Consider the following 57,671-nt stretch of genomic DNA (forward strand, 5'->3'; position numbering starts at 1 on the left):
AGTCCATAATGCCCATTGATAGCACTTTACCTTGGCGTCTTAGAATTCTTTCAGGCCAGCTTAAAACGTCTTTACGGAAGCGATCCGCATCATTTTGCATAAATGGAACAATATGTGGGTTAACCTGACTCGCAATGGTGTAGTTTAAATTATAAAGCCGCGCCATTCTTTCTTGCGGGAAATCGCTTCTTACACTTCCATCTACCCACTTTGTATTTGCCATATAAGGTGTATGTTCACCGTCATAACGTTTACTGGTTAAGCGTACTGGTGGGAATAAAATTGGCACAGCACATGAAGCCAATACAGCACTCCACACCAAAACATTCGGTGTCATAATGGCGTTCATAATTCTTGGGTTTTCTGTTGCATCATACGGCGCTACAGCCACATTAATGTTTAAACCTGATTTTTTAAAAGCCTCTTCAAACGTAAGATCGCCTAAATTCTCAATGAGGAATTTTTTTAAATACTGAACATCGGCAATTCCACCATTCCCTTTAATGAGTTCACGGAATTTCCTAAAATGAAAAGCGTCACTAAAGAATTGCTCACCATTTAATAAGTTTTGAATATCTTCACTGGCAGAGGTTCCAAGCATACCTGTCATAATTGCCCCTGCACTTGAGCCAGAGAGCACTTTAGGCATTAAGTCTTGTTCAATTAAAGCTTTACACACACCTGTATGAAAAAGGCCTAAAGTCGCCCCACCCGAAAACATAAGTGCAGGTTGTCCATATGCCTTTTCACAGTTTTCAAAAAACTCTATTTTTTCTTTTCTTTGAAACGTAATGCATTCACTTGAAGCGATGTAAGCCAAGCTTTGGCTAACTTCTTCAATATAGTCTTCAATTAACTTTTTTGTACCGACATGTGTTGCGGCAAAAAGCATTGGATGACCAATATTTGCAATATCGTAAGTTAGACCCTCTTTAAGTAAATAGATGAGGTCTAATGTCCGATGTTGCTGACGATATCTTTTGAGCAAAGTGTATCGATAAGAAATCAGTTCGGCATCGAAGTAAGGTGAACTATTATCAAATTTCCACTCTTGCACACCCGTTTCTTCATCTAATTTTAATGCAAAAGACTTCCATTCTTCATAAGATTCAGCCATGTCTAATTGACGTTGTAATTTTTTGATACGGTAAGCCTGATGTGGATTCATATCACTTCGTATTTTTTCAAACATATTTCGTCCTCATCTTCACAGATGATTTTACTGAATAGACATCACAACACTATGCTCGGTCTGAACATTTCAATCAATTGCAAAACCGATAAAGTGGATAGGTAATAAGTTTTTTGTCAGCCTGTTAATTTCGGTGTTAGTATCCTATCAAACACTGTTTAACATGATTGACTTACCATGGCTACCATTGATTTACCGGACAATTTAGTTCAAACATTATCACTTGTATTAAATCAGTTACAGCAAGTCTTGCCTGAGCCTCGACAAGAAACAGATTTTACTGCACCTGCTTTTAGATGGGAAAATCAGCAACTTAATGCCATCTATAAGCCAAAAAATATTTATCTTGATGACTTAAAAGGCATTGAGCGTCAAAAAGAAAAAATTATTCAAAATACTTTGCAATTTTTAAATGGCCTACCAGCAAATGATGTGCTGTTAACCGGCTCACGTGGTACAGGAAAATCATCTATTGTTCGTGCTTTACTCACTGAGTATGCCCCTCAGGGATTACGTTTAATTGAAATTGAACGTGATGATTTATCAGACTTACCTAAAATTCAAAAACTCATTCAAAATCGTCCTGAAAAATATATCGTCTATTGTGATGACTTGGCTTTTAATGCCGAAGATGAAAATTACCGTAGTCTAAAAAGTGTATTAGATGGTTCATTACAGTCAGGTTCAAGTAATTTTATTATTTACGCAACCAGTAACCGTCGCCACCTGTTACCAGAATTCATGCATGAAAATACACCTGTAACTAAGGTGGACGTCCCCCAATATACTGAATTACACCCACAAGAAGCGATTGAAGAAAAGATCTCTTTATCGGATCGTTTTGGTCTATGGCTATCTTTTTATCCAATGGATCAAAACCTATATTTAGAAATCGTTAAGCATTATCTTGATAAAGCAAACATGCCTTTCAATGATGAAGTTCGTGCAGAAAGTCTACGTTGGTGTCAGATGCGTGGTCAGCGCTCTGGTCGAGCTGCTTATCAGTTTTCTAAGCATTGGATTGGTTTAAACGCATTAAAAGATTTGTCTAACAATTAAATAAAATGTCCTGCAAAGCCTTAGCTTTGGCCTATAAACCGCTTAGCTTTGGCAGTTGTTTTTCATAACCTAAAACAAAGATAGTTCTTCTTTAGGTTTATATATGAAAAAGCAATTGCCAAAAATTTCTACAACAAGTAAAGCGCTTGGTAAAAGTTTATTACTTGCACAAGGTGTTTTAGACAAAGCAAAAAAATATTCAACTCTTCCTTTTACTCAAGCCCATATCATCCGTCCACGAGTTGACGAAAAATATTATAGCTGGACACATTACGGTATCTTTTTCCCACTTTTACCAGAGCCGCATCGTTACTTAAATATTATGATTTTAATCGGTACACCAGGTGCACTTGCTTTTGACCATGATGACATCATCACTGGAAACCCGAGAAAAACAGCTACTTTCTTTTCAAGCACAGCTGCTCTGGAACAAGCTCTACTGAAGGCCTATGTCATTCCCGAAGATACAAAAATTAATAAAGATGGGACCTTAATAGAACTAGGTCAGGAAATTTCAATTCAAGGGAAATTTCCTCAAATTCACATTAATGGTCATTATGATGGATTTGATTTCGACTTTGATATCGATATTACTTCACATGTTTCATGGTTTATAAAAACACCAATCTATGATCATTTTAGCTTATTGGCAAAGTTTAAAGGTTTTCTAAGCTATCAAGCAGAACGCATTGAAAGCCAAGGAATCTGCACTTACGAATATGCTCGAGCAGTTGGTCCTCACTCCATCACAAACAAACTTATTCCTGATGTATATAAACTGCCACTTGATTTTTTCACTTATCAAATCATCAATTTAAATGAAACCACTCAGCTTCTTCTTACCAAAGCCGATATTGCAGGACAAACAGCTGCATATACCCTACATATTAGACATCTGGACCAGCCAGCTGAAATTTATACAGATGTAAGCTTTGATATTATTTCGCATCAAGTTGATGACTTTGTTTCACTTAGTGGGCAAAAAATGCGACTTCCAAAATATTTTTCTTGGATCGCTAGAAATGAGGCAAAGCAAATTATCTTAAACATTCAGGCAGAAATTGACTGCCCATTCCGCTATGGTCATGGGCGAGGTTATGCGAGTAGCTATATATTTACAGGTCATTATTTTGGTAATGAAGTTCAAGGCCGTGGTTACATCGAATATATTGATATCGAAAACCAACATGCTTTTGAAGATGAATAATTTTACTCAGGAATAGTGAGTTCAGTCATCGGCCAGCGCGGCGTGGTCGTTACCGCTAAACCATCATGCTGACCTGCTTTTAAACGTTGATATCCAGCAAAAGCAATCATTGCCCCATTATCAGTACATAAAGCAGGCTCTGCATAATAAACTTGCGCTTTAATTTTCGCCAAAGAGGTTTCTAATTGCTCGCGTAGTCTTAAATTTGCGCTAACTCCACCTGCAATCACTAAACGTTTAAGTCCAGTTTGCTTTAAAGCTTTTACTGATTTTTTTACCAAGGTATCTACAATTGCTTCTTGGAATGAAGCAGCAATATCAGCGTCACGATTTTCGCCATTCAATTTTTTCAATTGAACAGAAACAGCTGTTTTTAAGCCACTAAAAGAAAAATCTAAGCCTTGATGAAGCATAGGTCTTGGAAACTCAAAAGCTAATGGGTCACCAGATAATGCAAGTTTTGCGATATTTGGCCCACCTGGATATGGCAAGCTCATCATTTTTGCAACTTTATCAAAAGCTTCGCCCGCAGCGTCATCAATAGACTCACCCAATAGTTCATATTGACCAATAGCGTGGGCTGCCATCAATTGTGTATGTCCACCTGAAACTAACAATGCTACAAACGGAAATTCAGGTGGTTGACTTGAAAGTAATGGGGCCAACATATGACCTTCCATATGGTGAACACCAATTGCAGGCTTGTTTAAAGAAAAAGCTAAAGTTCTGCCAAACAGTGCACCTGTCATTAATGCTCCCATTAAGCCAGGACCACGCGTATAAGCAACCGCATCAATCTCTTGTTTTGTTACACCACTTTGTTCAAGCAATTGATTCATTAAAGGAATTAATTTACGAACATGGTCTCGAGAAGCAAGTTCAGGTACTACGCCACCATATTCAGCATGAAGTTTAATCTGGCTATAAAGAACCTGTCCCCGTAAGCCGAGTTCGCTATCATAAAGTGCCAACCCTGTTTCATCACAAGAAGTTTCCAAGCCTAAAACAATCATCAAAACTGCCTTTTATATGAGTCAAAATATTGCAATCGCTATTATAGACTTGTGATATGAGTTGTAAATGAGTAAAATACTGACCTTCACTTGTGATCCGGCGCAATGGTGTGCCTGATCTTATCCATAATCTAGAGGATTTTACATGCCACAAGTTAAGTTGAAAGAAGGCGAACCAGTTGACGTAGCTATCCGTCGTTTCAAACGTTCATGCGAAAAAGCTGGTGTTTTAGCTGACGTTCGTAAACGCGAATTCTACGAAAAACCAACTCAAGAACGTAAGCGCAAAAAAGCTGCAGCAGTTAAACGCTACCAAAAGAAATTGGCTCGCGAATCTGTACGTACTACTCGCCTTTACTAATTAATTTGTGATTGACTGCTGAATTATGACTACTTTAAAAAACCAAATTACTGATGCATTAAAAACTTCTATGCGTGCCAAAGATATGGCAACAGTGACGGTTTTGCGTAGTCTACAAGCGGCAATTAAGCAAATCGAAGTCGATGAGCGCAAAGAGCTTGACGACGCTCAGGTTCTTGCGGTCATTGAAAAGCAAATTAAACAACGTAAAGAATCGATCAAAGCCTTTGAAGGTGCTGGTCGTAATGATTTAGCTAGTAAAGAACAAGCCGAAGCTGAGATTATCTCTCAGTTTCTACCAGAAGCTATGACTGAGGAAGAGCTTGATTCTATCATTGAGCAAACGATTGCTGCTCAAGAAGCAACTAGCATGAAAGATATGGGTAAGGTGATGAATTCTCTACGTCCGATCATAGCCGGGCGTGCCGATCCTGCTCAAGTTTCAGCAAAAATTAAAGCTAAGTTAGCTTAATTCCCCCTTTTTAAATTTTACATTTCTTCCAATCAAGCTTCTTTAGTTTGTATATATTTGCACATCTGCAAATTAAGTAAGATATAACTGTTAAATCTTCATTCTTCGCTCATCTTGCATTTGTTTCAAACGACTGTCTATTCTTGCCGACATTGCTTGATTGTCTTTTGCCAATCGCTGAGCATGCAACATTGATTTAATTGCATTTTCCTCACTACCTGACCAATATTCTGCTTCAGCTCGATAGCGTAAAACATTAACCGCTCTTAAAGGTCCATTCTTATCCAAATTAGCGGCTTGCTGTAAAAATTGCCAGCCTTGTATATCTCTTGGATTCTTATTAATAAATCTTTGGACTAAGGTTTGAACTTGCGCAAACTTACCTTGTCGTAGCAGCACCTCAGCTAACTTATAACTAAAAGCTTTATTTTCAGGCATCGTCATCTGCATAGAAGCAATTGTTGTATAAGCTTGATCTAATTTATTTTGGCCAAGATAAATATCTGTCTGCAATAATGCCACTAGAGGCTTTCCACTAGATTTCGCTTGATCTAAAGTAGACTGGGCTTGAGCATAATCGCCTTGTCTTGTGTAAAATGCTGCTAAAGCAATCAGACCAGCAATATTCTTTTGAGAGGCCAAACTTTGTAGTTGGTTTTCAGTTGCCTGATTTGCAACCACCATGGTGTACCATTTTAGAATCTCAAAATCAGCATCATATATACGGTTTTTAACTCTCGGCATCTGGTTTGCACGCAGCCGCGCTTCGCTCATACGTTCAGTCGTCAATGGATGAGTCAACCAGAAATCTGGTAAAAAACTCACTCGACTTGTAGCCCTATGCATTGTTTCAAAGTAATCTGCCATACTTTGTGGGTTATAACCCGCCGCATACATATATTGCATACCAATACGGTCTGCTTCACGCTCTTGATTTCGACTATATGTTAATTGCTTATCCATGAGTGCAGCTTGGGTACCAAGCATCACTGCTGCACCCGCATCGCCACCACCCTGCGCAGCTATAGCCACCCCCGCTAAAAGTCCTGCTAGACTTAGCAATGTTTGACCTTTAAAGGCTTCTTCAGAGCGACTAAAATGCCTTTGCGATACATGCGCAATTTCATGTGCCATAACACCAGCAATTTCATCAATATTTCGTGCTGAGGCAATAAGCCCTGTATTGAGCGCAAATAAGCCACCCGGGACAGCAAAAGCATTAATTTGTGGGTCTTTAATCACGACTAGACCAATCGGCTGACCAAGCTGAGTTTCACTTAAAATACTCGAAAATACCTGAAAAAATTGATCTTCCAGCCAAACATCTTGAATAACGGGCATTTGTTTGTGAACTTCACGAAAAACTTTTTCGCCAATAAATTTTTCTTTTTGTTGATCAAGCAAACCAATCCCACTTCCAATATTTGGAATTTCTACTTGATTTGCAGAAGGCTGAGGGTCGAAAGGCTGCGCGTACGAAGCATTTGTTATAAAAGCCGTACTTAAAATAATTGGCAAAAATCTCAAATGTTTTTCTCTAGTAAAATTAAACCATCAAAAAAAAGTCTACTGATATAAAACATAAAAAATTATGTTCAATCAATAGACTTTTAATATATCACTCGAGATCGCTTAGTTTTGCAATGAAGTGTTATTAATCATTTATGCAAAGTTTGGGTTTACCAAATATCTAGGAGTTTTATTCTCTAAAGCTTCAACTAGATTTTTATAAGCAAGATTTGCCATTTTTTTACGGGTCTCTGCAGTCGCAGATCCTACGTGAGGCAAAGTAACAACATTTGACAGTTTAAAAAGCTCTGAATCTTGTAAAGGTTCTTTTTCATATACATCCAAACCAGCCCCAAAGATTTCTCCGCTTTGTAAGGCCTCAATCAATGCTTGCTCGTCAACCACTGAACCACGCGCAATATTAATAAAAATAGCGTGCTTTTGCATAAGCTCAAATTGAGCTTTCCCCATCAAAGCTTTCGATTCATTATTTAAGTCAACTGCGGTTACTACAAAATCAGACTGTTGCAATAACTCATCCAAACCAAGATATTGTGCTTTTAAAGGCTCTGCCAATTCAGGTTTTTCACGGCGGTTATGGTAAACAATATTCATGTTAAATCCATAAAAACCACGTCGTGCAATTGCAGCACCAATATTACCAAGCCCAATAATTCCTAATGTCTTTCCAAAAACATCTAAACCAAACTGCTGAAGCCCAACAGTTCTTTTCCATTCACCTTGTTTCGTCCAATGATCAAGAAAAGGAACTTTTCTAGCAGCGCTTAGTAATAATGTAAAAGCAAGATCAGCCGTTGTTTCAGTTAAAACATGAGGTGTATTTGATAACCAGATTTTTCTTTGGTTTAGATAAGCCACATCATAATTGTCATAGCCAACTGTTACAGATGAAATAATTTTGAGTTTTTGAGCAGGTGCAAGATTACTTTCATTAAGAAGTCGACCAGCACCAATCATCCCATCAGCATCTACAACGTGTTGGCGTATTTGCTCATTAATATCACCCAGTTTTGGATTAAGAATCACAACATGATAATCCTGTTGTAATCGAGACAAAATTTCTTCATCAATTTGGCTAAAAACTACAACTTTTTTCATGTAAATCCCTACTACTCGTTGTTATCTTGCATTAATTGCCATAACCTTTTTTTAAGGAGTGGTTTCTCCAACATCTCTTTTAAACTCGCCAAATGAATAATATTGGCATGCTGAATATAAGAACATTCACCAAGGCACAAGATCTTCTTGTCTGCTGCGACAGCATCTAAAAAGCCTTGAATATATGAACCTGCACCACGTTGGTCTTGATAGTTAGCTAAAGGGAACGGCCATTTTAGTTCAGCATATTGCCCTATTTTTGCTTTTTGAATGTTATTCCAAAGCTGCTTTTCTTCTTCACTTAAATTGGTAACATCTAAAAAAATAACGCATTTTTCAAGCGCAAAAGCCTGCAACTCAAATGAAGCAATCGTAACTACTGGAGCTTGTACTTCATTACGAGGTACTACAACAGGCGGAACTTCTACTGGAAGTGATACCGCAATTTCAGGTTCCGCTTTTGGAATTTCTTTGACTTGTGGTTTTGTCGGCTGCTCAACAACTGGATTGTTATTAGAAGGCAATATAATTGGCTCACCTTCTGGAGCAGCTTGATCTCGCCAAAGACTTTGAGCATTATTTTTTTGGCACACCTGTGTCTTAGGAATCCATATATCAATTCCTAAAGTTGCCAATATATTTCTTTGCTGCCCAATCATCTGTAAATCAATACCTCTACTCTATCTACATTCTAACGGGCTTGAGTTTTTTTTTCAGTGTTTTATTTCATTCAGATGTTTTTATAATCGTAGATGTCTTTTAAATAATCATCACACTATTTCTCTTTTGCATTTGATCCACAATTTCTTCTGTCTCAAAGCCAAAACGCCAATAAAGCAATTCGAGCACATCGAGTTCATCTTGCGTGATAATACGGTCGCTCCACAAACACATTTCTGCAATAGCTAGAATACTTAGACGGTCACGTAATAATAAACCAGCAATATCATTTAAAATTTCAGCTAGATCTAATGGCTCATCTGAAATTTCATCATAGATATACATTTCATCGGGATTGAGCAGCGAACGTAAAATGCGCTCACGTACTTCCAACTGATTAGGGCTATTAATTTGCTGAACATGAAGTAAAGCATCAATTAAACGAACAATTTGAGGTTTGACTTCTTCAAATGCAGTCGGTAAATGTAACGGCATCAAGTTCAACTCATGTTTAACCCGCTCCAGTAAAAGTGCATCTAACAACCCAATTTCACCATCTTCTTGGATAATAAGTGCTAGCTTAGTAAGAAATTGCCGCGCAATACTTGCAGGTATATGCCCAATATTTTTACAAGCATCATGAAATATCTGAATATGAATACGCCCATCCAAATTCAATAATGCATCGATAATGGCATGACTCACAGGTGCATCTTTTGGAATGAATTCCCGATATTGGCGAATCATCAAAATAGCAACCATCACTTCACGTGAACCAGTCGCAGTTTGTAGTGCTCGCTGAATTAATTCAGGACGCTTTTTATTTCGACGTACATCACTACTCAGGGGCTTAATGGCATCATTTAATGCAAAACTAATTGGTGACAACCTTAATAAAGGTAAAGGCTGTGGAGATGACCACGGAATATAAATTTCTTTCTCAGATTCTTCCAAGAAATGAAATAAGCTAAACAACGGACGGTTTCGAAGCTTTTTTAAATTTTCTAATTGTAAATCTTGTAGCAAAGTGGGATTTAACTCATAAATACGCTCACGAATACTCGGGTGAATATTCATCCAGCTTTGTGGGCTAAGGGAGTTAGCAAAACACATATGTGCGATTGATTCAGAATAAGCACTATGAATTTGCGAACCAGAGTGGTGAACATAAATACGCAACAAGGTTTGGGTGTTCGCATTATTTTTTAATAGTCGTACTGTTTTTTGGTCATTACGAAATGTGCGCCCACTCAAAGTCAAATACTTAATAAAACGAGTAATCAACACACCTAGGCTTCCAGCCAACCAAATGACTCCACCCACCGCAACAAAAACTGTTTCAAATTTATGTTTATAGCCCGGGCTATAGCGCTTAAAACCTTGCTTGGCTAATTTACTGCCCCACTGACTAAAAGTTGTTAAGCCGCTATATAAAATCTTTAATTTTGTATTCTCAACAGCCTCCCCCGATAAAATCTGATTAAACTCATGGCCTAATAAGCCATATAACTCAAGCTTATCCAGATTCTGTAAAGCGCCCCATGTCAGAATAATTACAATATCTTTGGGATGAAAACCTGCCGTAAGTGCATTTACACCAACTTCATCAGGTAGTACATATACGGTTGGAACTTTTAGTGAAAAATTTTGAGCTAAGTGTTCTGTAATTTTTAATGCTGCGAGTTCTTCGGGAGTACTCTCCTCTTTCACCAAACGACGTGCTTTAAGTTGTTTTGCTAAAGAGTGCCCACCTTTACGCAGGATATAAAGTTCGGTAACTACCGACCAAACCATAATAAAAAGTAATAATGCAACGAAGTAAGGACTTAAGGTATGCCACCAAATTGGCTGGCTATAATCAAAAAAATGAACGAGTAAACCTAAAATTAAATTTAAGATAAAAATAGTAAGCAGCACAGCAACCAAACACATAGTGATGGACCATGCCATATTTTTATTTTCGATGAGATAGTGGCTTACTTCTTTCAATGTAAATATTCCCAATTACATTGTTAGGTTTCATCATAAAAGAAAAAAGCGGGAAATACCCGCTTTTTTCGGCTATTTCTATTCTTCTTTGATGCCTGTTAAATCTACAGAAGCAGCATCGACATTAACGTCAATATAACCATCTTTTTTCTTCTTGGCAGAATCATTACGCTTCTGCTCCAAATTATTTAGATAGTTACCATCAATATCACCTGTTACATAGATTCCATCAAATACTGAGCAATCGAACTCAGTTAAGTCAGGCACTTTGCTGGTACGTACAGCATTTTTCAAGTCTTCCAATTCTTGGAAAATCAAACGATCAGCACCAATAATTTCTTGGATTTCTTCCACGCTACGTTCTGAAGCAATAAGCTCAGCTTTAGCAGGCATATCGATACCGTAAACGTTTGGATACATTACTTTTGGTGCTGCTGAAGCAAAGTATACTTTTTTTGCACCAGAATCACGTGCCATCTGAATAATCTCATTACACGTTGTACCACGTACAATAGAGTCATCCACCAACAGAACGTTCTTACCTTTGAATTCTAACTCAACAGGGTTTAATTTCTGACGTACAGATTTTTTACGTTGCTGTTGACCCGGCATAATAAAGGTACGGCCGATATAACGGTTTTTCATAAAACCTTCACGGAACTTCACACCTAGAATATTTGCAAGTTCTAAAGCTGAAGTACGGCTCGTATCTGGAATTGGAATCACCACATCAATATCGTGGTCTTCGCCCCAGTCACGTAAAATTTTATGAGCAAGCTTTTCACCCATTTTTAAACGTGCTTTATAAACTGAGATTCCATCAATAATCGCATCAGGACGAGCAAAATAAACGTACTCAAAAATACATGGGCGGTATTTCGGATTAGCAGCACATTGCTTAGAGAACAACTCGCCATTTGCATTGATGAAAATTGCTTCACCCGGTTCAATATCACGCTCAATTTTGAAACCAAGAGCAGTAATAGCAACCGATTCAGAAGCAATGATGTATTCCATCTCACCTTGTTCAGTTACACGCGAACCGTAAATAAGTGGGCGAATACCGTTTGGATCACGGAAACCTACTAAACCATGACCAGTAATCATCGCCACTACACCATACGCACCTTGGCAACGCTCATGCACACGAGAAACCGTGTGAAAAATATCGTCAGCGGTAGGATTTAAAGTCCCTTTTTTCTGTAATTCATGCGCGAATACGTTTAAAAGAACTTCTGAGTCAGAATCTGTATTCATATGACGTAAATCTGTTTTAAACAGGTCATCATGAATTTCTTCTGCATTGGTCAAGTTACCATTATGCGCAAGCGTAATACCGTAAGGTGAGTTTACATAAAATGGTTGTGCTTCAGCACTGCTCGCAGAACCAGCAGTTGGGTAACGTACATGGCCAATACCATAATTACCAAGTAATGCTCTCATATGACGAGTATGAAAGACATCACGCACCATACCGTTATCCTTACGAAGGAAAAGACGGCCTTCATGGCAGGTTACTATTCCAGCTGCATCTTGCCCACGATGTTGCAACATCGTTAAAGCATCAAACAACATTTGGTTCACTGGCGATTTACCGGCTATACCAACAACTCCACACATAGCAACCTCGCAGACAAGCTAGGAATTAATAAAAAGGATTCTTTGTCGAATGGTCGGATCGGTTTTCTAAATCTTCCGATTCGTCCATTGGTTTTGAAGGAGTGCCTGATGCACTACCTCCAGATGTTATTTGATGAAATGCCTCACTTGCAGCATCTTTAGACAACTCGGTAGCCAAAGGCGCATAAGGCAATAAAAACTGTATAAATTTGGACTGTTTCCAGTGTGGTGAACTCTCAACCCAAGGCCCTACACCCTGCATTGTAATTAGTACAACCAACAAGCCCTTTAAAGAACCAAAAGCACCACCTGCTAAACGATTTAATGGCCCCAGTTTCAGACTTTTCAAGAGGCCATTTAAAAATGCAGAGACGATCCATGTTAAAACAATGATCAAAAGCGCTATAAATGCAAAAGCTGCAATTTTCTGAACAACTGGATCATGACTTAAACCCGACATAGACGGAGCAAGAAGGACAGCATATTTTGCACCCATAATTAATGCAATGACCCATCCTACCAAGTTCGCAAAGGCTTTAATAAATCCTTGTCGCAAACCGTTTAGCCCCCCAATGAGCAAAAGTATCAGAATAATGATATCAATTGTGTTCATATTCACTTAAGACATAGCTGCAACACATTGTTTCACTAAAATAGGACCTGTATAAATTAGCCCACTATAGATCTGTACTAATGTTGCTCCAGCTTGCTGTTTGACTGCTGCTTGGTCACCCGACAAAATTCCACCCACGCCAATTAACGGGATTTGTCCTTTTAATGTTTGGGCAAACAAACGTAAGCATTCTGTACTTTTTTCAAAAACAGGGGCGCCTGATAAACCGCCCGACTCATTACCATAAGGAAGATTTTCTACACCTTCTCTTGATAAGGTCGTATTAGTAACGATCAAGCCATCAATTTTAAACTGCACTAACTGTGCTGCAATAAATTCAACATCTTCCGCTGTTAAATCAGGTGCAACCTTTAGAACCAAAGGAACATAGTGATTATTTTGTTCAGCTAGCTCAAGTTGTCTTTCTTTTAAGGTTTGCAATAGTTCAGTTAATGCATCGCCACTTTGTAAACTTCTTAAGTTCTTAGTATTTGGAGATGAAATATTAACGGTAATATAAGAAGCGTAGTTATACACTTTCTCAAGGCAAATCAGGTAGTCATCAACAGCTTTTTCTACAGGAGTATCAGCATTCTTACCAATATTAATGCCTAAAATTCCTTTAAACTTTGAAGCTTTGACATTTTCAATCAGCTTCTCAACACCATCATTATTGAACCCCATACGGTTAATAATGGCTTGAGCTTCAGGAATACGGAATAAGCGCGGCTGCGGATTACCCGATTGAGGACGAGGTGTAATGGTTCCAATTTCAATAAAACCGAACCCCAACCCAGCTAAAGCATCAATGTGTGCACCATTTTTATCAAGACCAGCTGCCAAACCTACTGGATTTGGAAATTCAATTCCCATACAAGTCGTCGGTTTCGCCTCTACGCTCTGACGGAGTAGGCCGAACTTATGTGCTTTATCAAGCATAGATAATGTTAATTCATGGGCACGCTCTGGTGCTAAACTAAACAACATCGGGCGAGCAAGTGAATATAACATACCAATCACAATCTACTGATTTTAGGTAGGCATATTATAGGCACAGGCAGCACAAAACACCATGCTTAAGACCAGCATATTTTAATATGTTATTGAACCGTCGCTGTTAATTTAATCTGACCTTCACTTGAAACCATTTCCATTTTTTCAATACTTAAGCCCATTTGTGCCAGTTGGGTTAAAAAGTTAGCTAAAATTGCGTAATTCTGATGAGTAACAATAATTTGTAACTGCTCGCCATTTTGCTGAGAAGTAACCGTTAAACCTTGCTGTTGAGCTACACGTTGTATTTTTTCTGCCTGCCCCAGCTCAAGCTCACTCGCAGGTTTCATAGTGACTGCATTACTTTGCATCCACACCATCAAATCTTTTAAATCATTTAAGCGCTGTTGCTGCTGTTCTGCTAAGGAATGCATTTTCCAAAGTGAAGCCCCAATAATAGCCACTACAACAAAAATTGTAGTAAAGACCACCATGATACGTTCACGGACAGTCAAACGGTCTAAATATTGATTAACTTGTTCGATCCACTGATCAAAGCGGTTTTGCAATTGAGCTAACATTTTCATTATTGTATTTTCACCACCCCAATAGCCCCACCACCATCGGCTTGAACATTACCTAACTCCGCCTTAAATCCTTGCTGATTAAGCTGCTGTGTTAAAGCTTGCAAATCATCTGCCGATTTTGCTTTCAAGGCCATGGTTAGTGTAGAAGCATCATAATTTAATTGCTGAGCTAAAATTTGTCTTTGCATCAAAATAGGTCCAACACGACTCAATAAAGAAAGTGCTTGTGTATCGCCTTGTTTACTCATTCTTAAATGACTTTCAAATTGGCTTTTTATATTTTGTTCATTTACGCGACTAGAAGGACCAAACCAATATTTATATTGCTCAATTGTCTGCTCAGCTGTTTGATTTGCTACATTTCTTAATTTTACCCAACGCAACAAATCATAGCTGAACTGAACCACAATGATTGCTAAAACAATAACCGCACATGCTTTCCAGTACCCAGAAACCGTTTGCTCTTGCCCTTTGGCTTTTGGTAAAACGTTAAAAGGATGCTGTTTAGGTTTATCTAAACGCTGAAACTGATAAAAAAATTCTGAACGTTGCTCAACACTAGAAGCTGCTTCTAAGCTTTCTAATTGTTCTGTCGTTAATCCACTATATTGATAGTTTGTTTCAACTGGCTGGAATTCCAAAAACAATCCCAAATCATCTAGTGAATTACCGACCCATTTACTTTCACGCGCCAATAATTTTTGGTCAATATTACACAGGATAACTTGGTGCTCTTGTGGTTCCGGCAAAATCAAAAAGTCTGGCAACAAAGCAACCAGCTTGATTGGCAACAAATTCATCGCATGTTGCCATGTTTCCACAGTAGTTTTTGCAACACCCAATATTGTTAATTGATCAGCATGAAAATGATGAACTACTTTCATGTGATCAATAGGCAAAGTTACAAACTCTTCAAGCAAATATTTAACACCATCTGCTCCAAGTTGCTTGTAATGAGACTTTGCTATTTGTTGTTGGAATACCTGAGCATGACGACTAGGAAAAAAGACGACAGCCTCTTTTCCTTGGTGCAATTGTAGGTCTTGTATTAATTGATCAAGGCTTTCAGCCTGCAACCAGTTTTCTCCGTTAGACCAATGCCATATTCCATTGGTTTCAGGCATCCATAAATACAGCATAATGGGCTAAATAACCTTTTTATTTATATTGTGGGTATAAAACTATTTTTTTGTGTTGATAAACCAGTTGCAATTACAGCCTGATCATAAATTCGAGCTTCAGCCAACGCAAATGGATTAAAGTTTTCATGGGTCAGCAGCTCAGCAATATGCCCTACTACATTCATATGACACACGACCACAATTGACTCATAAGGAATCTGAGACAACCACTCGACTGCCTCTTTGGCGTTATCATCTGGCTTAATTTTATCGCATAACAACACAGGCACATCTTTAAAATACGCTTGAATATGTGCCAATGTCTCTTGAGCACGTAACAAAGGACTAACTACAAAAATATCAGGCTTAACAATATCTTTTAAAAATGTTGCTGTCTGTTCTGCTTGAGCATGTCCACGAGCAGTAAGAGGGCGTTTAGTGTCGTTACCATTTACAGGTGGAGCGGCTTCCCCATGGCGAACCAATGTCAGTTGCATAAATTTTCCTTGTTAATAATTCCTGCATTATAACCACAATTTATGACATTTCTTCTTCAGACTTCGTGATGAGGTAAAACAAATTCAACATCACTACGGTGTCCGTTTTTCATAAGAGATAATGCAATATTTAAAGGAGGCGCCCCTTCGAAAATAACTTCATATAAAGCGTTAGTGATAGGCATATAAACATCTAGTTCTTCTGCTTTACCACGCACCTGAACAATTGTATTGATGCCTTCTGCTGTCTGCCCCAACTCTTTACTCGCCTGATCCAGCGTTTTACCCGAACCTAAAGCATAACCAATCTGATAATTACGGCTTAAAGGGCTATTACAAGTCGCGAATAAATCACCAACACCTGACAATCCCAAGAATGTAAGCGGATTTGCACCTTGTTTTACTGCAAAACGGCTCATCTCGGCCAAAGCACGCGTTAAAATCATACTCTTGGTGTTTTCACCAATTTTGTAAGCAGCACCAATTCCCATTGCAACCGCATAAATATTTTTAAGCGCACCACCTAACTCTACACCGTGCACATCATCGCTACCAAAAACACGGAATAGAGCACTATGCAGAGCATGTTGCACAGCATAACGAACTAATTCGGAGTCACTGGCAATAACAGTACCAGATGGCATACCTGCCATAATTTCTTTTGCAAGGTTTGGACCTGATAGCACACCATAGGGAACTTCAGGTAATTCTTCACGAATAATATCGCTCATGAAGCTGAAAGTTTTAGCTTCAACGCCTTTGGTTAAAGACACAACCGCTTGTGCAGTAATATAAGGAGCGATTTGTTTTAAAACATCACGGAATGAGTGACTTGGAATTGCGACTAAAATAATATCTCGGTCACATACAGCTTGCTCAAGATCAGACACAGCGCGTAATGATGACTCTAAAATAAAATCTGGCAAATAACGTTTATTAATGTGTGTTTTATTAATTTCCTCAGCTGTTTCGGCGTCACGAATCCAGATCATGGTATCGCAACCGTTACGTGCAGCTAAATTTGCCATAGCCGTTCCAAAGCTTCCCCCCCCTAGAACGGTAATACGTAAAGCGGTTTTTTTATCAACCGCAACAGGTTCCACCAAATCTGTAAACTTAAATTCAGCCATCTTTTATTATCCTATTTCTTACTTCTACAGAGGCTTAAGCCTGCCAAACTTTTACGAATTCTTTACTTTCAATATCTGCACGCGGTGCAATTACTTTAGCTGCTGTGCCGACGTAAATAATACCTGAAATTAAATCACGAGGTTGCAGACCTAAATGCTGTTTTAACCAATTTGATTCGACAACTGCACCACTACGCCACATGGTCGAAAAACCTTGAGCTTGTAGAGATAATAAAAGATTTTGTACTGCAGCACCCGTACTTAAGATTTGTTCGAAATGCGGTACTTTCGGATGATCTTGTAGTTGTGTAAGCGCTAAAATAAGTAATGGTGCGCGAAAAGGATGTTGTTTAACACGTTCGAGTTGAGCGGGATCAGTTTCACCTAAATCTGCTAGAGCCTTTGCTAAAACTTCACCAAAAGCACCACGTTGTTCGCCTGAAACAACCACAAAACGCGTTGGCTTAAGTCTATGATGATCTGGGGCTGTCAAAGCTGTTTGGAAAGCCAACTCTAATTGCTCTGTATTTGGAGCTGGCTCAACTAATTGGCCAATAGACTGACGCTGATGAATATTTTGGTGAATTATTTGTATTGCTGAATCCGTCATTAATATTGATCTAACTCAAAAATTCAAAATAGATTAGCATAATCTACCGTTAATCCACCATTGAATCTAGCTTATAAAATTAGCGAACTCACACTTTGACATTTTTTAATACAAAACATCAAAACTCATACAACGTCTTCAAAATCAACTAGAAAACTTATGTTCAAATAGCTATGTCTTTTAGCGATTAACTTTAGGTGCATTATGAAAAAAATAATTTTAGCGAGCGCAATGAGCGGTGTTGTTTTATTACTTGGTGCTTGCGCAACCACTCCTAAAAATACTTTAGCAGTTCAAAAAGAAAATAATCAGTTTGAAGTTACAGGTATCGGCAAAACCAATTTAATTGCAAAAAACAATGCAATTACAGCAGCCCAAAAAACTTGCTCAAAAAGCACTTCACCAGTCGTTGTGGACGAAAAAACAACCTATAACGGTGTATTAAAAGATGTGGTAAGTGAAAAAACTGGTCAAATGGTTGAAGCTGCGGCAGGTGTTATTGGTACATTGACTGGTAAAAATGCGTCTTTAGCAAAAGATGATGACTACCAAACAACGCTTACTTTCTATTGTAAAATTAATTAATCAAAAAAATCCCAATCAAATGATTGGGATTTTTTTATTAGCAGTAACCATCTAATCTGGTCAGTGGTAATTTTTTACCAATTGCTTTTTCAATTTCGGGTAAATAAAAGGCATCATCTTCTGAAAGAAAACTAATACTTACACCTTGTGACCCAGCGCGACCTGTACGACCAATACGGTGTACATAATCATCAGACTGCTCAGGCAACGTAAAGTTGATGACATGCGACACGCCATCCACATGAATACCACGACCAGCAACATCTGTCGCGATCATAATATTATGTTTACCTTGCTTAAATTGCTCTAACATTTTTAAACGTTTATCTTGAGCAATCTCACCTGAAAGCATACCAACTCTATATCCATCTTTCTTTAAATGATCATAAAGACGGCGGACCTGATCACGTCGATTAGCAAAAATCATGACCTTATCGATTGGCTCTTCACGCAAAATATCTTGTAATAAACGATATTTATCTTGTTTAGCCACGACATACACACGTTGCTCTACATCGTTATTCGTTTTTTGCTCCGGCTCAATTTCAACAGTGATTGGTTCAAACAACCATTGTCTTGCCAAATTAAGAACATCATAACTAAACGTCGCAGAGAACATCAGTGTTTGACGTTGTTCCTTACGCGGAGAGTAACGGACAATACGTTTTACAGAAGGAATAAAACCCATGTCCAGTAAACGGTCGGCTTCATCAATCACTAAAAATTCAATTTGATCGAGCCAAACTTCTTTTTGTTCTACAAAATCAATTAGACGCCCAGGTGTAGCGACCATGATATCGACAAAATTAGCATCTAGCTGTTTCTTTTGCTTATCAAAATCTACACCACCTAATAATGTTACAAGATGCAAATCTGAGAATTTTGTGAGTAGCTTTGCGTCACTTTCAATTTGCAATGCCAACTCACGAGTAGGTGCCAAGATTAAAGCACGAGGCTCGCCACGGAAACGTTGCTCTTGAATCGGATTATTGAGTAAATCATTAATTACACTAATCAGAAAGGCAGCTGTCTTACCTGTTCCTGTTTGTGCTCGCCCAATTGCATCATGCCCGGCTAATGTATATTTTAAAACCTTTTGCTGAATTGGGGTCATTTGAGTAAACCCTAAAGCATCAATCGCCTTTTTAAGTTGCGGATGTAAATTCAAGGTTTCAAAACCAGATGTCATAAATACGCGCTCTAACAAACAATCTCTCGAATGAGAAGATCATTATAAACAAAAACGCCCCAATTCAAAAATTGGAGCGTCCATCATTCATCAAAAAGATGAATTAGTCTTAGTCTAAAGGCTGAACGTTTTCAGCTTGAAAACCTTTTTGACCTTGTACAACGCTAAATTCTACGCGTTGACCATCACGTAGAGAACGGTGACCATCACCTACGATTGCACGGAAGTGAACGAATACATCGTCGCCGCCGTTACGTTGAATAAAACCAAAGCCTTTAGTGTCATTAAACCACTTTACTACGCCTTGTTCACGAGCTGTCATAAGTCAATCCTCAGATGTTGAAAAAAGGACCTTCCGGTGTTGCAAACAGCAGAGCAAACAAGGTTTTAAAATATTTATAATCTTAAAGCTTGTAATCATTCTGTAAAACTATCAACAATTTCCGGTTACATCCATTTGTTATAGGGTTATTAAATCAATTTGATTGTGTGGTAAATCCTAAAACGGTTCGAGCTTAACACGGGTTTATGACAATTAATAGAATTTTTTTCAAATATTTCCCCTATTTTTAGTTCTTTTTTTAAACAGCTTATTACAATATTTTTTATAGAAATTCCTGCATCTTCTTTCATAAAATATGCTGTATTTATTAAAAATTTGTTAGAATATTTTTTTCAGTTGTTTTGATGATGAATGAGCAATACTTCTTCTAATACAGCACCCATTGAAATTAATGCCCTTGGACAACCCTGCCCAATGCCATTGTTAATGCTAAAACGTGAACTTAAAAAAGCGTCAGGCAAACAACAATTTTTATTAAAATCTTCAGATCCTCATAGTGAAATTGATGTAACTCGTTACTGCGGTTTACATCATTTTACGTGTCAAACTACACACATATCAGAAAGAGAATTTCACTATTTAATTGAAACTCAATAATTCTTTGCTAAACTAAAAGATTAGAAATTGCATAAAATTTTACATTTCTCTACCCAATTTTCCTTAATTATGAAGCTGATTCAAATTAAGATGAATTTATTGGTTATCCCATTCGATCCTATAAGGAGAACTCATGAGTGACAGCAGCAATCAATTGATGCCCCTGTCATTGTCTGCGCCCGGTGTAAACCTTGGTGCATATATCAGTACTGTCAATCAGATTCCTATTTTAACGGCCGAGCAAGAAAAAGAACTTGCTGAACGTTATTATTATGACCAAGATCTTGATGCCGCAAAAATGCTGGTAATGTCGCATTTACGTTTTGTCGTTCATATTGCGCGCAGCTATGCAGGTTATGGCCTACCACAAGGCGACCTTATTCAAGAAGGTAATTTAGGCTTAATGAAAGCCGTGAAACGTTTCGACCCAAATATGGGCGTGCGTCTAGTATCTTTTGCCGTCCACTGGATTAAGGCAGAAATTCATGAATACGTTATTCGCAACTGGCGTATCGTCAAAATTGCAACGACAAAAGCTCAGCGTAAATTATTTTTCAATTTACGTAGTTTAAAGAAATCGAGTAAAAAGTTAACGCTCGAAGAAGCTCAATCGATTGCTAATGACTTAAATGTAACTCCAGAACAAGTTCTGGAAATGGAAGGTCGTTTAACTGCTTATGATGCTGCTTTTGAAGCACAAGGCGATGATGACGACGATACCCCCCATACTGCTCCTGCGTTGTATCTTGAAGATAACCGCTACGACCCTGCCCGTTTAGTCGAGAACGAAGACTGGGAAGAGCAAAGTACTTCAGCCTTGCATGATGCGATGGACCAGTTAGATGACCGTTCGCGTAATATTTTACAACGCCGCTGGTTAGATGATGACAAATCTACTCTTCACGAGTTAGCAGCTGAATATAATGTTTCGGCAGAACGTATTCGTCAGCTTGAAAAAAATGCGATGGAAAAAATCAAAACTGCCATGTCAGCAAGCTAAAATAAATGAAAAAAATAAAAGGGCGAATCGCCCTTTTGTTTTATCTGGCTATGTTTAGCCAACCCAATCTATGTTAACGTTGCCTTTCATTATTCAGTTGCGTTTTTTGTTATGTGGATCGCCATTTCAGCCCTTAATCTTGCTTTTGCAGTCATGTTGGGTGCTTTTGGAGCACATGGTCTTAAAGCTCACGCGGGTCCTGAGCAACTTGCTTGGTGGCAGACTGCAACCGACTACTTTTTTTATCATGCGCTTGGCCTATTAGCTCTTGGTATTTTAAGTAAGGTTCTTCCTCATTTCCCAATCAAGTTATCTTTCTTGCTTATCCAAATTGGTATTCTATTTTTTTGTGGTTCGCTTTACATCATGGCGCTAGGTTTACCACGAATATTAGGCGCAATTACGCCAATCGGTGGAGCCTTAATGATTGCGGGATGGCTAGTCTTGGCTTGGAATGCTTTCAAATACGCAAAATAATCGGAATGTGATCATGCAAATTTATTTAAATGGCGAATTAACGGACACGCCTAGCCAAAACCTGTTGCAACTCATTCAGGAGTTGGCACTTGAAGGAAAACGTTTTGCTGTTGAGCACAATCAGCAAATCGTTTCTAAAAGCAAATTAGAGCAAATTTCTATTGCTCAACATGACCGTATCGAAATTATTCACGCTGTTGGCGGCGGCTAAGTCGGAGTTATCCATGCAAGACACCCCTCTCATTATTGGTTCACGTTCTTTTCAATCTCGCTTATTGGTCGGAACTGGCAAATATAAAGACTTAAATGAAACGGATTTAGCTATTCAAGCCAGTGGTGCAGAAATCGTAACTGTCGCAATCCGCCGTGTGAATATTGGACAAAATCCAGATCAACCGAATTTACTGTCTGTCATTCCACCAGAAAAATATACAATTTTGCCAAATACCGCAGGTTGTTTTGATGCTGATAGCGCAGTACGTACCTGCATGTTAGCGCGTGAGTTACTTGATGGTCATAACCTAGTAAAACTTGAAGTATTGGGTGATGAAAAAACCTTATATCCAAATGTAACCGAGACTTTAAAAGCCGCGCGCACTTTGATTGATGACGGTTTTGAGATTATGGTCTATACCTCTGATGATCCAATCATTGCTCAAGAACTTGAAAGTATGGGCTGTGTTGCGATTATGCCTTTAGGTAGTCTAATTGGTTCAGGTTTAGGTATTTTAAATCCACATACCATTTCAATTATTAAAGAAAATGCGAAAGTTCCAGTTTTAGTCGATGCAGGCGTTGGTACAGCAAGTGATGCTGCTATTGCGATGGAACTTGGTTGTGATGGTGTATTGATGAATACAGCAATTGCAGCTGCTCAAAACCCTATTTTGATGGCTTCCGCAATGAAAAAAGCTGTTGAAGCAGGACGTGAAGCATTTTTAGCAGGTCGTATGCCACGTAAACGCATGGCAAATGCAAGCTCGCCAGAAACAGGCTACTTCTTTAAGTAATCATTAATTTTGCCTAAATTTTAAAGCACGATAACAAAAGCTATCGTGCCGAGTGGCATGGATGCCACTGTTGAACAGGGGCCACATGGATGTGCCCTCTGTTCAACAAAGGTTTTTGTTACTTTTGACCTTTCAAAAGTAAGTCATAGCCAATATAGAGTTTAATAAATTAAAAATGAGATCAAGGCCGCTTGGCATGTGAAATTATTAATTTAATTAAGCCACTTGCTCATCACGTTTAAACACCAGCTCTTTTGCCGTTGAGTTATCAACATCAAAGTAGTAACCCTCGGTATTAAACGCTTTGATGTCTTCAGCTTTATTTAATTGATTTTCAATAATAAAACGAGCCATTAAACCGCGTGCTTTTTTCGCATAGAAACTAATGACTTTATATTTGCCATTTTTCTGGTCAAGAAAAACAGGCTTCACAATTTCAGCCTTAATTTTCTTTTCATTGACAGACTTGTAATATTCATCTGAAGCTAGATTTACCAGCAATTCAGATTTAATTTCTGCCAAGTCTTCATTAATCTGGTTTGTGATAATTTCACCCCAGAATTCATACAAATTATGACCACGCGTATTTTTTAATTTCGTGCCCATCTCTAAACGATAAGGCATCATTAAATCTAAAGGACGCAATAAACCATATAAACCAGACAGCATACGTAAATGCTGCTGTGCAAAATCAATATCTTTATGTTTTAAATGATAAGCATCTAAACCGGTGTAAACATCCCCTTTAAATGCATAGATTGCTTGGCGAGCATTTGAGAAATTAAATTCGGGATTCCAATCTCTAAATCGATCTGCATTTAGTGTGGCAATTTTTTCACTGACACTCATTAAACTCGCAATTTCCGAAGCAGAAAGTTTGCGACAAACATCAATTAATTGTGCTGAGTTTTCTAACAAGCGAGGCTGAGTAAACTCATCTGTAGGTAACGCTGTTTCATAATCTAAAGTTTTTGCAGGAGAAATTAAAGCAAGCATAGACAACCTGAAAAAATTATTCTTAATACCAACTATAACAGTAGATATTTTTTAATGCTAACTCGTGTTTTCAATGACGACTATCGGTAAAATAGCATCACGTATTGTTATTTAGCGGTTCTTATATGTCTGAGCAAACTTTCATCCAGGGTCCAGTAGGTAAAATTGAACTTTTCGTTGACCGCCCTGAAGGTGAAATCAAAGGCTTTGCGGTTGTTTGTCATCCGCACCCATTGCAAGGTGGAACCCCTCAACATAAAGTCCCTGCCCTTTTAACCCAAATCTTTAATGAATATGGTTGCATTGTTTACCGCCCAAGTTTCCGCGGCCTAGGTGGCAGTGAAGGCGTTCATGATGAAGGCCATGGTGAAACTGAAGATATCTTAGCTGTCATTGAACATGTTCGTAAGCTTCATGAAGACCTACCATTTTATGCAGGCGGTTTTAGCTTTGGCTCACATGTTTTAGCAAAATGCTTTGCACAGCTTAATCCTGAATTACGACCTATACAGTTAATTTTATGTGGTTTACCAACAGCTACTGTAGTAGGTTTACGTCACTATAAAACTCCTGAAATTCAAGGTGATATTCTACTCATTCATGGTGAGCAAGATGATATTACTTTACTTTCAGATGCAATTGCATGGGCAAAACCCCAGAAGCATCCAATTACGATTTTACCGGGTGCTAACCACTTCTTTACAGGCTATTTAAAGCAGCTTCGCCAAATCATTACACGTTTTATTATCATGAAATAAACGGTAACTTGATGGGCATAACTCGAGAGTATGCCCATCATTTTATAAGCCGTGTCATTATTGAAAATTATTCCAACTTAACCCAAAACGTGCCAAATATTTTTTCACTCGGTCACTATCGTTCGTTGTATTACGCTGTTGACGAGATACTGAAAAGAGTTGTCTTCCCGCCTCTGCCATGGATTTTGAATTTTCGCAGATTTTGAGCACACCTCGTAATTGAATCTGATCAAATTCATCTATTTGTTCTAGCTGCTCAGGACTTAAATAGTTCAACAAAATATCTGTATTTTTATCATTGTAAGATTCATCCTGAATAAGCCAAAGCTGCTTTAGACGTTGAATTTCTTTTTCTACAGCTTCACGGCGAATTAACTCACCTTGCGATAAAGTTGCCAAACGAGTTACGCTCGCTGCTAAATCTCTAAAATTTCCTTGCCATGATGCATCTACTGATTTAGCAAACTTTAAATATGTTTCTAAAGCATCACGTTGAAAACGTAATTGTCTTTGATGAATTGCAGCAAAACGCTGTAGCTCAAAATCAATATTGGGTGCAATATCTTCTACACGGTCTTTTAAATTTGGTAAGAAGAACGTCCACGTATTCAAACGAGCCCATAAATCTTCACGAAAACGACCAGCTTGAACCTCATTGCGTAAATCACGGTTAGTACCTGCGATTAGCTGAAAATCGGCCTGAATTTCCTTATCACTTCCAACAGGAAAAAAACTTTTGTCTTCTAGCGCTTTTAGCAGCATAGCTTGTTCATCAAGTCCTAATTCACCAATTTCATCTAAAAATAAAATGCCTTGGTCAGCACTTTTTAATAAACCAGCACGAGAAGCTGCTGCTCCTGTAAATGCACCTTTTATATGACCAAATAAAGTTGACATGGCACTATCACCACGCAAGGTTGCACAGTTAACATCAATAAAACGACCGCTTAATTGAAATTTATCTTTCTTTAACTGAAAAATTTGTTTTGCTAAATGAGACTTACCAACCCCTGTTGCCCCCATAATCAAAATAGGTGCACTAGAGCGGGTTGCAACTAATTCAACTTCCTCAATAAGCTGATTAAACGCTTTATTATGAGTAGAAATATTTGCTTTAAGTTGTTGCCAATTTTGTTTTTGTTCATCATCGAAGCGCTGTTTTAAAACATCGTATCGAGACAAATCCAGATCAATAATTCTATATTCACCTTCTGAGGTCTTTTGCTGATTAGGTGAACTTTGGATAAGTTGAGCTGGTAAATAATGTGCATCTACCAATAAATACCAACAAATTTGAGCAACATGCGTTCCGGTTGTGATATGCAGTAAATAGTTATTTTTTTCAACATCAAACGGATAGGTTTTTACAAAATCATAAAGTGCACCATAAACTTCAGCAAAATCCCAAGGATCTTTAATACTTACCTTATGTCCAGAAACCTGTGTTTGGGGAGAGATCTCTTTAGCATCTGCTGCTATAGATTTAACTAAATTATGATGTTGTCGATCATGTAACAGTACCAATTCATCTATAAGCAAATCTTCATGCATTAACAAGCTGATCGTAGGACGCCAACGTTGCCATCGATCTGGCTTTCTCCCCTGATCAAGTGTAGAACCGACAAAGCCAATAACGACTGTTTTCTTTGCATCCGCCATAATTTCTATAAAATTTTATAACTGTCTATAATATACAATACGCATTTGACCAAAAAATTCCAAGAATATGCTTCATTTTACTTTTTTAGGCACATCTTCGGGTGTACCCACCCTGACACGTAATGTTTCAGGATTAGCAGTTCGTAACACCAAAAATAAGGACTGGATTTTAATTGATGCCGGCGAAGGGACACAGCACCGCGTTCAACAAGCTAAACTTTCACTACAAAATCTAGTTGCCATTTGTATTACACACGTTCACGGCGACCATTGTTATGGTTTAGTTGGTTTATTGGCAAGTGCAGGCATGAATGCCCGCAGCAAACCATTAATCGTGATTGCACCGAAAGAAATTCAGCAATGGTTTGAAATCACTGCCCAGCTTACTGACTTACACTTACCTTACTCACTACAATTTATTGATGTAAATGAAGCAATGCAGCCACAACAGATCACTGATGAATTCATTGTTCAAGCACACCCACTAAGCCATCGTGTTCCAAGTTTTGCTTTTAGCATTTATATCAAATCGATTCAGAAGAAGTTAGATACCCAAGCTCTAACTCAGCTTGGCGTACCTCAAGGCGATATGTGGGGCCATTTAAAACGAGGCTACAATGTTGAATTTGAGGGGCAAACTTTAAAAGCTCAAGACTTCATCAAAATTCAAAATCAACAAGTTCATGCAATTATAGGTGGTGATAATGACCAACCAGAACTATTAGCTGACGCTTGCAAAGATGCCCAACTCCTTATTCATGAGTCCACATACTTACAAACGGTTTTAGATAAAGTCGGCAAAGGTCCAATGCATAGCTCAGCAAAAATGGTGGCTGAATTTGCAGAACAGCAATCTTTAAGCAATTTAATTCTGACGCATTTTAGCCCCCGACATCAGGATAAAGCTGGGCAGCAAGCTATTACTGAAGAAGTTCGCCAGTTTTATAAAGGACATTTTTATTTAGCCAATGATTTTGACAAATTTACTTTAAATGAAGCTGGACAGCTTTTAAAAGTCGATAAAATCGTAAAATCTATCAATTAAATATATCTAAAAAGATATTTAAATATATTTTTAGATATATTTTTAATATTAAAAACCGCCAATAAAATTCACACTATATAAAATAAAATTATTTTTATTTATTATTTTCAATAATTTACAATTAAATTAAATGCTTTTTAAAAAAGTTGGCACACTCAGTGCAATAGTACAAAGCACACAACATCATTGGGATCTTGTGAATAACACCTGCCTGCAAACGCTTGGCAGGCAGGCTTTGAAAGGAAAAGAAAATGTCTGTCATTGAAGAAATTAACCAACAAGCTCAGTTTGAACAAAAGCAGCAACAACGTTCTTATGAAGTTCTGCAAAATGAAAAAAGTATGCCAGTCAAAATGTGGACTAAAGGCGTGCTTGTTGATGACAACTCAAAACAACAATTATTACAAACAGCTCAAATGCCTTTTATTTATAAGTGGATGGCTGTCATGCCAGATGTACACTTCGGTTTAGGAGCAACTATTGGTAGCGTAATTCCAACTAAAGGGGCAATTATTCCTGCTGCTGTGGGTGTAGATATTGGGTGTGGAATGATGGCAACCCGTACAAGCTTAACTGCTTCAGATTTACCAGATAACTTACATGCTCTACGTACTGAACTAGAACGATTAATTCCACATGGAATGACTAAGCGCGGACGTGATCGTGGTTCATGGGAAACTCCACCAGAAATGGTAGATCAAGCTTGGGCTGATCTGGTTGCAGATTTTGAATACATTTGTGCAAAACATCCACGCTTAAAAAACACCAATAACCGCAAACATTTGGGAACTTTAGGTACTGGAAACCACTTTGTCGAAATCTGTTTAGATGAGCATGACCATGTTTGGGTTATGTTGCACTCAGGTTCTCGTGGTGTAGGAAATGCTATCGGTAATCATTTTATCGAACTTGCCCGTAAAGATATGCAAAAGCATTTTGTTAATTTGCCAAATAAAGATTTAGCATACTTGGTTGAAGGAACTGAACATTTTGATGATTACTGGTTTGCTGTAGGTTGGGCTCAACGCTTTGCGATGAAGAACCGAGAAATCATGATGCAATCTGCGATTAAAGCCTTGGCTACTATTGTACCAAAGCCTTTTCAGGCACGTTTGGAAGCAGTGAACTGCCACCATAACTATGTGGAAAAGGAAGAACACTACGGTGAAGAAGTAATGGTTACCCGTAAGGGTGCAGTCCGTGCGCGTCTAGGTGAATATGGAATTATTCCAGGCTCAATGGGAGCGAAGTCGTTTATTGTCCGTGGACTTGGAAATCAGGAATCTTTCTGTTCATGTTCGCATGGTGCAGGTCGTGTTATGAGCCGTACTGAAGCAAAAAGACGTTTTACTGTTGAAGATCAGATTGCACAAACTGAAGGTGTGGAATGCCGTAAAGATGCTGCTGTTATTGATGAAATTCCTTCGGCATATAAACCGATTGAAGATGTAATGAAAGCACAAAGCGACTTGGTTGAAGTGGTTTATACATTAAGACAAGTGGTGTGTGTTAAGGGTTAGATAATTTACCATACCCAGAAGGTGAGCATATGTTTGTCCAATTAGATCATTTGAAGACCAAAGAGTTACAATCTGATCTTGATGCCATACAAGCCGTATTTGAAGTATTTTTGTTTAATGTTGTACATAAGACAGAATCTTCGAATACGCTAGCTATTCATCAACAGATGTTATTGAATTGTGAAAGTTTAGCAATAGAAAAAACGTTAGACTTAAATACTTTAACCACTAAAAAATTAGATCGCAGCCTTGTAAGTTTTGATCGTTTGGACAAACCTAATTTATTTTCTAGACATAATTGGTTTTGGGGTTTGTTAGAGGCAATCATTGATCCACCATATGGCACAACCCTTACCCATTCTAATCAGGTAGCATTCTTTCAAGCTTTCTTGCGGCTATGCCTTTTCACGGAGAAAGACTGTGAAATATATGATTGGGTTGGCTATCCAGGTAGTGGTCGGGAAGAAAGTTCTGAATGGAATGATTATTTTGAAACGGGCCGAGAATGGTGGGGTAATTGGTGCTTAACCATCTATTCACCAGAGCAAAATAAAGGCTGCTTACTACTTGCCAGCTCAACAGATTAAAGAATAAATTTTTAGGAAAATAAAATATGAAACTCGCAGAAGCACTTTTACTTCGAAGCGATCAACAAAAAAAGCTCGCTTCGTTAAAACAACGAATCAATGCGAATGTATTGGTACAAGACGGTGATGAACCTAGTGAAGATCCAAATGAACTCATCAAACAAGTATTTGCTTTAACTCAGGAAAGCAATCAATTGATTTATCGTATCCATTTGACCAATGCACAAGCAAAACTGGAAGATGGCAAAGTATTATTGTCTCTATTAAGCTTGCGCGATAGTTATGCTGAACAGCATAAGATTTTAATCGATGCGATTGCCAATACGCATCGAGAACCTGATCGTTATAGCTCACGTGAAATTAAGTGGAAGAAGGTCATTCCAGTTTCTAGCTTACAAAAACAGGCGGATGATATCAGTGCAAAACTCCATGACTTAAACGTTAAAATTCAGGCTACTAATTGGCAAATTGATCTAATCGATTAAACAATAGATTTTGTGAAATCCTTTCACAATCAAAGTTTGGACATACTGGGCGAGTACAAGATCCTGCATTACTCCGATCTGAGGGATTGAAAATAATTCAGGCGGCTATGGCAGCATGTGAGCCGTGCATCGATATTCACTTATCAGGCTCAGCACTATGCACCTAGTAAACCTTTGTCGAAAACAAAGTCACACATTACTTCGCATTACCATGTACTGACAGTATGTTCATTAAATTAGAAAATAAGGAAAATAGAAGTGAATACAGTTTTGGTAAATATACCAAAAGTCATTCAAATTGATGGCTCACAAGGTGAAGGTGGTGGACAGATTTTAAGAACTGCCCTTGCCCTCTCAATGATTACAGGCCAGCCGTTTGAATTAATTAATATACGTGCTGGGCGTAAAAAACCAGGTTTAATGCGTCAACATTTGGTTTGTGTACAAGCATCTCAACAAATTAGCCAAGCTTATGTAGAGGGTGCTGAATTACATAGCCAACGTTTATATTTCGCACCTCAGCATGTTCAAAGTGGTAAATATCAATTTCAAATCGGTTCAGCGGGTAGTACAACACTGGTTTTACAAACGCTTCTACCTGTTTTGTTATTACAAAATGAAGCTACCGAACTCACCATTTCAGGGGGTACACATAACCCACTTGCACCAACAGCAGATTTTATTGAACACTGCTTTTTACCTGCTCTAACAAAGATTGGAATTAACGTCGATTTTAGATTAAATAAAGCTGGCTTTTTTCCAATTGGTGCGGGTGAAATTCAAGTTACCATTCAGCCATGGCAAGATCGAAACAGCTTAAAGTTATTAGATCGTGGTGCTTTGCAATGCAATAAAGCTTTTGCAGCCGTATTAAATCTTTCAGAAGAAGCACAGATAGTACAACGTGAATTAACCACATTAAGTAAAAAACTAAACTTAAGCTCTCAGCAACAATTTCATTTAAATGGAATTAGCCAAGGCAATACAGTCTATGTGAAAGTTACTCATCAATATCACACTCAACTGTTTACAGCTTTAGGTGAGATGCGCAAAAGTGCAGAGCAAATAGCTGATCATTTAGCAAAAGATGTAAATCTATATTTATCTTCGCAGGCTGTTGTAGATGAGTATTTGGCAGATCAGTTACTTCTACCTTTAGCTCTAGGTCAAGGTGGTGAATTCACCGCACAATGTATTAGCGAACACACTCGTACTCAAGCAGCCATGATTGAAAAATTTATTGATTGTGAAATCGAGTTTATCAAGTTAAATCCACATCATTTTCATGTAAAGGTTAAAGTTTAAGAAGCTCATGATTGAGCTTCTTATTTATAAAAAACTACTCTACAGATGCCAAAGCTGTCACCAACAGCTTCCAGCATTTCTCTACAGTATCAACTTTGACTCGTTCACCCGGTGCATGCGCACCTTGAATATCCGGTCCAAAAGAAACCATTTGTAAATGTGGATAATGCTCGGCAATAATCCCACACTCTAAGCCTGCATGAATTACTTTTAGATTTGGCTCAATATTAAATGCATTTTGATAGGCCTGCTGTAAGCACTTTAGAGCAGCCGAATCTGGATTTGGTGTCCAACCCGACACTAACGGCGTAAGTGTAGAGCCGATATTAAATTGACCGAAATGTTTTTGAATTTTTTCTGCAAAATCTTGAGCTTCTTGATTCACCATTGAGCGAACCATTAAGACAGCTTTTCCACCTTCTGGATTTAGTTTTACCACCCCAATATTATTTGAGGTTTCAACTACATCTGGTAAAGCTTGACTCATACTTGCAACGCCATAAGGGCTTGTTGCTAAAGCTTGCAACCACTCGTTTTGCTGCTGTTGAGCAATCACTCCCGCCACTTCAGCGCTATTGGCCTGAATAGTTAATTGCAGATAGTCATCAATACCTTGTAATTGGTTTTTCCATGTCGTTTGATATTCAGCAAGTAATTTTTCTAATTCGGGTAATTGGTTAGACGAAATTGCAATGGTTGCCACTGCTTCTCGAGGTAAAGCATTACGAGCTGTACCACCTGTAAACTCAACAAGTCGTCCACCAAGCTTTGCTAAATACTCATTTAGAAAGCGAGCTAAAATAACGTTGGCATTGCCACGTCCTAAATGAATATCTACGCCAGAGTGACCACCTTTAAGACCAGCAACCTGAATATTTACAACCGTCAAATTTTCAGAAATTGGTTCATACGTAAGTGACTGCTCTACTTCAACATCAATACTGCCAGCACATCCGAGATATAACTCGCCCCACTCTTCTGTATCAATATTAAATAACCATTTTCCTTTTAGCACACCTGCCTGTAAAAGCCGTGCACCACTCATACCTGCTTCTTCATCAACAGTTAAAAGAACTTCTATTGGGCCATGAGCAATATCATTTGAGTCTAAAACTGCCAAAGCTAAAGCTACCCCTATGCCATTGTCTGCACCTAAAGTAGTATCTTTAGCAATTAACCAGCCATCTTCAAGGATTGGACGAATTGGGTCTTTAAAGAAATCGTGTACTGTGCCAGTGTTGGCTTGTGTGACCATATCTAAATGGCCTTGCAGAATGACTCCAGACACATGTTCTTTACCCGCAGTCGCATTCTTACGGATAATTAAATTACCGACTTCATCTACGTATGTTTCTAAATTCCGACTTTCAGCCCAGTTTTGTAAAAATTCACGAAGCTGCTGTTCATGCTTTGAAGGACGAGGAATAGTGCAAAGTGTTTGAAAATGCTGCCAAACCACTTGAGGAGATAATGCTGCAATATTGACTTGTGTCATGAAAATCATACTCTAATTATGTAAATATCTTAATAATTTCAATATACACAATGCATTAAAGATAGGTAGGAATTTCAGGAAAGATTTTGTATTTTTATCTTTAATCTAAAGAAATTGTACGACTTTTCTAAAAAGCCGTACTTCATGAATAAGTCTTAACAGTCGCCTGCTTAGTTTTTCCATTCAAATGCTGAAAAGCTATGATCAGCTTTCAAACTATTTTCAACGGCCTGTGCAAGCTGACGAATAATGCTTTGTGTTTCGATTTTCTCAAACCAATCTTGTTCTTCATCAGGATTGGCAGAGATTTCACACATCAAATGCCCTTCATGGTCTGTTTTCTGACAAGTAATCGACAAGGGTAAAAGATGATTATCTATACTGACTTCTACCTTTTCATGCTCATGCACAATGTGCTGTGCATCAAAGCCATAATGCCCCAATTGTTTAAACAGTAAAGCCGCTACATATTCTTGAGTGATATGGCATTCATTTGGTGGATGATCAAGCACCCCATGTTGTGGGCAACTGGCAATAAATTGTAATTTTTTCATCCTTTGTCCTAACACTTTTATCATTATCTGCGCTTAGCATAAGCAATAAACAAACAGCAGCCAAGCCTTTAGCCCGCTGCTGCCGTTGCTATTGTGTTAGCAATTATAAAATGTGTTAGGTCAAAAGTTATTGGCTAACTTCGATTGTTAAGCCTGCACGATTCGCCAACTCAGTGAAAGTCGGGAAGCTTGTCGCCACAGTTTCAGTACCATGAATGGTAATCGGACCAGAATTACGAAGACCTGCCATACTAAAACTCATAGCAATACGGTGGTCATGATGTGATTCAATTTCGCCGCCAGCAAAGATTGGTGACCAATCGCCAGATTTGCCTTTACCTTCGATAATGATGCCATCATCAGTTGGCGTACAGTCAATACCCATGATTTTTAAGCCATCAGCCATAACCTGAATACGGTCAGACTCTTTCACACGAAGTTCTGCCGCACCAGTTAATACTGTTTGGCCTTCGGCACAAGCTGCTGCAATAAATAAAGCGGGGAATTCATCAATTGCTAAAGGTACTTGGTCTTCTGGCATATGAATGCCTTTAAGCGTGCGTGAACCTTTAATATGAATATCAGCAATAGGTTCGCCACCAGCAATACGTTCATTTTCAACAGTTAGATCAGCACCCATCTGTTTTAAAATTTCAATTACGCCAGTACGTGTTGGGTTAATACCTACAGCTTCCAGAACAACATCGGAACCCTCAGTAATTGCAGCACCCACCATAAAGAAAGCAGCTGATGAAATGTCTGATGGTACTTGAATATCAGTACCCACTAATTTTCCGCCGCCAACGAGTGAAATCTTATTACCTTCGGTTTTAACATCATAACCAAATGCACGAAGCATGCGCTCTGTATGGTCACGAGTTGGCTCTGGTTCAGTGACTGAAGTTTCACCTTCAGCCCATAGGCCCGCAAGTAAAATACCAGACTTCACTTGAGCAGATGCCATAGGTAAATCGTATTGAATGCCTTTTAATTGCTGGCTACCCGTAATGCTGACAGGTGGTGTACCTTTCTCACCTGTAGTCTGAATTTGTGCACCCATTAAACGTAATGGCTTAGCAATACGCTCCATTGGACGTTTAGAAAGTGAAGCATCACCAGTCATCACTGAATCAAACTTTTGTGCAGATAACATGCCTGAAAGCAAACGCATGCTTGTACCAGAATTACCCATATACAATGCACTTGCTGGCGCTTTTAAGCCATGCATGCCCACGCCATGAATGGTCACTTCACCATTTTTAGGGCCTTCAATGCTTACACCCATATCACGGAAAGCTTGTAAAGTTGCTAAAGCATCTTCACCTTCGAGGAAGCCTGTTACATGCGTAGTGCCTTCGGCAATAGCACCAAACATAATGGAGCGATGTGACACAGATTTGTCACCCGGTACGGTAAATTTACCTTTAAAAGCCTTATTTCCCGGTAAGATACTGAATTGCTGTGTCACCTTATTTTTCTCCATTAAAGGTTTTTTGGCTAACATATGATTGAAATGCTGACGTGCTGCCTGAGCATGGCCGAGTAATCCCATTAATGCATGAGAATCTTCGTTTTCAATCAATTTTCTAAGTACGGTAAGTTGCTTTTCGAAGCCATCTACAGCATTTAATATTGCTGTTTTATTGGCAAAGAAAATGTCATGCCACATTTGAGGATCACTAGCCGCAATCCTTGAAAAGTCACGGAAACCACCTGCTGCATAACGGAAAATATCAAGATTATCTTCACGGTTTGCAAGTTGCTCGACCAAATTAAATGCCATCAAATGTGGTAGATGACTCGTATGTGCCAGCACTTCATCATGCTTAGCAACATCCATACAAATGACTTCAGCTTTAGCTGCTGACCAAAGTTGAATCAGTTTATCAACAGCCCATTCTGCACTTGTCAGTAACGGCGTTAAAATTACTTTGTGATTTGCAAATAGATCAACCTTACCTGCATGAACACCCGTGTGTTCACTACCTGCAATAGGGTGTCCCGGTACAAAACCTGCTGGTAAATTTTCACCAAATACAGCTTTTGCTGCATCAACGACATTACCTTTTGTACTTCCCACATCAGTTACAATCGTGGTTTCTGACAAATAAGGTTTAATTTGCTCAAGCACTTTTTGCGTAGCACGCACTGGCAAGGCTAAAACGACTAAATCTGCCCCTTTCACGGCTTCAACAGGATCAGAAAATCCTTCTTGTATTAAGCCAAGTGATTTTGCATCTTCTAAAGTTTTCTGTGAGCGTGTAGATGCAACAACTGTTGTGGCCAACTTTTCTGCAACAATAACACGAGCTAAACTCGAGCCGATGAGTCCTAAACCAATAAATGCAACTTTTTTAAATAGGGGTTGTGACATAACTTCAACTTTGCTTTTGCTCAAAGTTATTTAAACCATTGAGCAATTTGTTTTTAAGCATAATGACATGCTTATCTTGATGCATGTCATTATTCCAACATAAGTGATTACAGAACAGCGGCAGGATAAGAACCTAAAATACGAATCTCTTTCACCATTGGGCGAATGTCATTAATCGCAGCAGCAACATTCTCTTGTTCGATATGACCTTCTAAATCAATAAAGAATACGTATGCCCACTTTTCAGGTAATGCTGGACGAGTTTCAATACTTGTTAAGCTAATATTATGTTTTGCAAATGGTGCTAAAATTTCTAATAAAGCACCCGCACGGTCATGTGCTGAAATCAATAAAGATGTTTTATCGTTGCCGCTTTGTGGAATTTTTTCACGGCCAATCACTAAGAAACGAGTGGTATTTTCCGGATTATCTTCAATATTGCTATGTAAGATTTCAAGGTTATACATGCCTGCTGCAATATCAGATGCAATCGCTGCCGAATGCCATTCATTGCGAATACGGCGCGCAGCTTCTGCATTTGAGTTTAAAGCAACACGTTCAACACCAGGATAATGCGCGTCTAACCACTGGCGACATTGAGCCAAAGTTTGCTGATGAGCATAAATCTGCTTAATACTGTCTTTACGTGTATTTTCAGAAACAAGAAATTGATGATGAATACGTAATTCAACTTCACCAATCACATTTAAATTCGATGTTTTAAAACAATCTAAAGTATGGTTCACAATACCTTCAGATGAGTTTTCAACTGGCACTACGCCGTAATGTGCACTACCTGCTTCCACTTCACGGAACACTTCATCAATTGTTGGTAATGGACGAACAACTGCATCTTTACCAAAATGCTTAAGCACGGCAGATTGAGTAAAAGTACCTTCCGGTCCTAAAAATGCAATACTTTGCGGAGCTTCTAAAGCAAGGCAAGCAGACATAATTTCACGGAACAAACGCGCCATGGTGACATCAGACAAAGGACCTTGGTTGCGCTCCATGACTTTGCGTAAAACTTGTGCTTCACGTTCAGGACGATAAAACAAAGGATTCTCTTCGGAAGCAAATTTAGCTTTAGCAACAGCTTCAGCAAGGCTTGCGCGGCGATTTAATAATTCTTGAATCTGTTGATCTACACTATCAATATCTTCACGAATTTGTTCTAAACTAAGAGAAGTCGTTTTGTTTTGATCATCGTTGATCATTAGAATGCAGCCTCAGTAAAATCATCTTTTAAACGAGAGTATAACAATAGTCTGCTTTGATTTGTTAGGCAATATAGCTGTAAGAGCTTTTTTCATTAACCTTTTTGCTCCCATTTCTTGATTACTTTATTTGATAATGATTTTCATTTATTATTTGTATAATAAATTTTATTATCGCCCATTATGCAAAAATCATTTTTCCTTTTATCTACTAGTTTTTTATTGAGTACTTTAATAAGCTGTTCTACCTTCGCCCAAACGCCTATACAAAATCAACCAAAAATCGTTTTTCAAAATAATCAGGCACAATTTCAAATTAAATCTAAAAATACAGGCCATGATTATCTTATTCAAATTTATAAACCACCTGTCGCCCCGCCCCAACATGGGTATCCAGTACTTTATATATTAGATGGAAATGCTATATTTCCAAGTGCTGCCAATATTGCTCAGTCGATTGGCGCTGGTTCTACCAAATTAGGACTAAATCCACTCATGATAGTAGCGGTTGGTTACCCTCAGCAAAAAACCTTTGATGTGCAAAAGCGTGCTTATGATTACACTCCAAAACCTTCTGCCCAATTTCAAGCACAAGGAAAATATAAATATGGGGGTGCTGATCAGTTTATTGCTTTTTTAAATAGCGAACTCAAGCCTACAATTGCAAAACAATTTCCGATTAATAGCCAACAGCAAAGTCTTTATGGACATTCTTTTGGTGGCTTATTGGTTCTTTATCATTTTTTTCAAAAGCCAGATGTATTTCAGCGTTACTTTGCTGCAAGCCCTTCTCTCTGGTTTGACCAAGGCATGTTATTTCAGCAGTTAAATCATTGGCAAAATCAGAAACCAAATCATTCCCCTTTACTCATGACCACAGTCGGTACACATGAGCAAGGTGGTCCTCGTACTCAACTTAACAATAAATTTAATGAAGCAGATTTCTTTAAAGCTTTAGAGAATAAACGTTCAACCCAATTTAGTTATTGGCATTTTTATAACCCTGCTGAACAACACATTACAAATTTGTATGCGAGCTTACCTAAAGCACTTATGTTTGCTTCTTGTCAAAATTTAGAAAGCTGTAAATCTTTATTTGATGGGCCATTGCAGCAGCCAGCCAAGTAAAAACATAATTACATTTAAAGATGATTATTTCGTTGTTCTTAAAGATAGTCCTCTTAATGTATAGATTGGTTATACTGACCCAATATGTCGTAACAACAGTAAAATAGAATGAATAAAATTATTGTTTTAGGCTTACTGGGTATTACAATTTTTAGTTTAACGGCTTGTAGCGGCTGCCCCCTAATCGCAGGATGCAATGGTAGGGATAATTCTCCGTACTATATGACGACTGTCGGTAATCAAGTTCGTGACATTCCAATTCCACCTCAAACCAAGCTGACATACCAGTCACAACATTTTAGGCAGAAATATGAGCAAACACATGCTTTAAAAGAGAAAAATTTATCAGGCATCTATTTACCACCAGATATAGCAATCATTTGGGGCGGTATGCCAGTAGATATGTTTATACAGTTTTCTAATCCCGAAATGAAAGGCTTCTCGGTCTATCCAGCACGAGGATTTAAAGCAGAATTATCAAATGAATTTTTACGTTTATGGAAAAGCTGTGAAAGTGATTTAAACATTAACTTAAAGAATCCAAATGATTGGTCATTTAATCCTGAAAATATGAAAATAACAGGTTGTGGTGTCATCTTTCAAGAACGTAGTAAATACACCGAAGATTCATTCCATCAAGATGAAGCAGATGAGTTTTTAAGAAAGATAAATCATGCATTACAGCAATTACCGAAACAACAAGACTATCCTGTCATTCAACAGAAGACCAAATAGTTAAAAACAAAACAGCCCATTCTAGGACAGGCTGTTTTTCTCTGCTTAATTAAGCTTTGCCAATTAATCCACGCGCTACGATTTCTTTCATAATTTCATTTGTACCACCATAAATACGTTGAATACGTGCATCTACAAAGAAACGTGAAATTGGATATTCAGTCATATAACCATAGCCACCAAAAAGTTGCAGCAAGTTGTCTGCGACTTTCATTTGCATATCCGTACTAAAACTTTTGAGCGCGGCTGCTGTTTCAACATCAAGTTTACCTTCTTGATATAATGCAACGTTTCTCTCGTAAAAAGCAGCTGTAGCAAGCTCGTCAATTTTTGCTTGTGCTAAAACAAAACGAGTATTTTGGAACTGTGAAATAGGTTGACCAAATGCATGACGCTCTTTTACATAAGCAGTTGCCAAATCAATTGCACCACGAATAGCGCCAATTGCGGTAGATGCAATAGCGGTACGTTCACGTGGTAACTCTTGCATTAAATAAGCAAAGCCTTGTCCAGCTTGACCGAGTAACTGGTTTTTAGGAACCTTAACATTGTCAAAAAATAGCTCAGATGTGTCTTGAGAATGCAGACCGATTTTGTCGAGGTTGGTACCTTTTTTAAAACCTTCTAGATGAGTATCTGCCAATAATAACGACACGCCTTTCGCACGCGCTTGAGGATCAGTTTTTACTGCAAGCACCACAAGATCAGCATGTTGTCCATTTGAAATAAATGTTTTTGAACCATTTAGCAAATAATGGTCATCTTGCAAAATGGCACTAGTACGCATTGATTGTAAATCCGAACCCGCTCCAGGTTCAGTCATACCAATTGCACCAACCACTTCACCTGTTACCATTTTCGGCAACCAATATTGTTTTTGCTCTTCTGTCCCGATGTGCAAAATATACGGTGCAGCAATTTCAGAGTGGCAAGAAATCGCTGTTGATAATGCACAGAATCCAGCACGTGCAGATTCTTCAACCAACATTAGTGAATAATAGGTTGGCACGCCATAACCACCGTATTCTTCTGGAACATCCACACATAAAAAGCCATTTTCGCCCAGTTGATTCCAGACAGAGCGAGGCATGATTCCTTCGCGTTCCCATTGATCGTATTGCGGTGCAATATGCTCATTCATAAAACGTTTAAAATTATCACGGAATAATTCTAAATCTGCATCGTATGCCAACATAATATTTTCCTTCGGCTTTATTGTTTTATCTAATCTGATTGTTGTGCATGCTAATCATTTTTTAAGCTACTGTCATGACATAGCTGCTCATTAAAACTGTACTTTTCAGTCAGCCAATAAAAAAGGAAGCCCAAGCTTCCTCTTTTATATAGTTTTATTTGAATTAATCTAAACCTTCAGCGACTTGAGGAGTTTTTTGCTCCATCATTTTTCTGTCGACTTCATCTGGATTATTTAAGGCATCATTTAGCTTATCTTTATCTAAAGCACCAACCCATTTAGCAACAACAATCGTTGCTAATGAGTTACCAACAAGGTTAGTTAATGCACGGGCTTCTGACATGAAACGGTCAATACCTAAAATCAATGCCAGACCTGCCACTGGAATATGCCCTACAGCAGATAAAGTTGCAGCCATAACAATAAAGCCAGAGCCTGTTACACCCGCAGCACCCTTAGATGAAATTAAGAGTACCAACAACAAAGTAATCTGATGTTGAATATCAAGCTGTGTATTTGTTGCCTGAGCAATAAAGATTGCAGCCATAGTCAAATAAATTGACGTACCATCTAGGTTAAATGAATAACCTGTGGGGATAACTAAACCAACTACAGATTTTTCACAACCTGCAATTTCAAGTTTACGTAACATGCGAGGCAAAACAGATTCAGAAGAAGATGTACCAAGTACAATTAATAACTCTTCACGAATCAGGCGAATCATCTTAAGGATACTGAATCCACTAATACGGCTGATTGTACCCAAGATTAAGAAGATAAAGAGTAAGCACGTAATATAGAAGCAGATAATGAGCTGCCCTAATTGTACGAGTGAACCAACGCCATATTTACCGATAGTGAATGCCATTGCACCGAATGCACCAATCGGAGCTAATTTCATGACCATATTCACAATGTTAAAGAACACATGTGCAACTTGATCAATAAATTTTAAAACTGGACGTCCTGCATCCCCTAACTTATGTAAAGCAAAACCAAAGAGAATTGCAAAAAGAAGGACTTGTAAGATTTCACCATTTGCAAACGCGCCAACCACCGTATCCGGGATGATGTGCATTAAGAAATCAATGGTAGATTGTGACTCACCAGAACTGACGTATTTTTGAATGCCCGAAGTATCGAGAGTGGTAGGGTCAACATTCATCCCTACACCCGGTTTAGCAATGTTAATTACAACAAGGCCAATTAGAAGTGCAATTGTTGAAACGATTTCAAAGTATAACAACGCAACGCCGCCAGTTTTTCCGACTGACTTCATGCTTTCCATGCCAGCAATACCGCTTACCACGGTACAGAAAATAACTGGAGCAATGATCATCTTGATCAAACGAATAAAGGCATCACCTAATGGCTTGAGTTTTTCACCTAACCCCGGAATATGCTGTTCGACACCATTGACAATTTGCGTTGAGCTTGGAGAAAAATGCCCTACCAAGATACCCGCAATAATCGCAATAATCACCTGAAAATAAAGTGATTTATAAATCGGTTTTTTAGCCATAACTTTACTTCAATCTATATTTCCAAGTCCGTTGGAAATACCAAAATGAAACGTCTATTCTTTACGAATACACAGCCCTAACCTTTCACATTAACACCGCAAAAGGGAAATGGTTTTTTGTGAACAAAAAACCTTCCTACTACCTCAATGAAAACAAAATCAAGTTTTCTAAAACAGGAGAATACCTGAAGTTTCTAACCACTTTGAGTAGCTAGAAATAACCTCTTACTTTTTCAATAAAAAGCTGAAGATATAGGAGAATCACATAAAATTATGATATGAGTGCTCAAAAAAGCACGAGAAAGTGTACTCGAATTAAATAACAATTCGGTTAAATTTTTAGCTGATACGCATAAAAAACACTCAGGCAGTCCTAAGACTTTAGTATAAGAAACACTTTTGATATTTTTTCAGTAGCTTTTTATGTCATATTGATTAAATACCTGTGGACATTTCATTTTGAGCTGCCTACATCCCATCATTTTTATTGTTTTGAACTACGATGAATACTAAACGCAATATCTATAAAGATGCTGAACATCCCTTTGCTCAATATGTCCGTATTTTAGGTAAGGGGAAAACTGGATCTCGCTCTTTAAGTTATGAAGAAGCCTATCAAGCATTTACCATGATTTTAAAAGGTGAAGTGTTAGATGTGCAGCTAGGTGCATTTTTAATGCTACTTCGGGTTAAAGAAGAATCGATTGATGAACTTGCAGGGTTTGTGCAAGCGACCAAAGATCAGCTTCATTTTGAACCTTTAGATGTTGATTTAGATTGGTCATCTTATGCAGGTAAGCGAAAACACTATCCATGGTTTTTGTTAGCCGCTCTTACACTTGCCCAGCATGGCCATAAAATTGTTATGCATGGTGCATCAGGTCACACGCTTAACCGTGTTTATACTGAGCAAGTCTTAGAATATCTTGGTTATCAAATTTGCCATTCTGAACAAGAAGTTCGTACACAATTAGCAGAGCAAAATTTTGCTTACTTACCACTAGACGTGATTTCACCAGTTTTAAGCGAATTGATATCTCTAAGAAATGTCATGGGATTGCGTTCACCTATTCATACTTTGGCCCGTTTAATTAATCCTTTTAACGCTAAGGCTACCTTACAAGCAATATTCCACCCTGCTTACAGAACTTCTCACCAACATAGCGCATTACGCTTAGGCTATCAAAATAGTGCCGTTATTAAAGGCGAAGGTGGTGAATTTGAACGAAACCCAGATGCTAAAACACTCATTTGCGGTATTAAAAATGGTGAGCTCTATGAACATGAGTTGCCAAAGATCACACCTGAACGAAGCCCAATTGAAGAAGAATTAGATTTAGCAACGTTTAAAGCAGTATGGCTTGGTCAACAGCACCATGAATATGGAGAAATAGCCGTAACAGAAACCATCGGAATCGCGCTATATACGATGGGCGTTGTTGCTAGTTTTGAAGAAGCGATGCAAAAAGCAAAAGTGTTATGGGATACACGAAATTTAAGCAATCTTAATTCGTAGTTAACAAATGCTATCGTGAAGGTCGACATGGATGTCGACCGTATCACTGCGATACAGGAAGTATCGTCAGTGATACAAAGGATTTTTGGTTACTTTTGATCCTTCAAAAGTAATAAAAGCCTATATGCTATAACTTATGAAAAACATGCTATATAAGGCTGTATGGAATAACCAAAAATAATTTTCTGTCTTATTAAGTTTTAAACAAAACGAATAGGTTTAAACTCTGGCTCATGCTTGTGATGATCATCATCACACTCTTCGCCTTCTTCTTTTGTACCACGGTCAATATAACCGCTACGCTGATCTTCTGGTAAGTTCTTCAACTCCCAAGCGATTACAGCTTGCATACAAGTTTCACGCTGCTCTTTCGTTAAAACAACGCCATTTGGCCATTTACCAATTTCTACTGCTGTTTTTAAACGCTCTACAATTTCAGGGTTTAAAACAGATAGCATTTGTTCAATATTCATGATTCATCTCTTTGAAAAGATTCAAAATCTTGGTTCCAACCAAGTTTGGTACGGCAGGCCATATAGAAATCATAACCTGGTGGATGCAATAAACTTAGTTTAAATGGGTGTTTACGGATGTGTAAACTGTCTCCAACATTGAGCGAGACACTATGTTGTCCATCTGCACTCACCATTGGTAACACCCGATTTTCGCGAATAACGATTTTAATTTCGCTTTGACCACCGACTACGATGGGACGTGATGACAATGTATGGGGATGCATTGGAACTAATGCAATAGCATCCATACTTGGATGTAAAATTGGGCCACCACCTGACAATGCATAAGCCGTTGATCCAGTTGGCGTCGAAACAATTAAACCATCACTATGTTGGCGGTAAACATATTGACCATCAATATTAAGTTCGAAGTCAATCATGTGTACCGATTTACCCGAATGCAAAACCACATCATTTAAAGCAATGGCGTCATAAATGACTTCACCATTTGTTCGTACTTCCATTTCAAGCAAGAAACGACGGTCAAGCTGGAAATGCCCTTGAAGTACTTGGTCAAGTTTGAAAATGGCTTCTGAAGGTTTGATATCAGTTAAAAAACCTAACCGCCCGCGGTTGATACCAATAACAGGGGTATTGTAGCGAACTAAAGCTCTAGCAGCGTGGAGTAAAGAACCGTCGCCTCCAACAACTATGACTAAATCAGCAACTTCACCCAATAAATGACGGCTTACAATTTGTGCATGATCATAAGGCACTAATTCAGCAGTTTCCTGATCAAAAATGGGGTTTAAGCCAAGGTTCAACAAATGATCATGAATTAAACATAGTGTTTCTACTACTGATGATTTATCTGGTCGACCGATTAACCCGACGTTTCTGAAGGACTTATGTGAAATTTGCACGAATGAGTAAGCTCCGCTGCGATACTTCGCTATAATAACATTAACCTGATTAATTTAAAAAAACATAACAACAAGATGCTGTAAAATTCAATCTAAGTTTTCCAATTATTCACAGTTTTATCATTGCAAATTGATGACAAGCTATCGCATCATTACAGGCATTGTTAGGGTTTTATCTCATTTTTATGAAGTTTGAACGTGGTATCGGTTTCTTTGCACTAATCTTTTCCATTTTGGTCATTGGTGCTTTTATTGCTCTTAGTATCTATCTGATTCGTTTAGATAATATTATCCGTGAAAAATTTGAAGGACAACGGTGGGATATTCCCGCCAAAGTGTTTGCACGTCCTTTGGAAATTTATAATAACGCACCTATTACCCAAGCAAATTTCACTCAAGAATTAAAACTCTTGGGTTACAAAACTTCAAGTAATTATGACAAGTCTGGAACCTATGTTGCTCAGGGTAGCAATATGTATATCCACACGCGTGGTTTTGATTACGGCGACAGTGTTGAACCCGAACAAGTACTAGAGTTAAGTTTTGCAAATGACCAAGTTGCTGAAGTTCGAAGTACAAAACCTTCTTCAACGGGTGTTGCGCGACTAGAGCCACTTCTGATTGGAGGGATCTACCCTCAACATAATGAAGACCGTGTTCTCATTAAACTGAATAATGTCCCTAAACCACTTATTGAAGCTTTAATTTCAACAGAAGACCGTAATTTCTATCATCATCACGGTATTTCAATTCGTGGTACTGCCCGTGCATTAGTGAGTAATATCACAGGTGGTAAACGTCAAGGTGGTTCAACCCTGACTCAGCAATTAGTTAAAAACTTCTATCTCACACCTGAACGCACATTAAAACGTAAAGTTAATGAAGCATTAATGGCTTTACTCATTGAGCTGCATTACAGCAAAGATGAAATTTTAGAAGCCTATTTAAATGAAGTGAATCTAGGCCAAAATGGTAGCTACTCAATTAATGGCTATGGTTTGGCTTCTCAATTTTATTTTGGTTTACCGTTACGTGAACTTAGCGTTGCACAGCAAGCTTATTTAGTTGGTTTAGTGCAAGGCCCTTCTTTATATAATCCTTGGAAAAATCCTGAAGGTGCAAAAAAACGCCGCGATACCGTATTAAATAACATGCGTGTAATGGGCTATTTAACTCAAGCAGAATACGAAGATGAAATTGCACGTCCTTTAAATGTGCTAAGCAAACCAAGTTTAGGTCCTGCAAAATTCCCTGACTTTTTAGATATCGTGCGTCGTCAATTACGCACAGAATATCAAGAAAGTGATTTAACTAATCAAGGCTTACGTATTTTTACGACTTTAGACCCAATTACTCAAACTCAAGTTCAAAATGCGTTTAAAGCTTCAGTAGACCGCTTAGCAAACAGCAACCCAGCCCGTTTGAAAAACTTACAGGGTGCGGTACTCATTGCACATCCAGAAAACGGCGAGCTCGTTGCTGCTGTTGGTTCTACACAAGACTTTACTGGTTTTAACCGTGCTGTGGATGCGAAACGCCAAGTCGGTTCTTTATTAAAACCTGTAATTTATTTAAGTGCTATTGAATCTGGGCGTTACAACTGGGCAACCCAAATTGAAGATGCGCCGATTAGTGTCCCTGTAGATGGTGGCAAAAGTTGGACACCTAAAAACTATAGTGGTGGCGGACATGGTGTAGTCAGCCTGAGTGAAGCTTTGGCAAATTCATATAACCTCTCTGCTGTACGCTTGGGTCAAGAGTTTGGTTTATCTACATTTACAAACAACTTAAGAAAGTTTGGTGTTGAGTCGACCATTCCTGCCTACCCTTCTATTTTCCTTGGGGCAGTCAATATGTCACCAATGGAGGTATTGGGAATTTATGAGAACTTTGCTACAGGTGGCTTTAAATATCCGACTCGTGCAATTCGATCTGTCGTAGATGCCAATGGTCGCCTACTTGACCGTTATGGCCTTAATGTTCAACAAACCATTGATCCATCTGTTGGTTATATCATGAATTATGGTTTACAACAGGTCATGTCTTCGGGTACTGGTCGCGCAGCTTATAATAGCTTGTCTCCTGCTTTAAAATTGGCAGGTAAATCAGGTACGACTAACGATACACGTGACTCATGGTTTGCGGGTTACTCAGGTAACCACGTTGCTGTAGTGTGGTTAGGTTTAGATGATAACAAAGTAACAGGATTAACAGGTTCATCGGGTGCATTGCCAGTATGGATTAATGTGATGAAACAATTACGTCAAACGCCTGTAAATCTACGTCAACCAGACACAGTACAGTGGCAGTGGATTGACCGTGCAACGGGTGATTTATCTGCTCAAGCTTGTGATGGTGCTATGTATATTCCGATGCTAACGCATACGGTTCCGCACCGTGCTACGCCATGTGGAGCACCTTATTATCAAGTTGATCCAACATATACGCCACAAAGTGATAACACAATTCCTGACTCTCAGGATGATAATACCGACAGTTATATTCGTGAAAGTGAAAACCAGATGGAACAAGATCTGTCAAACAACTCACGAGTAATTTCAAGTGGTAGTTATAACAACTAAGCGTTAACAGGAAATTAGGATATGTTGAAGAAAGGTGTTTTTTATATTGGTGCTGTTCTTATGGTCGGCTGTACAACTATGCCCGATCATTCTGACTCCAAAGAGAAAACACCTACTCCTCCAGTCAAAAAGACGGAAACTCCATCAGGTGTAAAAATTACGCCTTATGATCACCCAGAAATTCAACGTAAAAATTTACAGGTGATTGTTCCTCAGCAAAAAAAGCCTCAACATTTTAGTGATGATGGTAGCCAGTTACCTGCATTTAAAGTTTTAATGCAAAAAACACAGCAGGCTTATAAAAATCAACAGTGGTCAGAGGCTGAGCGCTATGCGCTTCAAGCACAGCGTTTAGCGCCACAAGCGGCTGAGACTTATTTATTTCTTGCGCTTACGGCAAATCATAAACAGCAATATTCTAATGCTGAGTCTTTAGCAAGACGTGGTTTGAGTTTTGCCCAAAGTCAGCCAATGAAAAAGCAGCTATGGTTAGTCATCTTAAAAGCTGGGCAACAACGCAACAATCAAAAAACTGTTCAAGAAGCACAACAAGCATTAAAAGCCCTATAGCTTTTAATGCTTTTTTATTTTCTCATTAGAAATTACGAATACCTGCTAAGCCATATGCACCATGCTGCTGTGCAGTGGCTAAATCATCCGGATGCACTCCTCCTAATGCAAAAACCGGAATCTGGCTATTTTGGGCAAGCTCACTAAAACGTTCCCAACCTAATGCTACAGCTTCTGGATGAGTCGTTGTTGGTTTTACAGGACTAATAAAAACAGCATCACAACCAATCTGCTGAGCTTGCTTTAAAGAAACAGCATCATGACAAGCAGCAATATATCGTACGCCCACTGTTAAATCGCCTTTATGCAAATTCATGAGCTGAGATTGTTTTAAATGAACGGTCTTTATTTGTTTTTGTAATTCAGGACTTAATTGATGCCAGATATCTACATTTATAATTAAACTTGATCGTTGCCCTTCATCTAAAGCAATTAATTGCTCTATATACTGCGGCTCAAATTCTTCGATACGCCAGTACAATAAAGCATCACTACTTTCTACCGTTGAAAGCGTATTGCTAATTTTGATGAGATGAGGCCAATAGAGTCGTTTTATGATGTTTTTATTGGCTTTTGGAAAGTTTAGGTGAAGTAGCTGATCACGTGTGTACCCTGCCCATGGCTGGTGAATAAGATTTAATAACTCATCAGGTACATAACTATGGAACAAATGAAGGTTGACGATAATGTCATCATATTCATGGTGAATATAATCAAACTGATGCCAATCTTTTAAACCAATACCCACCTCTTCATAAATCTCACGGCGGCAGGCTTCTTCTGGTGTTTCACCTTGTTCAACCTTTCCACCAGGGAACTCATGCTTTCCACCTTGATGTTGCTGCTCTTCGCGCCATCCAACTAATATTTTTCCACGATGGATCAAGATTGCTATAGCGACATCGACTATTGGTTTGGGCATCTTTTTACTCTCTAAAACTTTTCTCAAGTGTAAGCAAATTTTATCATTTTATAAAATCTTAAAAATCTCATTGACAGATCTATTCGATAATGATTATCATTTAAATCGTTCAAGAACATACCACGGAGCACAACAAATGAACGCACCTTTTAGCTTATTTACCCGTAACAATGACACAGCTCATGCCTTACCAATGTTACATTCTAATAACCTCTTTGCATTAGGCCGTGAAATTCGCATTATGCATGCTGGCGAGGAATATCGTTTACGCCTCACTCGCAACAATCGCCTAATTTTAACCAAATAAAAAACATACTCGCGTTTCAATAATATTCGTGGGAAAACAAAAAATGGATAGCATGGGTAACCATGCTATTTTTTATGAAGGAAGAATAATCTCTGCCCTCAGACCACCTTGTTTAGCATGCATAAAACGTAACTTGCCATTATGCAATTCAATAATTTTTCGAGTAATTGAAATTCCTAACCCAGAACCTTGCTGCTGAGTACCAAGCACCCGAAAAAAACGCTGCCCTAACCGTAATAGCACTTCATCATCTACCCCATTTCCCGTGTCTTCAATAGACACCTTAATTTGCTGTTCATACTGACTAATCTCAACATGAATAGAGCCTAAATTCGGGCTATAACGAATGGCGTTATCAAATAAATTTCTAAAAGCAATAAACAGCAATTCTTCATTCGCATATGTTTTAGTTTCTGTCGATAAAGTATTTGTCTCTATCAACATCTGTTTAGCTTTCGCATCTAAATCTACAGTTTCAATCACTCTTGCCAACAAATAATTTAAATCGATAACTGTCTTAGGCAGATCGGGCTGCTCAGCTTCATTAGGTTCTAAACGGGCCAGAAGAAGTAAATTCTCAAGTATTTTTGTACTTCTAGAAACGTCTTCTTGTATGCGTTCAAAATCTTGATGAAGTTCTGGAAGATGTTGATATTTACGCTGCAAAACCTGAAGACGCATTTGTATGGCAGATAATGGAGAACGTAGCTCATGCGAAGCATCCGCAGTAAAACGCTGTTCAGCAACGAGAGCCCTTTGTAATCTTGCAAGCAATTGATTTAATGCATCTATAACAGGTTGAATTTCTGTAATGACATCCGGCTCTTGAATTGGCTCTAAATTTGATGCAGTTTTTTGAGCAATTCGTCTAGAAAGTAAATTGAGTGCAGCCAATTGATGTTCGGTACGCCAACTTACAATGACCCATTGCAGTAGCCAGAACAACACCATAAGGCCACTATATCCAGCAAGTGCTTTGAGTACCTCTTCAACACGTGTACTCATTGGTTGAAAAACTTCAACTTGTAGTTGAGAGTCTTCTTGTTGTGCAGCCAGACTACGCCATAATTGACCATCAAACCAAAAATACGAAAAACCTTCTGATAAGTTACCTTGCTCAAAAAGTTCATGCTGATAGGTATGAGAATGAGTAAGTACTTGGCCTGTGTTTAATAACTCATACTGAATATCAAATTCATCACTCAGCTCATCAAACTGTTTCATGGAGTGTTCAGAAAGATCTGAAACCAGCAAAGTATCTGAAATTTCATCCATGATTTCGTCTTGCACTGACATGTTGTGATAGATAGAAAATATGGTGAGTAAGCTTAAAGCCAGTAATCCCACCACGATACTACTCCACATCGTAGTTTTAACCAGTTGAGACTGCAAAGATGAGCGATTCGATTTCATTTTAAATCTCCCATACGGTAGCCGAGCCCCCGTATGGTTTTAATACTGCTGCTTCCGATTTTTTTTCGAAGTTGATAAATAAATACTTCGATTGCGTTACTTTCAATTTCCTCGCCCCATGCATAGAGTGCTTCTTCTAATTGATCACGGGTAATAATATGCTCGGGATGCACCATAAGCTTACGTAATATTTGGAATTCTTTTGCCGTTAAATCGATAGACTTGCCAGCGCTTAATACGACTTTCGCTTGTGTATCAAGTTGTAGGTCACCCCATGTTAAAACCGATTGCTGACTCAAAGTTTGTTTGCGTAATTGAGCGCGGATGCGAGCCGATAATTCTTCTAAACTAAAAGGCTTAACCAAATAATCATTTGCGCCTAAATCTAGCCCCTCTACCCGATCATGAATGCTGTCACGTGCAGTGATAAAAATAACAGGAACATTTTTTTGTTTATGGCGGATCGTTGTTAAAACCTTTTCACCAGCCAGTTGAGGCAGCCCTCGATCAAGTAAAATACAGTCATAATCATGCTGTTCGATTGCCGTCAGTGCATAATCACCTCTTTCGACCCAATCTACCTGATAACCGTCTAACTCCAACCATGATTGAATGCTTTCAGCTTGAGAGCGATCATCTTCTGCAAGCAAAATTCTCATCTATTTTTCCTGTTATATCCTGATTTGATCTTGCCAAGCCTTTATAAAAAAAGCAAAGCCGCATGATTTAAATGCGGCTAAAAGTAGTAGATCTACAGACCTTATTCATTAGAACTGAACTTGATCCACATCAATTTCTACGCGTTTTAAAGGTTTATAGTCAATGTCTACTTCACCAATTAAAGTCACATTTGTATTGGCTGAAATAGGGCGACCTTGCCAAAGTTCATCATCTACATCAATTATAATGTTACCTGTCTTATCACGGAATTGATATTTTTCATCACCTAAAGACTTTACAACCTGACCATGTAATTTGATCGGTGTATTATCTTTTGAGGTTAATGCCTGTTTTACTGTGGTGACAGTTGCCGGAGCAATTGCAGCTTGATTCACTGGTGTATTCGCGACAACTACGCCAGCAGCAGTCATACCAGCAGTCATCAACATTACTTTAAGCATATTCATATTATTACCCTCTGTTTATGGTTCCCTCTTGGGATAAAGCAATTAAATCAACCATAAATGAGGTGAATCTTAAGAAAAACTTAATTTAATGGCACAACCCTCAAGACCTCTTCTAATGTCGTAAGTCCTTCAATCACTTTACGGGCTCCTGCAATTCTTAAAGGTTCTATACCTTCTTTTTTAGTTTGAGTTCTTAAATCATTTAATGTCACATGACTACTAATAAGGTGTTTAAGCTCAAGACTGACTGGCATAAACTCGTAAATACCAACTCGCCCTTTATAGCCTGTATGACGACATTCTTCACAGCCTACCGCTTGATAAACCGTTTCAGGCATGTCCATAATGTAGTCAAAGGTTAGATGTTCCCACTCATCCTCATTAATGTGAGTTTTTTTCTTACAGTGTGGACAAAGTTGGCGGACTAAGCGCTGCGCGAGAACACCCAAAATTGTTGCAGCTGTCAGAAATGGTTGTACACCTAGATCATGCAAACGAGTCAAACTAGACGGTGCATCATTGGTATGTAAAGTTGATAAAACCAAATGACCTGTTAATGCTGCCTGAATGGCCATATTCGCTGTATCTTGATCACGAATTTCCCCAATCATAATAATGTCAGGGTCTTGACGCATAAGCGCACGCACACCGTCTGCAAAGCCTAATTCAATTGCATTATTGACCTGCATTTGGTTAAAACTAGGCTCTAGCATTTCAATCGGATCTTCAATGGTACATACATTGACCTGCTCGGTTGCAAGCTGCTTTAAAGATGAATATAGCGTGGTCGTTTTACCAGAGCCTGTGGGTCCCGTGACTAAAATAATACCGTGGCTATTTTTTGTTAATTGCTGCCACTGTTGTAATAAACGCTCTTCAAAACCCAGTTGCTGAAAAGAACGTACCAACACATCGGGATCAAAAATACGCATGACCAGTTTCTCACCAAATGCTGTTGGTAAGGTAGATAAACGGAGTTCGGTTTCTTGTCCTTTAGGTGTCCGTGTTTTTAACCGACCATCTTGTGGCTTACGCTTTTCCGCTACATTTAAACGTCCTAAAATTTTAATCCGAGAAATCACGGCGGTCAGCGTATTTGAAGGCATGTTATAAATGGTGTGCAAAACGCCATCAATCCTAAACCTGACTTTACCGTTATCTTTGCGCGGTTCCATGTGAATGTCACTGGCACTCTGCTCAAATGCAAACTGTAAAATCCAGTCAACTAATTTCACAATATGCTGATCATTAGCATCTGGGTTTTGACTATCGCCAAGCTGCAAAAGTGCTTCAACATTTTTACTGTCACGGTCATGAGCTGCATCTTTTTGAGCAGAGTTTACCGCGCGACTCACCTGATAATATTCGCGCAAATAGCGTTGTAACTGTTCGGGATTAAGCAGTACCCGTTCAATTTTTTTAGGCGCTAGACTACGTTCAAGGTTATTAAGCCAATCTGTTTGAAATGGTTGATCTGTTCCAATCACGATTCGGTCAGCATGAATTTCAACAGCTAAAATATGGTTACGAATGGCAAACTCTTGTGACATAACCTGCGTTAAAGCACTGACATCTGCCTTTAAAGGATCGATCACAAATAGAGGTAGCTGAACCCGATCTGCAAACCATAAACATAAGCGGTTTAAACTCAAATGCGCATGTGTGTGTTGCTGATCTTTTAAATTAAAATGTGCAATCCACTGTAATGGATGCCACTTTAACTGGTCTTTTTGGCGGTGACTTGTCTGTACCAGTAATTTATCTCGTTCTGTTATACGGCCTTCTTGTAATAATTGTTCTAGACACCAATACGTATCTATTTCTACATGTGCATTCATGCGTTATCCCCAATATATTTTTATAATATAGCAGAGATGTTTTATATTTAAATATCCTTTAACATCAGTTAATTAAACTAATTCTCATCTTAATATTTTTTTGTGTCACAGGTCATATTTATAGAAATATTTTCTACATAGTTTTGTCTAAAAAAGACACTATGCTCACTATAATAAAAAGAATAAACTGAATATGAATACATGATTTTAAAATGATTCAAACCTACATATAACAATAAGCAAAGAGGAAGTAATATGGAACTTCCAATGACAATGTCATTACAAACAGCATCATTTGAAGAATTCATTACAGTGATTGCTGCGGCGCTTGGTTGTGGCTTATTAATTGGTTTAGAACGAGAACGAAGTAAGCTTAAACATGAATATAAAACCTTTGCGGGTTTCCGTTCTTTTGCAATTAGTGCTTTATTAGGAGCGGTCTGTTTTTTATTTGGCATTGAAATTGGAATTGTGGGTGCCTTACTCATTGGTGCCATTAGTATTGTTTCCCTCAAAAATCAACCCAATGACCCGGGCGTGACCACCGAACTCGCCTTTATTATGACTTATTTCATTGGGGCACTTTGTATTTGGAATATTTCGCTCGCTGCCGGCCTAGCTGTGATCATCACAACTATCTTAATAGCTAAGCAGTCTATGCATGGCATTGCCAGTCAATGGATTACTGAATCAGAATTACGTGATGGTATTTTTCTACTTGCCTTACTGTTAATTGCTTTGCCTTTAGTTCCAAATAAACCTTTTTGGGGTCCAGTTTTAAATCCACATGTGATTTTAAAATTACTGACTTTAATCTTATTTGTACAAGCCCTTGCCCATATAGCAAAGCGACTTTTGTCATCTAAAAATGCTTTATTGCTTTCTTCTTTAGCTTCCGGATTTGTGTCTAGTACAGCAACTATTGCCAGTTTAGGTTTAGAAGTACGCTCAGGCAAAGCCAACGCAACAACAAATGCAGGTGCTGCATTGATGTCTTGCGTTTCAACACTGATTCAAACCTTAATTATTGTGATCGGCATTAGCTTTGCTTGGTTCAAGCTGATTATATTTCCTACACTTATTGCCTTAGTAGTTTTAGCAGTATGGGCCTTTATTTTATTACGTAAAGCCGAGCCTAGTACAGCTTCACCCGAGCTGGACTCAAGAATGTTCAGCTTAAAAGAAGCCATTATTATTGCGGGTACACTTACCCTTATTCAGGCAGGTGTTTATGGTTTAAGTCTATCTTTAGGCGATGCGGGATTAATCGCGGGGACCTTACTTGCTTCTTTATTTGAAATACATGCAGCTATAGCGGCGGTCATTGTGCAAGGAGAACCTGATAGCGCACATATGACACCTTTGTTAATTGCCTTTTTAGGAGGTTTTGCAGTTCACGCTCTTGCTAAAAGTGTGAACTCTGCAATTTCGGGCGGACTACGCTACGCCCTTGCTTTCGTTCCCGCCCAGCTCATTCATATGGCTATTTTTATTACTTTACTTTGGCTCAACATCCACTGGTTTTAAAATATCTATTATGTAAGCGAAGAAGTCTTCACCACATCAATGACTGTAACTACAAATTGATCGACCTTAAAATGAATATCAAAGTCTGAAAATTTCATTTTATAGATTCTTTCAGGGTCTTGTTGATAGGCAGGCCGAGGATCTAAAGCTAATACTTGCACAAGCTCATTAATGTACTGCGAATCTATTTCTTTATTTTGCAGAAAATATTTTTGCGCTGTTAATGCAGCTTCAGTCCACATGACTGCCTTTCGTTCAGGTTCTGCATGTGCATAACCACTTTGAACCTCCGCAATTGCATCAGAATATTGAATATAGGGTTTGATATCTAAAATTGGGGTGCCATTTAATAAATCACTTCCAGTGACATAAACACGCACAGACTTCCCCACTTTTTCGACTTTATTAAGTTTTACGACTGAAAGCCCGATTGGAGAAGGTCTATACATACTTCGTGTAGCAAATACTCCAATTTTTTCATTACCACCTAAACGTGGCGGACGAACCTGTGGACGGAACTTATCTGCACTGCCTTGATTTTTATTGTCATGAAACTGCCAAACTAACCAGAGATGACTAAATTGCTCAATTCCCTCAAATGCTAACAAGTCATTATATGGTTCTACCATGTCAATATAAGACTCGATATTGACCAAATTAGGCTGGCGTGGAATACCGAATTTTTCACGATAGGGAGAGCACATGTGGCCAATGATAGGGAAGGTGACAGAATTGATCATCACTTTTTCTTATAAACACAATTAAATATATTCAGTTTATCGGGAATGAAATTAGATTAGAATAGCAATCTGTTTTCTTTTAATCGTGATCGAGACCTTTAATGGCTGCTTTTAACGTTGAACGCATTACTCATGTTCACCACTGGAATGACACTCTTTTCAGTTTTAAAACTACACGCGATACCAGCTTACGTTTTAAAAATGGTCAGTTCGTAATGATCGGACTTGAAGTGAATGGCAAACCGTTAATGCGTGCGTATTCGATTGCAAGTGCAAACTACGAAGAAGAGTTAGAATTCTTCTCAATTAAAGTACAAGACGGTCCTTTAACTTCGATTTTGCAAAAAGTACAAGTTGGTGATGAAATCTTAGTTTCTAAAAAACCAACAGGTACTTTGGTTCATGATGACCTTTTACCAGGTAAAAACTTATACCTTTTATCTTCTGGTACTGGTCTTGCTCCATTCTTATCAATTATTCGTGATCCAGAAACTTACGAACGCTTTGAAAAAGTAATCGTTGTTCATGGTACACGCTATATTTCTGAATTAGCTTATCAAGACCTTATCTTAAACGAATTACCAAACCACGAATTCTTTGAAGAGTTAGGTATTAAAGACAAGCTTGTTTACTACCCTACTGTTACTCGTGAACCTTTCCACACTCAAGGCCGTGTAACAACTGCAATTGAAACTGGCGCTTTATTTGAAAAAATCGGTTTACCACGCTTTAACCGTGAAACTGACCGTGCAATGCTTTGCGGTAGCCCTGCATTCTTAAAAGATGTGGCTGCATTACTTGACCAACACGGTTTAGTTGAATCACCTCGTATGGGTGAAATGGGCGACTACGTAATTGAACGTGCGTTCGTAGAAAAATAATTTTTTCTAGACATAAAAAAACCGAGGCAAAGTCCTCGGTTTTTTATGTCTGTTTTTATAACTTAATTGTGCCATCGATACAGGTGACAGCGGTTCCACCCACTAAAATTTTATCTTGATACAATTCAAGTTGAAGTTGTCCGTCTCGACCTACCGCCCCACCTTGTGAAGAAAGTACGACATCATTTTGTGCGGGAAGAATCCCATAATAACGAATAAATGAAGCTACGCTACCATTACCACTACCACAAACAGGATCTTCATTTATTCCACATGAAGGAGCAAATGAACGAACTTCTATGTGTTTTTGTTCATCATTATTTTCATGAAAACCAAAAACTGTCGCACCCGTAACTTTCATTTCTAAATCATGTTCTTTTAAAGCGGCAAAGTCTGGTTGGCTATCTAGAACAGCCTCAGCATTAACAGCTTGCAATACAATCCAGCGCGCCCCTACATCTACCAATGCAGCGTTCCATTGAGTATTAATTTCACATTTTAAAATTTCTGCTAATTTCTCAGTGTGCATTGCATCTAGTGGAGTAATTTTAGGCTTAGGTAGTTCAAATGAAATATGACTTGACTCACTCACGGTCAGAGTCACTAAACCAGCACCGCACTGCTGTACCAGCTTACCTTCTTTCGATTTAATTAGACCCGCCTCAAGCAAAGCATAGGCAGTACCAATTGTAGGATGGCCTGCAAATGGCAACTCACTTTGCGGAGTAAAAATTCGAACCTGATAATCAGCTTGAGAATCGGTCGCAGGGAGCACAAATGTCGTTTCAGAAAGATTGGTCCAGTTCGCAATGGCTTGCATCTGCTCAGACGTTAAGGTGCTGGCGTCCATAATGACCGCAACAGGATTTCCTTTAAATGCTTGTGAAGTAAAAACATCAACTTGTTTAAATGCAACAACAGACATAGACCTCTCCTACTGATTTTGTAATTTAAAATATGGTTTTTAAGTCCTCACCATTTCTTGATCTTACTGATTTATTTTTAATGGTCACAGTATCAGTTAATATGAAAAATAATAGACACAGTTATTAAAACTATATCCCTATTAAATGGATTAATCTAAATGCATAACAATATTTGAGATAAATCAGGGATCGCTATAAAGTGTATCCATTGCTTTGGCTTTTTAATGAATGGATATGTACAAATATAAAAAAGTGAGTGATGACCTCACCCTGCAAATTCAAAATGGCAGGCAGCCTATTGGTTCTCGGTTGCCATCAATTCGAGATTGTGCCCAGCATTATCAGGTCAGTATTAATACCGTAAAAGAAGCTTATCGCCAGCTTGAAGATCAAGGTTTAATTTCAGTTCGCCCACA

General features: G+C 38.4%; 58 protein-coding genes (2 of these 58 running past the window's edge). 25 read left to right on the plus strand and 33 right to left on the minus strand.

Annotation, left to right across the window (positions count from 1 at the left end; translation table 11 throughout):
- On the minus strand, positions 1-1,192 hold the 5' portion of the coding sequence (locus tag AW165_RS00805; protein WP_005073515.1) for a DUF3336 domain-containing protein. Its footprint begins 317 nt before the window's first position; the window shows 1,192 of its 1,509 coding nt (coding positions 1-1,192); its start codon is at positions 1,190-1,192; the stop codon falls past the left edge of the window.
- A gap of 177 nt (positions 1,193-1,369) precedes the next feature.
- Here AW165_RS00805 and AW165_RS00810 point away from each other — a divergent pair, with 177 nt between their 5' ends.
- Together AW165_RS00810 and AW165_RS00815 are read left to right on the plus strand one after the other, a co-directional pair.
- Positions 1,370-2,251, plus strand: coding sequence for an ATP-binding protein (locus tag AW165_RS00810; RefSeq protein ID WP_060464715.1), 882 nt, complete (start codon positions 1,370-1,372; stop codon positions 2,249-2,251).
- A 103-nt stretch (positions 2,252-2,354) separates the two neighbouring features.
- Positions 2,355-3,458, plus strand: a complete 1,104-nt coding sequence (locus tag AW165_RS00815; RefSeq protein ID WP_060464716.1) for a DUF6670 family protein — start codon at positions 2,355-2,357, stop codon at positions 3,456-3,458.
- A 2-nt stretch (positions 3,459-3,460) separates the two neighbouring features.
- Here the strand turns inward: AW165_RS00815 and tsaD are convergent, their stop codons facing one another.
- Positions 3,461-4,471 carry a tRNA (adenosine(37)-N6)-threonylcarbamoyltransferase complex transferase subunit TsaD gene (gene tsaD, locus AW165_RS00820; RefSeq protein WP_005068344.1) on the minus strand — a complete coding sequence of 337 codons (1,011 nt, stop codon included), beginning with the start codon at positions 4,469-4,471 and terminating at the stop codon, positions 3,461-3,463.
- A gap of 145 nt (positions 4,472-4,616) precedes the next feature.
- Between tsaD and rpsU the strand changes: the two genes are divergently transcribed.
- Together rpsU and AW165_RS00830 are read left to right on the plus strand one after the other, a co-directional pair.
- Positions 4,617-4,832, plus strand: a complete 216-nt coding sequence (gene rpsU, locus AW165_RS00825) for a 30S ribosomal protein S21 (RefSeq protein WP_001136722.1) — start codon at positions 4,617-4,619, stop codon at positions 4,830-4,832.
- 25 nt (positions 4,833-4,857) lie between these two features.
- Complete coding sequence (locus AW165_RS00830) at positions 4,858-5,304, plus strand: GatB/YqeY domain-containing protein (RefSeq protein WP_002115302.1); 447 nt, start codon at positions 4,858-4,860, stop codon at positions 5,302-5,304.
- Between the two features lie 90 nt (positions 5,305-5,394).
- On the opposite strand, the gene AW165_RS00835 is transcribed toward AW165_RS00830, so the two are convergent.
- The 12 genes from AW165_RS00835 to AW165_RS00890 form a co-directional block, all read right to left on the minus strand.
- Positions 5,395-6,822: a M48 family metalloprotease gene (locus AW165_RS00835; protein ID WP_002115291.1), complete on the minus strand. Its 1,428-nt coding sequence runs from the start codon at positions 6,820-6,822 to the stop codon at positions 5,395-5,397.
- Positions 6,823-6,966: 144 nt separating this feature from the next.
- A complete protein-coding gene (locus AW165_RS00840; RefSeq protein ID WP_060464717.1) occupies positions 6,967-7,932 on the minus strand; it encodes a 2-hydroxyacid dehydrogenase in 966 nt (321 codons plus the stop codon).
- Between the two features lie 11 nt (positions 7,933-7,943).
- Complete coding sequence (locus AW165_RS00845; RefSeq protein WP_060464718.1) at positions 7,944-8,591, minus strand: hypothetical protein; 648 nt, start codon at positions 8,589-8,591, stop codon at positions 7,944-7,946.
- A 100-nt stretch (positions 8,592-8,691) separates the two neighbouring features.
- A complete protein-coding gene (locus AW165_RS00850) occupies positions 8,692-10,581 on the minus strand; it encodes a M48 family metalloprotease (RefSeq protein ID WP_005068334.1) in 1,890 nt (629 codons plus the stop codon).
- A 78-nt stretch (positions 10,582-10,659) separates the two neighbouring features.
- Positions 10,660-12,201: an amidophosphoribosyltransferase gene (gene purF / locus AW165_RS00855; RefSeq protein WP_005073509.1), complete on the minus strand. Its 1,542-nt coding sequence runs from the start codon at positions 12,199-12,201 to the stop codon at positions 10,660-10,662.
- Positions 12,202-12,226: 25 nt separating this feature from the next.
- Positions 12,227-12,814, minus strand: a complete 588-nt coding sequence (locus AW165_RS00860; protein WP_002115251.1) for a CvpA family protein — start codon at positions 12,812-12,814, stop codon at positions 12,227-12,229.
- A 6-nt stretch (positions 12,815-12,820) separates the two neighbouring features.
- Positions 12,821-13,825 (minus strand): quinone-dependent dihydroorotate dehydrogenase, encoded by a 1,005-nt coding sequence (locus AW165_RS00865; protein ID WP_060464719.1) that lies wholly within the window; start codon positions 13,823-13,825, stop codon positions 12,821-12,823.
- A gap of 89 nt (positions 13,826-13,914) precedes the next feature.
- Entirely contained in the window at positions 13,915-14,394 is a 480-nt protein-coding gene (gene gspM / locus AW165_RS00870) for a type II secretion system protein GspM (RefSeq protein ID WP_005073507.1), read from the minus strand.
- Positions 14,394-15,533 carry a type II secretion system protein GspL gene (gene gspL / locus AW165_RS00875; protein WP_060464720.1) on the minus strand — a complete coding sequence of 380 codons (1,140 nt, stop codon included), beginning with the start codon at positions 15,531-15,533 and terminating at the stop codon, positions 14,394-14,396. Before gspL ends, gspM begins: the two co-directional genes overlap by 1 nt.
- A 23-nt stretch (positions 15,534-15,556) precedes the next feature.
- Positions 15,557-16,012: a SixA phosphatase family protein gene (locus AW165_RS00880; RefSeq protein WP_005068324.1), complete on the minus strand. Its 456-nt coding sequence runs from the start codon at positions 16,010-16,012 to the stop codon at positions 15,557-15,559.
- Positions 16,013-16,068: 56 nt separating this feature from the next.
- The gene (locus AW165_RS00885) at positions 16,069-17,142 is read right to left on the minus strand and encodes an NAD(P)H-dependent glycerol-3-phosphate dehydrogenase (protein WP_002115297.1); all 1,074 of its coding nucleotides are present in this window, start codon (positions 17,140-17,142) and stop codon (positions 16,069-16,071) included.
- A 34-nt stretch (positions 17,143-17,176) separates the two neighbouring features.
- Entirely contained in the window at positions 17,177-17,752 is a 576-nt protein-coding gene (locus AW165_RS00890; protein ID WP_060464721.1) for a nitroreductase, read from the minus strand.
- Positions 17,753-17,956: 204 nt separating this feature from the next.
- On the opposite strand from AW165_RS00890, the gene AW165_RS00895 reads away from it, so the two are divergent.
- Positions 17,957-18,337: a hypothetical protein gene (locus tag AW165_RS00895; RefSeq protein WP_016140503.1), complete on the plus strand. Its 381-nt coding sequence runs from the start codon at positions 17,957-17,959 to the stop codon at positions 18,335-18,337.
- A gap of 37 nt (positions 18,338-18,374) precedes the next feature.
- Here the strand turns inward: AW165_RS00895 and rhlB are convergent, their stop codons facing one another.
- Positions 18,375-19,526, minus strand: a complete 1,152-nt coding sequence (gene rhlB, locus AW165_RS00900) for an ATP-dependent RNA helicase RhlB (RefSeq protein ID WP_032053420.1) — start codon at positions 19,524-19,526, stop codon at positions 18,375-18,377.
- Between the two features lie 109 nt (positions 19,527-19,635).
- The gene (locus tag AW165_RS00905) at positions 19,636-19,848 is read right to left on the minus strand and encodes a cold-shock protein (protein WP_000126912.1); all 213 of its coding nucleotides are present in this window, start codon (positions 19,846-19,848) and stop codon (positions 19,636-19,638) included.
- Between the two features lie 372 nt (positions 19,849-20,220).
- On the opposite strand from AW165_RS00905, the gene AW165_RS00910 reads away from it, so the two are divergent.
- From AW165_RS00910 to AW165_RS00930, 5 genes are all read left to right on the plus strand, one after another.
- The gene (locus AW165_RS00910) at positions 20,221-20,466 is read left to right on the plus strand and encodes a sulfurtransferase TusA family protein (RefSeq protein WP_005068314.1); all 246 of its coding nucleotides are present in this window, start codon (positions 20,221-20,223) and stop codon (positions 20,464-20,466) included.
- A gap of 133 nt (positions 20,467-20,599) precedes the next feature.
- Positions 20,600-21,466 carry an RNA polymerase sigma factor RpoH gene (rpoH, locus tag AW165_RS00915; protein WP_002115267.1) on the plus strand — a complete coding sequence of 289 codons (867 nt, stop codon included), beginning with the start codon at positions 20,600-20,602 and terminating at the stop codon, positions 21,464-21,466.
- A gap of 111 nt (positions 21,467-21,577) precedes the next feature.
- Positions 21,578-21,943: a DUF423 domain-containing protein gene (locus AW165_RS00920; protein ID WP_002115263.1), complete on the plus strand. Its 366-nt coding sequence runs from the start codon at positions 21,578-21,580 to the stop codon at positions 21,941-21,943.
- 13 nt (positions 21,944-21,956) lie between these two features.
- Entirely contained in the window at positions 21,957-22,154 is a 198-nt protein-coding gene (gene thiS / locus AW165_RS00925; protein ID WP_002115323.1) for a sulfur carrier protein ThiS, read from the plus strand.
- A 13-nt stretch (positions 22,155-22,167) separates the two neighbouring features.
- A complete protein-coding gene (locus AW165_RS00930; protein ID WP_001154366.1) occupies positions 22,168-22,953 on the plus strand; it encodes a thiazole synthase in 786 nt (261 codons plus the stop codon).
- A gap of 216 nt (positions 22,954-23,169) precedes the next feature.
- On the opposite strand, the gene yaaA is transcribed toward AW165_RS00930, so the two are convergent.
- Positions 23,170-23,949, minus strand: coding sequence for a peroxide stress protein YaaA (gene yaaA / locus AW165_RS00935; RefSeq protein ID WP_060464722.1), 780 nt, complete (start codon positions 23,947-23,949; stop codon positions 23,170-23,172).
- Between the two features lie 125 nt (positions 23,950-24,074).
- Here yaaA and AW165_RS00940 point away from each other — a divergent pair, with 125 nt between their 5' ends.
- The gene (locus tag AW165_RS00940; protein WP_004791245.1) at positions 24,075-24,707 is read left to right on the plus strand and encodes an alpha/beta hydrolase; all 633 of its coding nucleotides are present in this window, start codon (positions 24,075-24,077) and stop codon (positions 24,705-24,707) included.
- A gap of 57 nt (positions 24,708-24,764) precedes the next feature.
- Here the strand turns inward: AW165_RS00940 and rtcR are convergent, their stop codons facing one another.
- Entirely contained in the window at positions 24,765-26,366 is a 1,602-nt protein-coding gene (rtcR, locus tag AW165_RS00945; RefSeq protein ID WP_060464723.1) for an RNA repair transcriptional activator RtcR, read from the minus strand.
- Between the two features lie 67 nt (positions 26,367-26,433).
- On the opposite strand from rtcR, the gene AW165_RS00950 reads away from it, so the two are divergent.
- The 5 genes from AW165_RS00950 (at position 26,434) to rtcA (ending at position 31,308) form a co-directional block, all read left to right on the plus strand.
- Positions 26,434-27,411 (plus strand): ribonuclease Z, encoded by a 978-nt coding sequence (locus AW165_RS00950; RefSeq protein ID WP_060464724.1) that lies wholly within the window; start codon positions 26,434-26,436, stop codon positions 27,409-27,411.
- A gap of 251 nt (positions 27,412-27,662) precedes the next feature.
- Positions 27,663-28,931, plus strand: coding sequence for an RtcB family protein (locus tag AW165_RS00955; protein WP_060464725.1), 1,269 nt, complete (start codon positions 27,663-27,665; stop codon positions 28,929-28,931).
- Positions 28,932-28,960: 29 nt separating this feature from the next.
- Positions 28,961-29,518 (plus strand): hypothetical protein, encoded by a 558-nt coding sequence (locus tag AW165_RS00960; RefSeq protein WP_060464726.1) that lies wholly within the window; start codon positions 28,961-28,963, stop codon positions 29,516-29,518.
- Between the two features lie 26 nt (positions 29,519-29,544).
- Positions 29,545-30,003: a DIP1984 family protein gene (locus AW165_RS00965; RefSeq protein WP_060464727.1), complete on the plus strand. Its 459-nt coding sequence runs from the start codon at positions 29,545-29,547 to the stop codon at positions 30,001-30,003.
- Positions 30,004-30,261: 258 nt separating this feature from the next.
- Positions 30,262-31,308: an RNA 3'-terminal phosphate cyclase gene (gene rtcA, locus AW165_RS00970; protein ID WP_060464728.1), complete on the plus strand. Its 1,047-nt coding sequence runs from the start codon at positions 30,262-30,264 to the stop codon at positions 31,306-31,308.
- A gap of 34 nt (positions 31,309-31,342) precedes the next feature.
- On the opposite strand, the gene AW165_RS00975 is transcribed toward rtcA, so the two are convergent.
- The 4 genes from AW165_RS00975 to pheA form a co-directional block, all read right to left on the minus strand.
- A complete protein-coding gene (locus tag AW165_RS00975; RefSeq protein WP_060464729.1) occupies positions 31,343-32,803 on the minus strand; it encodes an aminoacyl-histidine dipeptidase in 1,461 nt (486 codons plus the stop codon).
- A gap of 170 nt (positions 32,804-32,973) precedes the next feature.
- Positions 32,974-33,357 (minus strand): hypothetical protein, encoded by a 384-nt coding sequence (locus AW165_RS00980; RefSeq protein WP_005068294.1) that lies wholly within the window; start codon positions 33,355-33,357, stop codon positions 32,974-32,976.
- Between the two features lie 127 nt (positions 33,358-33,484).
- Entirely contained in the window at positions 33,485-35,731 is a 2,247-nt protein-coding gene (locus tag AW165_RS00985) for a bifunctional prephenate dehydrogenase/3-phosphoshikimate 1-carboxyvinyltransferase (RefSeq protein ID WP_060464730.1), read from the minus strand.
- A 107-nt stretch (positions 35,732-35,838) separates the two neighbouring features.
- Entirely contained in the window at positions 35,839-36,948 is a 1,110-nt protein-coding gene (gene pheA / locus AW165_RS00990; protein WP_060464731.1) for a prephenate dehydratase, read from the minus strand.
- A 183-nt stretch (positions 36,949-37,131) separates the two neighbouring features.
- Between pheA and AW165_RS00995 the strand changes: the two genes are divergently transcribed.
- Positions 37,132-38,076, plus strand: a complete 945-nt coding sequence (locus AW165_RS00995) for an alpha/beta hydrolase (RefSeq protein ID WP_060464732.1) — start codon at positions 37,132-37,134, stop codon at positions 38,074-38,076.
- Between the two features lie 108 nt (positions 38,077-38,184).
- Positions 38,185-38,811, plus strand: a complete 627-nt coding sequence (locus AW165_RS01000; protein WP_060464733.1) for a hypothetical protein — start codon at positions 38,185-38,187, stop codon at positions 38,809-38,811.
- Between the two features lie 49 nt (positions 38,812-38,860).
- Here AW165_RS01000 and AW165_RS01005 read toward each other — a convergent pair whose 3' ends face one another.
- On the minus strand, positions 38,861-40,006 hold the full coding sequence (locus AW165_RS01005) for an acyl-CoA dehydrogenase family protein (RefSeq protein ID WP_002118240.1): 1,146 nt from the start codon (positions 40,004-40,006) through the stop codon (positions 38,861-38,863).
- A gap of 163 nt (positions 40,007-40,169) precedes the next feature.
- Positions 40,170-41,528: a dicarboxylate/amino acid:cation symporter gene (locus AW165_RS01010; RefSeq protein WP_002118145.1), complete on the minus strand. Its 1,359-nt coding sequence runs from the start codon at positions 41,526-41,528 to the stop codon at positions 40,170-40,172.
- Between the two features lie 502 nt (positions 41,529-42,030).
- Between AW165_RS01010 and AW165_RS01015 the strand changes: the two genes are divergently transcribed.
- Positions 42,031-43,044 (plus strand): glycosyl transferase family protein, encoded by a 1,014-nt coding sequence (locus tag AW165_RS01015; protein ID WP_060464734.1) that lies wholly within the window; start codon positions 42,031-42,033, stop codon positions 43,042-43,044.
- A 200-nt stretch (positions 43,045-43,244) separates the two neighbouring features.
- On the opposite strand, the gene AW165_RS01020 is transcribed toward AW165_RS01015, so the two are convergent.
- Both AW165_RS01020 and AW165_RS01025 read right to left on the minus strand, forming a co-directional pair.
- Complete coding sequence (locus AW165_RS01020; RefSeq protein WP_002118245.1) at positions 43,245-43,517, minus strand: YeaC family protein; 273 nt, start codon at positions 43,515-43,517, stop codon at positions 43,245-43,247.
- Positions 43,514-44,422 (minus strand): NAD(+) kinase, encoded by a 909-nt coding sequence (locus AW165_RS01025; RefSeq protein WP_005073476.1) that lies wholly within the window; start codon positions 44,420-44,422, stop codon positions 43,514-43,516. Before AW165_RS01025 ends, AW165_RS01020 begins: the two co-directional genes overlap by 4 nt.
- A 185-nt stretch (positions 44,423-44,607) precedes the next feature.
- On the opposite strand from AW165_RS01025, the gene mrcB reads away from it, so the two are divergent.
- Both mrcB and AW165_RS01035 read left to right on the plus strand, forming a co-directional pair.
- Positions 44,608-47,004, plus strand: coding sequence for a penicillin-binding protein 1B (mrcB, locus tag AW165_RS01030; protein ID WP_017402976.1), 2,397 nt, complete (start codon positions 44,608-44,610; stop codon positions 47,002-47,004).
- Between the two features lie 21 nt (positions 47,005-47,025).
- Positions 47,026-47,574, plus strand: a complete 549-nt coding sequence (locus AW165_RS01035) for a tetratricopeptide repeat protein (RefSeq protein ID WP_060464735.1) — start codon at positions 47,026-47,028, stop codon at positions 47,572-47,574.
- 25 nt (positions 47,575-47,599) lie between these two features.
- Here the strand turns inward: AW165_RS01035 and AW165_RS01040 are convergent, their stop codons facing one another.
- A complete protein-coding gene (locus tag AW165_RS01040; RefSeq protein ID WP_060464736.1) occupies positions 47,600-48,496 on the minus strand; it encodes a thiamine phosphate synthase in 897 nt (298 codons plus the stop codon).
- Between the two features lie 136 nt (positions 48,497-48,632).
- Here AW165_RS01040 and hemP point away from each other — a divergent pair, with 136 nt between their 5' ends.
- Positions 48,633-48,803 (plus strand): hemin uptake protein HemP, encoded by a 171-nt coding sequence (gene hemP / locus AW165_RS01045; protein ID WP_002118129.1) that lies wholly within the window; start codon positions 48,633-48,635, stop codon positions 48,801-48,803.
- Between the two features lie 72 nt (positions 48,804-48,875).
- On the opposite strand, the gene AW165_RS01050 is transcribed toward hemP, so the two are convergent.
- From AW165_RS01050 to AW165_RS01065, 4 genes are all read right to left on the minus strand, one after another.
- On the minus strand, positions 48,876-50,216 hold the full coding sequence (locus tag AW165_RS01050; protein ID WP_060464737.1) for a sensor histidine kinase: 1,341 nt from the start codon (positions 50,214-50,216) through the stop codon (positions 48,876-48,878).
- Positions 50,213-50,875: a response regulator transcription factor gene (locus AW165_RS01055; protein WP_002118246.1), complete on the minus strand. Its 663-nt coding sequence runs from the start codon at positions 50,873-50,875 to the stop codon at positions 50,213-50,215. The genes AW165_RS01050 and AW165_RS01055 overlap by 4 nt, the downstream gene beginning before the upstream one ends.
- A gap of 108 nt (positions 50,876-50,983) precedes the next feature.
- Complete coding sequence (locus tag AW165_RS01060) at positions 50,984-51,343, minus strand: NirD/YgiW/YdeI family stress tolerance protein (RefSeq protein ID WP_060464738.1); 360 nt, start codon at positions 51,341-51,343, stop codon at positions 50,984-50,986.
- A gap of 80 nt (positions 51,344-51,423) precedes the next feature.
- Complete coding sequence (locus tag AW165_RS01065) at positions 51,424-53,181, minus strand: GspE/PulE family protein (RefSeq protein WP_060464739.1); 1,758 nt, start codon at positions 53,179-53,181, stop codon at positions 51,424-51,426.
- Between the two features lie 255 nt (positions 53,182-53,436).
- On the opposite strand from AW165_RS01065, the gene AW165_RS01070 reads away from it, so the two are divergent.
- Positions 53,437-54,708, plus strand: a complete 1,272-nt coding sequence (locus AW165_RS01070) for an MgtC/SapB family protein (RefSeq protein WP_046811632.1) — start codon at positions 53,437-53,439, stop codon at positions 54,706-54,708.
- A gap of 8 nt (positions 54,709-54,716) precedes the next feature.
- Here AW165_RS01070 and tsaA read toward each other — a convergent pair whose 3' ends face one another.
- Complete coding sequence (tsaA, locus tag AW165_RS01075) at positions 54,717-55,448, minus strand: tRNA (N6-threonylcarbamoyladenosine(37)-N6)-methyltransferase TrmO (RefSeq protein WP_060464740.1); 732 nt, start codon at positions 55,446-55,448, stop codon at positions 54,717-54,719.
- A 101-nt stretch (positions 55,449-55,549) separates the two neighbouring features.
- On the opposite strand from tsaA, the gene AW165_RS01080 reads away from it, so the two are divergent.
- Positions 55,550-56,329 carry a ferredoxin--NADP reductase gene (locus AW165_RS01080; protein WP_002118187.1) on the plus strand — a complete coding sequence of 260 codons (780 nt, stop codon included), beginning with the start codon at positions 55,550-55,552 and terminating at the stop codon, positions 56,327-56,329.
- A 55-nt stretch (positions 56,330-56,384) separates the two neighbouring features.
- On the opposite strand, the gene AW165_RS01085 is transcribed toward AW165_RS01080, so the two are convergent.
- Positions 56,385-57,254: a PhzF family phenazine biosynthesis protein gene (locus AW165_RS01085; protein WP_005068260.1), complete on the minus strand. Its 870-nt coding sequence runs from the start codon at positions 57,252-57,254 to the stop codon at positions 56,385-56,387.
- 229 nt (positions 57,255-57,483) lie between these two features.
- Here AW165_RS01085 and AW165_RS01090 point away from each other — a divergent pair, with 229 nt between their 5' ends.
- On the plus strand, positions 57,484-57,671 hold the 5' portion of the coding sequence (locus AW165_RS01090) for a PLP-dependent aminotransferase family protein (RefSeq protein ID WP_081410482.1). The gene runs 1,279 nt beyond the window's last position; the window shows 188 of its 1,467 coding nt (coding positions 1-188); it begins with the start codon at positions 57,484-57,486; its stop codon lies beyond the right edge, outside the window.

This window comes from Acinetobacter sp. LMB-5 (assembly GCF_001541635.1).
In the GTDB taxonomy this organism is placed as follows: Bacteria; Pseudomonadota; Gammaproteobacteria; order Pseudomonadales; family Moraxellaceae; genus Acinetobacter; species Acinetobacter pittii.

Excerpts from the sequence above, each read along its gene's own strand:
- AW165_RS00865 (WP_060464719.1), bottom strand. The coding sequence starts at position 13,825 with ATGTTATATTCACTTGCTCGCCCGATGTTGTTTAGTTTAGCACCAGAG.
- AW165_RS00960 (WP_060464726.1), top strand. The coding sequence starts at position 28,961 with ATGTTTGTCCAATTAGATCATTTGAAGACCAAAGAGTTACAATCTGAT.
- AW165_RS01060 (WP_060464738.1), bottom strand. The coding sequence starts at position 51,343 with ATGAATATGCTTAAAGTAATGTTGATGACTGCTGGTATGACTGCTGCT.
- AW165_RS01005 (WP_002118240.1), bottom strand. The coding sequence starts at position 40,006 with ATGTTGGCATACGATGCAGATTTAGAATTATTCCGTGATAATTTTAAA.
- tsaD (WP_005068344.1), bottom strand. The coding sequence starts at position 4,471 with ATGATTGTTTTAGGCTTGGAAACTTCTTGTGATGAAACAGGGTTGGCA.
- AW165_RS01015 (WP_060464734.1), top strand. The coding sequence starts at position 42,031 with ATGAATACTAAACGCAATATCTATAAAGATGCTGAACATCCCTTTGCT.
- hemP (WP_002118129.1), top strand. The coding sequence starts at position 48,633 with ATGAACGCACCTTTTAGCTTATTTACCCGTAACAATGACACAGCTCAT.
- AW165_RS01010 (WP_002118145.1), bottom strand. The coding sequence starts at position 41,528 with ATGGCTAAAAAACCGATTTATAAATCACTTTATTTTCAGGTGATTATT.
- AW165_RS01085 (WP_005068260.1), bottom strand. The coding sequence starts at position 57,254 with ATGTCTGTTGTTGCATTTAAACAAGTTGATGTTTTTACTTCACAAGCA.
- rhlB (WP_032053420.1), bottom strand. The coding sequence starts at position 19,526 with ATGACATCTGGTTTTGAAACCTTGAATTTACATCCGCAACTTAAAAAG.
- AW165_RS00940 (WP_004791245.1), top strand. The coding sequence starts at position 24,075 with ATGTCTGAGCAAACTTTCATCCAGGGTCCAGTAGGTAAAATTGAACTT.
- AW165_RS00840 (WP_060464717.1), bottom strand. The coding sequence starts at position 7,932 with ATGAAAAAAGTTGTAGTTTTTAGCCAAATTGATGAAGAAATTTTGTCT.
- AW165_RS00905 (WP_000126912.1), bottom strand. The coding sequence starts at position 19,848 with ATGACAGCTCGTGAACAAGGCGTAGTAAAGTGGTTTAATGACACTAAA.
- AW165_RS00885 (WP_002115297.1), bottom strand. The coding sequence starts at position 17,142 with ATGGCTGAATTTAAGTTTACAGATTTGGTGGAACCTGTTGCGGTTGAT.
- gspM (WP_005073507.1), bottom strand. The coding sequence starts at position 14,394 with ATGAAAATGTTAGCTCAATTGCAAAACCGCTTTGATCAGTGGATCGAA.
- AW165_RS00830 (WP_002115302.1), top strand. The coding sequence starts at position 4,858 with ATGACTACTTTAAAAAACCAAATTACTGATGCATTAAAAACTTCTATG.
- AW165_RS00880 (WP_005068324.1), bottom strand. The coding sequence starts at position 16,012 with ATGCAACTGACATTGGTTCGCCATGGGGAAGCCGCTCCACCTGTAAAT.
- AW165_RS00950 (WP_060464724.1), top strand. The coding sequence starts at position 26,434 with ATGCTTCATTTTACTTTTTTAGGCACATCTTCGGGTGTACCCACCCTG.
- AW165_RS01040 (WP_060464736.1), bottom strand. The coding sequence starts at position 48,496 with ATGCCCAAACCAATAGTCGATGTCGCTATAGCAATCTTGATCCATCGT.
- AW165_RS01065 (WP_060464739.1), bottom strand. The coding sequence starts at position 53,181 with ATGAATGCACATGTAGAAATAGATACGTATTGGTGTCTAGAACAATTA.
- AW165_RS01035 (WP_060464735.1), top strand. The coding sequence starts at position 47,026 with ATGTTGAAGAAAGGTGTTTTTTATATTGGTGCTGTTCTTATGGTCGGC.
- rpoH (WP_002115267.1), top strand. The coding sequence starts at position 20,600 with ATGAGTGACAGCAGCAATCAATTGATGCCCCTGTCATTGTCTGCGCCC.
- AW165_RS01080 (WP_002118187.1), top strand. The coding sequence starts at position 55,550 with ATGGCTGCTTTTAACGTTGAACGCATTACTCATGTTCACCACTGGAAT.
- AW165_RS00985 (WP_060464730.1), bottom strand. The coding sequence starts at position 35,731 with ATGTCACAACCCCTATTTAAAAAAGTTGCATTTATTGGTTTAGGACTC.
- purF (WP_005073509.1), bottom strand. The coding sequence starts at position 12,201 with ATGTGTGGAGTTGTTGGTATAGCCGGTAAATCGCCAGTGAACCAAATG.
- yaaA (WP_060464722.1), bottom strand. The coding sequence starts at position 23,949 with ATGCTTGCTTTAATTTCTCCTGCAAAAACTTTAGATTATGAAACAGCG.
- rpsU (WP_001136722.1), top strand. The coding sequence starts at position 4,617 with ATGCCACAAGTTAAGTTGAAAGAAGGCGAACCAGTTGACGTAGCTATC.
- AW165_RS00845 (WP_060464718.1), bottom strand. The coding sequence starts at position 8,591 with ATGATTGGGCAGCAAAGAAATATATTGGCAACTTTAGGAATTGATATA.
- AW165_RS00995 (WP_060464732.1), top strand. The coding sequence starts at position 37,132 with ATGCAAAAATCATTTTTCCTTTTATCTACTAGTTTTTTATTGAGTACT.
- AW165_RS00975 (WP_060464729.1), bottom strand. The coding sequence starts at position 32,803 with ATGACACAAGTCAATATTGCAGCATTATCTCCTCAAGTGGTTTGGCAG.
- AW165_RS00920 (WP_002115263.1), top strand. The coding sequence starts at position 21,578 with ATGTGGATCGCCATTTCAGCCCTTAATCTTGCTTTTGCAGTCATGTTG.
- rtcR (WP_060464723.1), bottom strand. The coding sequence starts at position 26,366 with ATGGCGGATGCAAAGAAAACAGTCGTTATTGGCTTTGTCGGTTCTACA.
- AW165_RS00955 (WP_060464725.1), top strand. The coding sequence starts at position 27,663 with ATGTCTGTCATTGAAGAAATTAACCAACAAGCTCAGTTTGAACAAAAG.
- pheA (WP_060464731.1), bottom strand. The coding sequence starts at position 36,948 with ATGATCAACGATGATCAAAACAAAACGACTTCTCTTAGTTTAGAACAA.
- AW165_RS00890 (WP_060464721.1), bottom strand. The coding sequence starts at position 17,752 with ATGACGGATTCAGCAATACAAATAATTCACCAAAATATTCATCAGCGT.
- AW165_RS01055 (WP_002118246.1), bottom strand. The coding sequence starts at position 50,875 with ATGAGAATTTTGCTTGCAGAAGATGATCGCTCTCAAGCTGAAAGCATT.
- AW165_RS00965 (WP_060464727.1), top strand. The coding sequence starts at position 29,545 with ATGAAACTCGCAGAAGCACTTTTACTTCGAAGCGATCAACAAAAAAAG.
- AW165_RS00810 (WP_060464715.1), top strand. The coding sequence starts at position 1,370 with ATGGCTACCATTGATTTACCGGACAATTTAGTTCAAACATTATCACTT.
- AW165_RS01000 (WP_060464733.1), top strand. The coding sequence starts at position 38,185 with ATGAATAAAATTATTGTTTTAGGCTTACTGGGTATTACAATTTTTAGT.
- tsaA (WP_060464740.1), bottom strand. The coding sequence starts at position 55,448 with ATGATCAATTCTGTCACCTTCCCTATCATTGGCCACATGTGCTCTCCC.
- AW165_RS01070 (WP_046811632.1), top strand. The coding sequence starts at position 53,437 with ATGGAACTTCCAATGACAATGTCATTACAAACAGCATCATTTGAAGAA.
- gspL (WP_060464720.1), bottom strand. The coding sequence starts at position 15,533 with ATGCTGTATTTATGGATGCCTGAAACCAATGGAATATGGCATTGGTCT.
- AW165_RS00860 (WP_002115251.1), bottom strand. The coding sequence starts at position 12,814 with ATGAACACAATTGATATCATTATTCTGATACTTTTGCTCATTGGGGGG.
- AW165_RS01020 (WP_002118245.1), bottom strand. The coding sequence starts at position 43,517 with ATGAATATTGAACAAATGCTATCTGTTTTAAACCCTGAAATTGTAGAG.
- AW165_RS01050 (WP_060464737.1), bottom strand. The coding sequence starts at position 50,216 with ATGAAATCGAATCGCTCATCTTTGCAGTCTCAACTGGTTAAAACTACG.
- AW165_RS00980 (WP_005068294.1), bottom strand. The coding sequence starts at position 33,357 with ATGAAAAAATTACAATTTATTGCCAGTTGCCCACAACATGGGGTGCTT.
- AW165_RS00910 (WP_005068314.1), top strand. The coding sequence starts at position 20,221 with ATGAGCAATACTTCTTCTAATACAGCACCCATTGAAATTAATGCCCTT.
- mrcB (WP_017402976.1), top strand. The coding sequence starts at position 44,608 with ATGAAGTTTGAACGTGGTATCGGTTTCTTTGCACTAATCTTTTCCATT.
- AW165_RS00930 (WP_001154366.1), top strand. The coding sequence starts at position 22,168 with ATGCAAGACACCCCTCTCATTATTGGTTCACGTTCTTTTCAATCTCGC.
- AW165_RS00895 (WP_016140503.1), top strand. The coding sequence starts at position 17,957 with ATGAAAAAAATAATTTTAGCGAGCGCAATGAGCGGTGTTGTTTTATTA.
- AW165_RS00815 (WP_060464716.1), top strand. The coding sequence starts at position 2,355 with ATGAAAAAGCAATTGCCAAAAATTTCTACAACAAGTAAAGCGCTTGGT.
- thiS (WP_002115323.1), top strand. The coding sequence starts at position 21,957 with ATGCAAATTTATTTAAATGGCGAATTAACGGACACGCCTAGCCAAAAC.